Origin of the sequence: Halorussus halobius (genome assembly GCF_004765805.1) — an archaeon.
GTDB classification, from domain to species: domain Archaea; phylum Halobacteriota; class Halobacteria; order Halobacteriales; family Haladaptataceae; genus Halorussus; species Halorussus halobius.
The window spans coordinates 883,652-941,322 of the sequence record NZ_SBIU01000003.1; the positions used below are offsets into that span (position 1 = coordinate 883,652).

At 61.6% G+C, this 57,671-nt stretch carries 50 protein-coding genes (2 of these 50 running past the window's edge); 29 read left to right on the top strand and 21 right to left on the bottom strand.

What is annotated here, in order from left to right:
• The 3 genes from EPL03_RS11190 to EPL03_RS11200 all read left to right on the top strand — a co-directional run.
• Nucleotides 1-373: the end of a M28 family metallopeptidase gene (locus EPL03_RS11190; RefSeq protein WP_135829388.1), read on the top strand. Its footprint begins 1,001 nt before the window's first position; the window shows 373 of its 1,374 coding nt (coding positions 1,002-1,374); its start codon lies beyond the left edge, outside the window; its stop codon occupies nucleotides 371-373.
• An 88-nt stretch (nucleotides 374-461) separates the two neighbouring features.
• Entirely contained in the window at nucleotides 462-1,295 is an 834-nt protein-coding gene (nucS, locus tag EPL03_RS11195) for an endonuclease NucS (RefSeq protein ID WP_135829389.1), read from the top strand.
• A gap of 120 nt (nucleotides 1,296-1,415) precedes the next feature.
• Nucleotides 1,416-3,068: a potassium channel family protein gene (locus EPL03_RS11200; RefSeq protein ID WP_168216241.1), complete on the top strand. Its 1,653-nt coding sequence runs from the start codon at nucleotides 1,416-1,418 to the stop codon at nucleotides 3,066-3,068.
• A gap of 497 nt (nucleotides 3,069-3,565) precedes the next feature.
• On the opposite strand, the gene EPL03_RS11210 is transcribed toward EPL03_RS11200, so the two are convergent.
• The gene (locus EPL03_RS11210; protein WP_135829390.1) at nucleotides 3,566-4,093 is read right to left on the bottom strand and encodes a P-loop nucleotide/nucleoside kinase family protein; all 528 of its coding nucleotides are present in this window, start codon (nucleotides 4,091-4,093) and stop codon (nucleotides 3,566-3,568) included.
• A gap of 216 nt (nucleotides 4,094-4,309) precedes the next feature.
• On the opposite strand from EPL03_RS11210, the gene EPL03_RS11215 reads away from it, so the two are divergent.
• Nucleotides 4,310-5,230: a glycosyltransferase family 2 protein gene (locus tag EPL03_RS11215; RefSeq protein WP_135829391.1), complete on the top strand. Its 921-nt coding sequence runs from the start codon at nucleotides 4,310-4,312 to the stop codon at nucleotides 5,228-5,230.
• Nucleotides 5,231-5,236: 6 nt separating this feature from the next.
• On the opposite strand, the gene EPL03_RS11220 is transcribed toward EPL03_RS11215, so the two are convergent.
• The 11 genes from EPL03_RS11220 to EPL03_RS20330 all read right to left on the bottom strand — a co-directional run bounded on the left by EPL03_RS11220 (nucleotide 5,237) and on the right by EPL03_RS20330 (nucleotide 16,339).
• Nucleotides 5,237-5,956: a hypothetical protein gene (locus EPL03_RS11220; protein ID WP_135829392.1), complete on the bottom strand. Its 720-nt coding sequence runs from the start codon at nucleotides 5,954-5,956 to the stop codon at nucleotides 5,237-5,239.
• A gap of 141 nt (nucleotides 5,957-6,097) precedes the next feature.
• Nucleotides 6,098-7,192 carry a GNAT family N-acetyltransferase gene (locus tag EPL03_RS11225; protein ID WP_135829393.1) on the bottom strand — a complete coding sequence of 365 codons (1,095 nt, stop codon included), beginning with the start codon at nucleotides 7,190-7,192 and terminating at the stop codon, nucleotides 6,098-6,100.
• A 271-nt stretch (nucleotides 7,193-7,463) separates the two neighbouring features.
• Entirely contained in the window at nucleotides 7,464-8,495 is a 1,032-nt protein-coding gene (locus EPL03_RS11230) for an ABC transporter ATP-binding protein (protein WP_135829394.1), read from the bottom strand.
• Nucleotides 8,488-9,525 carry an ABC transporter ATP-binding protein gene (locus EPL03_RS11235; protein WP_135829395.1) on the bottom strand — a complete coding sequence of 346 codons (1,038 nt, stop codon included), beginning with the start codon at nucleotides 9,523-9,525 and terminating at the stop codon, nucleotides 8,488-8,490. The genes EPL03_RS11230 and EPL03_RS11235 overlap by 8 nt, the downstream gene beginning before the upstream one ends.
• Nucleotides 9,522-10,448 (bottom strand): ABC transporter permease, encoded by a 927-nt coding sequence (locus tag EPL03_RS11240; RefSeq protein WP_135829396.1) that lies wholly within the window; start codon nucleotides 10,446-10,448, stop codon nucleotides 9,522-9,524. The genes EPL03_RS11235 and EPL03_RS11240 overlap by 4 nt, the downstream gene beginning before the upstream one ends.
• Before the next feature lie 3 nt (nucleotides 10,449-10,451).
• Nucleotides 10,452-11,456, bottom strand: a complete 1,005-nt coding sequence (locus EPL03_RS11245; RefSeq protein ID WP_135829397.1) for an ABC transporter permease — start codon at nucleotides 11,454-11,456, stop codon at nucleotides 10,452-10,454.
• A gap of 15 nt (nucleotides 11,457-11,471) precedes the next feature.
• Entirely contained in the window at nucleotides 11,472-13,181 is a 1,710-nt protein-coding gene (locus tag EPL03_RS11250) for an ABC transporter substrate-binding protein (protein ID WP_135829398.1), read from the bottom strand.
• Between the two features lie 179 nt (nucleotides 13,182-13,360).
• Nucleotides 13,361-13,513, bottom strand: coding sequence for a hypothetical protein (locus tag EPL03_RS20005; protein WP_168216242.1), 153 nt, complete (start codon nucleotides 13,511-13,513; stop codon nucleotides 13,361-13,363).
• A 112-nt stretch (nucleotides 13,514-13,625) separates the two neighbouring features.
• Complete coding sequence (locus tag EPL03_RS11255; protein ID WP_135829399.1) at nucleotides 13,626-15,044, bottom strand: amidohydrolase; 1,419 nt, start codon at nucleotides 15,042-15,044, stop codon at nucleotides 13,626-13,628.
• A 111-nt stretch (nucleotides 15,045-15,155) separates the two neighbouring features.
• Nucleotides 15,156-16,166, bottom strand: a complete 1,011-nt coding sequence (locus EPL03_RS11260; RefSeq protein ID WP_210424982.1) for a YeiH family protein — start codon at nucleotides 16,164-16,166, stop codon at nucleotides 15,156-15,158.
• Nucleotides 16,160-16,339 carry a hypothetical protein gene (locus EPL03_RS20330; protein ID WP_210424961.1) on the bottom strand — a complete coding sequence of 60 codons (180 nt, stop codon included), beginning with the start codon at nucleotides 16,337-16,339 and terminating at the stop codon, nucleotides 16,160-16,162. Before EPL03_RS20330 ends, EPL03_RS11260 begins: the two co-directional genes overlap by 7 nt.
• Nucleotides 16,340-16,574: 235 nt before the next feature.
• Here EPL03_RS20330 and EPL03_RS11265 point away from each other — a divergent pair, with 235 nt between their 5' ends.
• Nucleotides 16,575-17,366 (top strand): SDR family NAD(P)-dependent oxidoreductase, encoded by a 792-nt coding sequence (locus EPL03_RS11265; RefSeq protein ID WP_135829401.1) that lies wholly within the window; start codon nucleotides 16,575-16,577, stop codon nucleotides 17,364-17,366.
• 457 nt (nucleotides 17,367-17,823) lie between these two features.
• Here the strand turns inward: EPL03_RS11265 and EPL03_RS11270 are convergent, their stop codons facing one another.
• Complete coding sequence (locus tag EPL03_RS11270; protein ID WP_135829402.1) at nucleotides 17,824-18,771, bottom strand: LLM class flavin-dependent oxidoreductase; 948 nt, start codon at nucleotides 18,769-18,771, stop codon at nucleotides 17,824-17,826.
• A gap of 135 nt (nucleotides 18,772-18,906) precedes the next feature.
• Here EPL03_RS11270 and EPL03_RS11275 point away from each other — a divergent pair, with 135 nt between their 5' ends.
• On the top strand, nucleotides 18,907-20,679 hold the full coding sequence (locus EPL03_RS11275; protein WP_135829403.1) for a M28 family peptidase: 1,773 nt from the start codon (nucleotides 18,907-18,909) through the stop codon (nucleotides 20,677-20,679).
• 288 nt (nucleotides 20,680-20,967) lie between these two features.
• On the opposite strand, the gene EPL03_RS20010 is transcribed toward EPL03_RS11275, so the two are convergent.
• The 3 genes from EPL03_RS20010 to EPL03_RS11285 all read right to left on the bottom strand — a co-directional run bounded on the left by EPL03_RS20010 (nucleotide 20,968) and on the right by EPL03_RS11285 (nucleotide 23,200).
• Nucleotides 20,968-21,132, bottom strand: a complete 165-nt coding sequence (locus tag EPL03_RS20010) for a hypothetical protein (protein ID WP_168216243.1) — start codon at nucleotides 21,130-21,132, stop codon at nucleotides 20,968-20,970.
• Nucleotides 21,129-22,016, bottom strand: coding sequence for a CPBP family intramembrane glutamic endopeptidase (locus EPL03_RS11280; protein WP_135829404.1), 888 nt, complete (start codon nucleotides 22,014-22,016; stop codon nucleotides 21,129-21,131). The genes EPL03_RS20010 and EPL03_RS11280 overlap by 4 nt, the downstream gene beginning before the upstream one ends.
• Nucleotides 22,017-22,171: 155 nt before the next feature.
• On the bottom strand, nucleotides 22,172-23,200 hold the full coding sequence (locus tag EPL03_RS11285; RefSeq protein WP_135829405.1) for an LLM class flavin-dependent oxidoreductase: 1,029 nt from the start codon (nucleotides 23,198-23,200) through the stop codon (nucleotides 22,172-22,174).
• Nucleotides 23,201-23,446: 246 nt separating this feature from the next.
• On the opposite strand from EPL03_RS11285, the gene EPL03_RS11290 reads away from it, so the two are divergent.
• Both EPL03_RS11290 and EPL03_RS11295 read left to right on the top strand, forming a co-directional pair.
• Complete coding sequence (locus EPL03_RS11290; protein WP_135829406.1) at nucleotides 23,447-24,679, top strand: glycosyltransferase family 2 protein; 1,233 nt, start codon at nucleotides 23,447-23,449, stop codon at nucleotides 24,677-24,679.
• A 323-nt stretch (nucleotides 24,680-25,002) separates the two neighbouring features.
• Nucleotides 25,003-26,031 carry a tyrosine-type recombinase/integrase gene (locus tag EPL03_RS11295; RefSeq protein ID WP_135806743.1) on the top strand — a complete coding sequence of 343 codons (1,029 nt, stop codon included), beginning with the start codon at nucleotides 25,003-25,005 and terminating at the stop codon, nucleotides 26,029-26,031.
• Between the two features lie 35 nt (nucleotides 26,032-26,066).
• Here the strand turns inward: EPL03_RS11295 and EPL03_RS11300 are convergent, their stop codons facing one another.
• Nucleotides 26,067-26,900 (bottom strand): hypothetical protein, encoded by an 834-nt coding sequence (locus tag EPL03_RS11300; RefSeq protein ID WP_135806744.1) that lies wholly within the window; start codon nucleotides 26,898-26,900, stop codon nucleotides 26,067-26,069.
• Nucleotides 26,901-27,553: 653 nt separating this feature from the next.
• Here EPL03_RS11300 and EPL03_RS11305 point away from each other — a divergent pair.
• The 17 genes from EPL03_RS11305 (at nucleotide 27,554) to EPL03_RS11370 (ending at nucleotide 43,867) form a co-directional block, all read left to right on the top strand.
• The gene (locus EPL03_RS11305) at nucleotides 27,554-28,255 is read left to right on the top strand and encodes a hypothetical protein (RefSeq protein ID WP_135829407.1); all 702 of its coding nucleotides are present in this window, start codon (nucleotides 27,554-27,556) and stop codon (nucleotides 28,253-28,255) included.
• A gap of 1,141 nt (nucleotides 28,256-29,396) precedes the next feature.
• Entirely contained in the window at nucleotides 29,397-29,558 is a 162-nt protein-coding gene (locus tag EPL03_RS20015) for a hypothetical protein (protein WP_168216244.1), read from the top strand.
• Entirely contained in the window at nucleotides 29,552-29,674 is a 123-nt protein-coding gene (locus EPL03_RS20645) for a hypothetical protein (protein ID WP_280178851.1), read from the top strand. Before EPL03_RS20015 ends, EPL03_RS20645 begins: the two co-directional genes overlap by 7 nt.
• On the top strand, nucleotides 29,671-32,877 hold the full coding sequence (locus EPL03_RS11310; RefSeq protein ID WP_135829408.1) for a DUF5817 domain-containing protein: 3,207 nt from the start codon (nucleotides 29,671-29,673) through the stop codon (nucleotides 32,875-32,877). Before EPL03_RS20645 ends, EPL03_RS11310 begins: the two co-directional genes overlap by 4 nt.
• Entirely contained in the window at nucleotides 32,870-33,160 is a 291-nt protein-coding gene (locus EPL03_RS11315; RefSeq protein ID WP_135829409.1) for a hypothetical protein, read from the top strand. Before EPL03_RS11310 ends, EPL03_RS11315 begins: the two co-directional genes overlap by 8 nt.
• A 26-nt stretch (nucleotides 33,161-33,186) precedes the next feature.
• Complete coding sequence (locus EPL03_RS11320; protein ID WP_135829410.1) at nucleotides 33,187-33,804, top strand: hypothetical protein; 618 nt, start codon at nucleotides 33,187-33,189, stop codon at nucleotides 33,802-33,804.
• A gap of 1,042 nt (nucleotides 33,805-34,846) precedes the next feature.
• Nucleotides 34,847-35,119, top strand: a complete 273-nt coding sequence (locus tag EPL03_RS11325; protein WP_135829411.1) for a hypothetical protein — start codon at nucleotides 34,847-34,849, stop codon at nucleotides 35,117-35,119.
• Between the two features lie 100 nt (nucleotides 35,120-35,219).
• Nucleotides 35,220-36,191 carry a hypothetical protein gene (locus EPL03_RS11330; RefSeq protein ID WP_135829412.1) on the top strand — a complete coding sequence of 324 codons (972 nt, stop codon included), beginning with the start codon at nucleotides 35,220-35,222 and terminating at the stop codon, nucleotides 36,189-36,191.
• A 223-nt stretch (nucleotides 36,192-36,414) separates the two neighbouring features.
• A complete protein-coding gene (locus tag EPL03_RS11335) occupies nucleotides 36,415-36,663 on the top strand; it encodes a hypothetical protein (protein ID WP_135829413.1) in 249 nt (82 codons plus the stop codon).
• A gap of 142 nt (nucleotides 36,664-36,805) precedes the next feature.
• Nucleotides 36,806-36,997 carry a hypothetical protein gene (locus EPL03_RS11340; protein WP_135829414.1) on the top strand — a complete coding sequence of 64 codons (192 nt, stop codon included), beginning with the start codon at nucleotides 36,806-36,808 and terminating at the stop codon, nucleotides 36,995-36,997.
• 403 nt (nucleotides 36,998-37,400) lie between these two features.
• Nucleotides 37,401-37,547, top strand: coding sequence for a hypothetical protein (locus EPL03_RS20020; RefSeq protein WP_168216245.1), 147 nt, complete (start codon nucleotides 37,401-37,403; stop codon nucleotides 37,545-37,547).
• Nucleotides 37,548-37,568: 21 nt separating this feature from the next.
• The gene (locus EPL03_RS11345; protein ID WP_135829415.1) at nucleotides 37,569-38,186 is read left to right on the top strand and encodes a DUF6338 family protein; all 618 of its coding nucleotides are present in this window, start codon (nucleotides 37,569-37,571) and stop codon (nucleotides 38,184-38,186) included.
• A gap of 136 nt (nucleotides 38,187-38,322) precedes the next feature.
• On the top strand, nucleotides 38,323-38,574 hold the full coding sequence (locus tag EPL03_RS11350) for a hypothetical protein (RefSeq protein WP_135829416.1): 252 nt from the start codon (nucleotides 38,323-38,325) through the stop codon (nucleotides 38,572-38,574).
• Between the two features lie 111 nt (nucleotides 38,575-38,685).
• Complete coding sequence (locus EPL03_RS11355; RefSeq protein ID WP_135806752.1) at nucleotides 38,686-39,405, top strand: recombinase family protein; 720 nt, start codon at nucleotides 38,686-38,688, stop codon at nucleotides 39,403-39,405.
• Between the two features lie 829 nt (nucleotides 39,406-40,234).
• Nucleotides 40,235-41,464, top strand: a complete 1,230-nt coding sequence (locus EPL03_RS11360; protein ID WP_135829417.1) for an AAA family ATPase — start codon at nucleotides 40,235-40,237, stop codon at nucleotides 41,462-41,464.
• Nucleotides 41,464-43,221, top strand: a complete 1,758-nt coding sequence (locus EPL03_RS11365) for a 5-methylcytosine restriction system specificity protein McrC (protein WP_135829418.1) — start codon at nucleotides 41,464-41,466, stop codon at nucleotides 43,219-43,221. The genes EPL03_RS11360 and EPL03_RS11365 overlap by 1 nt, the downstream gene beginning before the upstream one ends.
• Nucleotides 43,222-43,228: 7 nt before the next feature.
• On the top strand, nucleotides 43,229-43,867 hold the full coding sequence (locus tag EPL03_RS11370; RefSeq protein WP_135806755.1) for a hypothetical protein: 639 nt from the start codon (nucleotides 43,229-43,231) through the stop codon (nucleotides 43,865-43,867).
• A 60-nt stretch (nucleotides 43,868-43,927) separates the two neighbouring features.
• Here the strand turns inward: EPL03_RS11370 and EPL03_RS11375 are convergent, their stop codons facing one another.
• The 3 genes from EPL03_RS11375 to EPL03_RS11390 all read right to left on the bottom strand — a co-directional run bounded on the left by EPL03_RS11375 (nucleotide 43,928) and on the right by EPL03_RS11390 (nucleotide 48,386).
• Entirely contained in the window at nucleotides 43,928-44,311 is a 384-nt protein-coding gene (locus EPL03_RS11375) for a hypothetical protein (protein ID WP_135806756.1), read from the bottom strand.
• A 996-nt stretch (nucleotides 44,312-45,307) separates the two neighbouring features.
• Nucleotides 45,308-47,983, bottom strand: coding sequence for a DUF1156 domain-containing protein (locus EPL03_RS11385; RefSeq protein WP_135829420.1), 2,676 nt, complete (start codon nucleotides 47,981-47,983; stop codon nucleotides 45,308-45,310).
• A 121-nt stretch (nucleotides 47,984-48,104) separates the two neighbouring features.
• Nucleotides 48,105-48,386 carry a hypothetical protein gene (locus EPL03_RS11390; RefSeq protein WP_135829421.1) on the bottom strand — a complete coding sequence of 94 codons (282 nt, stop codon included), beginning with the start codon at nucleotides 48,384-48,386 and terminating at the stop codon, nucleotides 48,105-48,107.
• A 509-nt stretch (nucleotides 48,387-48,895) separates the two neighbouring features.
• Between EPL03_RS11390 and EPL03_RS11395 the strand changes: the two genes are divergently transcribed.
• Nucleotides 48,896-49,108, top strand: coding sequence for a hypothetical protein (locus EPL03_RS11395; protein ID WP_135829422.1), 213 nt, complete (start codon nucleotides 48,896-48,898; stop codon nucleotides 49,106-49,108).
• A gap of 11 nt (nucleotides 49,109-49,119) precedes the next feature.
• On the opposite strand, the gene EPL03_RS11400 is transcribed toward EPL03_RS11395, so the two are convergent.
• On the bottom strand, nucleotides 49,120-52,326 hold the full coding sequence (locus EPL03_RS11400) for a DUF499 domain-containing protein (RefSeq protein WP_135829423.1): 3,207 nt from the start codon (nucleotides 52,324-52,326) through the stop codon (nucleotides 49,120-49,122).
• A 142-nt stretch (nucleotides 52,327-52,468) separates the two neighbouring features.
• Between EPL03_RS11400 and EPL03_RS11405 the strand changes: the two genes are divergently transcribed.
• From EPL03_RS11405 to EPL03_RS11415, 3 genes are all read left to right on the top strand, one after another.
• A complete protein-coding gene (locus EPL03_RS11405; protein WP_135806762.1) occupies nucleotides 52,469-54,223 on the top strand; it encodes a DEAD/DEAH box helicase in 1,755 nt (584 codons plus the stop codon).
• Nucleotides 54,216-55,382 carry a hypothetical protein gene (locus EPL03_RS11410; protein ID WP_135806763.1) on the top strand — a complete coding sequence of 389 codons (1,167 nt, stop codon included), beginning with the start codon at nucleotides 54,216-54,218 and terminating at the stop codon, nucleotides 55,380-55,382. Before EPL03_RS11405 ends, EPL03_RS11410 begins: the two co-directional genes overlap by 8 nt.
• Before the next feature lie 306 nt (nucleotides 55,383-55,688).
• A protein-coding gene (locus EPL03_RS11415) for a DEAD/DEAH box helicase (RefSeq protein WP_135829424.1) crosses the window boundary here: on the top strand, nucleotides 55,689-57,671 show its 5' portion. The gene runs 555 nt beyond the window's last position; 1,983 of the gene's 2,538 nt are visible here — the first part of the coding sequence; its start codon is at nucleotides 55,689-55,691; its stop codon lies off the right edge, out of view.

Consider the following 57,671-nt stretch of genomic DNA (forward strand, 5'->3'; position numbering starts at 1 on the left):
CGAGGACGCGACCGACGCGCTCGGCGTGCCCCTCTCGCGACACGACACCATCAGCCCGCACGGCGACCAGTGGGCGTTCGTCCAGGAGGGCGTCCCGGCCGTGATGGCCCACGCCGAGTCCGAGGGGACCGGTCGCGGCTGGGGCCACACCCACGCCGACACGATCGACAAGCTCGACCCCCGAGACCTCCGGGCCATGGCGGCCGCGCTGACGGCGTGCGTGTTCGAACTCGCGGACGCGGACCGCGAGTTGTCCCACCGGTCCCGCGAGCAAGTGCGGGACAGCATCGACGACGGCTACGTCGAGGAACTCAAGCGCGGCGGTCGGTGGCCCTACGACGAGGACCCCCGAACGGGCGCGGACGGGGAGTGAAAGTCGAGTCCCCGCGCTCGCTGGCGTTCGAGTTGCACACCGACGAATCCGCTACCTTTTTGCTCCGTTGCTGACCACCGGGCAACGAATGGTCGTCGAGCAACTCGACGCGCCCGGCCCGGAGACCGTGGTCGAGGCCGCCAAGGCCGCGTTCCGGGACGGCGCGATGCTGACGGTGCAGGCTCGCTGCGAGGTCGAGTACGAGGGCCGGACCTCGGGGTATCTGGGGCCGGGCGACCGGATTCTGGTCGCCAAGCCCGACGGCACCTTCCTCGTCCACCAGCCCACCGGCCACAAGCCGGTCAACTGGATGCCGGGCGGCGGGACCGTCTCGCCGCGCCTGAGCGAGGGCGGCGCGGCGCGTAGCGACGCGGGCGAATCGAGCGGCGACGAGTCGAGAGTCGCCGTCCTGCTCGCCCGCCGCACCAATCCGACCGAGCGCGTCGAGGCCCGGATTCTGGAGGCCCACGGGCTCACGCGGTTCGACGCCACCGACGGCGCGACCTACGAGGAGTCGGGCACCGAGGCCGAGATGCACGAGTACATCGAGCGCAACCCCGACGCGCTGGAGGCGGGGCTCCGCATCGTCGAACACGAGCGCGAGACCACGTACGGCTTCGTCGACTTCTTCGCGCGCGACGAGTCGGGCACGCCGGTCGTCGTCGAGGTCAAGCGCATCCAGGCCACGCTGAACCACTTCGACCAGCTCCGGCGGTACGTCTCGCTGTACGCCGACGGCGAGGCGTCGGGCGAGGGCGGCGCGAGCGTCGAGGACGGCGAGGTTCGCGGGATGCTCGTCGCGCCCTCGGCCTCCGAGCGCGTCAAGCGGGCGCTCCGGGACGCGGGACTGGAGTTCGTCGCGCTGCCGGAGTTCGAGACCGACGCCAGGGGGTCGACCGAGGCGAAGCTGACCGACTTCTGAGCGCCCGGACCGTACGGCGGTCGGCCCCGCGGGCCGGTCACACCACTCTTGGCGGTCGCGGCCGTACTTCGAGGAAATGTGCGAGCGGAGTGACAATCGGGTCCGGGGACCGGACCGCGCATGAACGCCGACTGGCTCCACGAGAACCCGCTCCTCCCGTGGCTGACCCGACGCCAGCGAATCGTGGTGGCGTGGGGTGCGGTCGTCGTCCTGATAGTCCTCGGCTACTCGGTGCTGTACAACTACGGGATGCGGACGCTCGAAGGCGAGACCCACTCCATCTTCCGGTCGTTCCAGACCGTCGTGGAGACGATGACCACGACCGGCTACGGCGCGGACTCGCCGTGGGACACCCCGATGATGAACGTCTTCGTCGCGTTCATGCAGTTGACCGGCGTGTTCATCGGGTTCGCCACGCTCCGGGTGCTGGTCATCCCGCTGTTCGAGCGCGCGCCGCTCGACCTCAGCGACCGGCTGACCGCCAAGGACGACCACGTCGTCGTCGCGGAGTACCGGCAGGACACCGAGGTACTCCTGGACGAACTGCGGCGACTCGGCGTCGACTACGTGCTGATAGAGTCCGAAGTCGAGGAGGCCAAGCGCCTCTCGGACGACGGCTATCAGGCCATCCACGGCGACCCGACCGACGACGGGACGCTCGACCGCGCCGGCATCGACGACGCGAGCACGCTCGTCACCGACGCCGGCGACGACAACGTCGACGTCGTCCTGACCGCGCTCCGGCACAACGACGCGCTCGAAGTCGTCGCCCTCACCGACTCGCCCGCTCACGAGGAGGCGCTGCGCGACGTCGGGGCCGACCGAGTCGTCTCGCCCCACGCGCTCATCGGCCGTCGGCTCGGCCAGAAGGCCAACGCGTGGGCCGACCCGCCCCAGCCCGACGACGCCGCGCTGGGCGACGTCCGGATTCGGGAGGTGCTGGTTCGTCGCACCAGCCCGCTCGCCGGGACCAGAATCGCCGACACCGCGATCGCCGACCACCCGGACCTGACGCTGCTGGCGGCGTGGCTCGACGGCGACCTCCGGCTCCCGCCCGACCCGGCCGAGCGAGTCACGCCCAACGCGGTGCTGCTCGTGGCCGGGCCGCGGGCGGCCATCGACGACGTCCAGAGCCACGCGGCGGGCGTCCGACCGCCGCTCCGCCACTCGAACGTCGTCGTCGCGGGCATGGGGACCGGCGGCCGGGCGGCCGTCGACGCGCTGTCCGACGAGGTCGACGTCACCACCATCGACGTCGAGGAGAAGCGGGGCGTCGACGTGGTCGGCGACGTCAGAGACGCCGAGCCGTTCGAGACGGCCGACGTCGAGGAGGCCAGCGGGCTCGTCGTGACCGTCGACGACGATTCGAGCGCGCTGCTCGCCATCGCCATCGTCCGCACCCTCACCGACGACATCGACGTCCTCGCGCGCGTGAACGACGCGGACAAGCCACCGAGCGCGTTCGACGCCGGGGCCGACTACGTGCTCTCCATCCAGCGGGTCAGCGCCCGGCTGTTGGCCCGCGAGATACGCGACGAGGACGTGCTCACGCCGGCCGCCCAGCTCCGTCTCGTCCGGGTGCCGGCCGACGAGTTCGCGGGCCAGCGGTTGCGCGACGTCCAGCCGGGACCCGAGGCCGGCTACGTGTTCGTGGGCGTCCAGCGGGCCGATTCAGTGGTGACCGACGGGACCACGGAAATCGAGGCCGCCGACCGACTCGTCGTCGCGGGCACGGACGCCACGGTCCGGGAGTTCGAGCGCGAACTGGCGTGAGTTGGTCGTCGTTCGGTTGCGGGGCGGTGGCTGTGCGGTGGTGCGGTTGCGGGGCGGCGGCTGTGCGGTGGTGCGGTTGCGAGGCGGTGGCTGTGCGGTGGTGCGGTTGCGGGGCGGTGGCTGTGCGGTGGTGCGGTTGCGGGGCGGTGGCTGTGCGGTGGTGCGGTTGCGGGGCGGTGGTGCGGTTGCGGGGCAGTGGCTGTGCGGTTCTCATCGGCCTCGGCGGCAGCTAGCTTCGTGGCACAGTCTTCGCCGGTCGGCGTCGAGACACGGGAGGACTCCCGTCGAATCCTCGGGGAAACCGCGTCCGCACAGCCACTGCACGGCAACCGACTGCACAGCCACCGCACGGCAACCGACCGCACAGCCACCGCAGGAGCATCCCCAGCACAGTCAGCACACAGCACTCCGACCCGCACGGAAACCCGCAGCACGCCAATCCCAACACTGCAATCCGAAGCGCGACTGGCAGAAAGAACCCCGAAGGAGGGACGCGCTCAGAACCGCTCGGCGACCTGCCGGGTGGTCTCCTCGATACCGTCGGAGTTGTCGACCGCGACGTGGTCGGCCGCGATGGGGTCGAACCGCTCGCGGAACATGGCGTGGACCTCGAAGTCGGCGTCGGACTCGTCGCCCTCCCGCCTTCGGATGCGCTCGCGCACCACGTCCTCGTCGCACTCGACTTTCACCAGCCGGAAGTCGGCGTCCAGCGACTCGGAGAGTTCGAGCGCGCGGTCGCGGTGAGCGGCGTCCTTGAACGTGCCGTCGAGGACGACGCTCCGACCGCCCTCGACGGTCTCGCGCGCCCGGTCGAACAGTTCGGCGTACACCCGCCGGGACTCCGCGGGCGTGTAGTCGGGGTCCGAGAACAGGTCCTTGCGAACCACGTCGGTCCGGACGATTCGACCGTCGACTCGGTCGGCCACGTCCTCGGCCACGGTCGTCTTGCCGACGCCCGGCAGCCCGCAGACCACCACCACGGTCGGCGTCGTCGCCCGCGAGTCGAGGGCGTCGGTCTCAGACATTCACATCACCGTCCGGCCCTCGACGGTCGTCCGGTCCTCGCGGTTCGGCCACCCCTCGGCGCTTCGTTGCCGCGCAGGTCGTGGTCATCGCAACTACTGTAACCCACGAAGCCAACGACATATCAAAGTAGTGTCTCGGGTCGGCCCGTCGTCCCCGGGTCCGACCGGCCACCGCGACTTTTCCGCGCCGAGTCGTACGACAGTCGAACCCGCGACATGCTGGGGAACTCCGACGCCGACGAACTGGTCTCCGTGGTGGTGCCGACCTACCGGCGCAACGAGCGCCTGCGAGAGACGCTCGACAGCGTCGCGGCCCAGTCGTACGACCCGATAGAGGTCGTCGTGGTCGACGGGAGCGACGACGACCGCGCCCGGCCGGTCGTCGCCGAGTTCCCGGACGCGACGTACGTCTCCCAGCCCTACGACGACGAGGGGCCACAGGCCGCCCGGAGCCTCGGCGTCGAGCGCGCGGGCGGGCGGTACGTCCAGTTGCTCGACGACGACGACAGGCTCGCGCCCTCGAAGATCGCCAGACAGGTCGAGTTGCTCGACCCGCCGGTCGGGGTGGTCTACTGCGGGATGGTCGACGAGGACCGGGGCGAGATTCGACCCCATCCCGAGGTCCGGGGGAACGTACTCGACCGCGCGCTGGAGATGCGAACCTTCCCCTGCATCACCTCCACGATGCTGGTCGACCGCGACGTGCTCGACCGAGTTCACCCGTTTCGACACCGCCACGGGGCCGACGACACCGGGCTGAAGGTCGACCTCGCGCTGGCGACCCGGTTCGAGTTCGTCGACGAGCCGCTGGTCGTCCGGGGGCGGCCCGACTCGTCGCTGTCGGACTCGTGGGCCTACCTCCGGGGCCGCGAGCGCGTGGTGGAGACGTTCGACGCGCTCTACGACCGGTTCCCCGACCGGGTGCGCCGGCGCGCGGTCCGGGAGACCCACGCGCAGGTCGGCCGGAAACTCCTCGACGAGCGGGGCTGGTCGCCCCGGGCCACGGCCGCGTTCGCCCGCGCGGCCCGGCTGACCCCCGACGAGCGGGCGTACCACCTCGGGCTCAGTGTCGGGTCGGCACTGGGCCGTCCGGGCGTGGCGGCGGTCGACCGGCTGTTCGGCCGCGACGGGACGTGACGACCCTCACAGCGAGACCTCGGCGAGGTCGGCGTCGAGGTCGGCCACGTACTCGTTGAACGCCGCCACGAACTCGGGGACGTCCTCGACCAGCGCGCGCACGTCGCGAGCCGAGGGCTGGGCGTACTGCGAGAGCAGGTAGATGCCGCCCTCGCCGCCGACCCGGAGGTACGACGCGCTCGCGTCCTCCCACTTGAGTTCCCACCGCGACCCCGCGACGCGGGTGGCGAACGTGCCGTAGTCGTCGCCCTCGTATCGGGCGAGTTCGCGGGCCATCCGGTCGGCCGCCTCGCGGACGCGGCCGAGGACGCGCTCGCGCTCGGCCACGACCGACTCGGTCGAGGCGACCTCGGGGAAGTCGGTCGGCGCGTCGTCGAGGACCCCGGCCAGCGACTCGACGTAGCGATTGAACGCCGCCACGAACGCGTCGTAGTCTTCGAGCGCGGCGTCGAGTTCCTCGGGGTCGGGCGGCCGCTGGGTCGAGACGACGTAGGTGTCGGCTCGTCGGCCCTCGAACCGGAGGTACTGGATGTCGCCGCCCTCGTACTTGAGCGTCCACTCGCCGGCGTCGGTCTCGAAGGTGCGCTCGCCGTAGTCGCCCCCGTGGAGGCGCGCGAGTTCGCGGGCGATTCGACCCGCGTGGTCGCGGAGTCGTTCGACCGCCTCGTCCCGGCGCTCCGCGGCGTCCTCGGTCGATTCGACGTCGGTCGCGAACTCCCCGGTCACTGTCGGGCGGAGGACCGCGAGGGGGTTAACCACTGCGAATCGTCGCCCGCGGAGGTCGTCCAGCCATCGGTTCCCGGAACCCCTCGGGACGCCCCGAACCCCCGCGGGGGCGTCCGGGGAAAACCACGGTGCGGGCGAGGGCTACCGCGTGTCGCGCTCGGCCAGCGCGAGCCGCCAACTGTCGTCGTCGGTCAGCCGCCGGTCGCCGAACGTCCAGTCGGACGCCTCGCCCAGCGGGCGGACCGCCATGACCGTCACGTCGCTGACCGCCGACAGCGGCGGGACGTCGTCGCGCAAGAACCCGTGACGGGACATGAGTCCGGCCGGCGCAGTTCCGGCGCTCGCGGCGAGCAACGCGGAGTCGGCGAACGCCTCGGTGACCCGCGAGAGCAGTGCCGAGAACGGCCCCCGGCGGTCGCGCCCGCAGAGGGGCAACACGTCACAGAGCGTGGTGACGGTGACGCCGTCGGTCGCGCGCGTACCCGTCACGACGGCCGCGACGGGCCGGCCCGCCTCGCGAGCGACGAACGTCTCGTACTCCCAGTCGGGGTTCGCGAACCGCCACTCGAAGAACGTCCGGTTCCGGCGGGCGTGGAGCCGACCCGGGACGGTCCGGCGGGCCACCGCGAGCAGGTCATCGACCGGAACCTCGGCGTGGCGCGAGACGGTGACGCCCGCGGCCGACGGGCGCTGTCGGCCCGCGAGCTGGTCGCGGGCCTTCGTGATTCGCTCGACGGCGGCGGGCATCGCGCGGCCCACCGTCGAGAGCGAGTCGGAGCCCGCCAGCGCGCCCACGGGGTCGTTGACGCGGTAGTAGGTCGGCACGGGGCCGACGACCCGCCAGCCGAGCTTCCGGTTGCCCGACAGCGTCGCCGAGTTCGGGAAGTTGAAGCAGAACTCGGGCTCGCGGTCGGCGTATCGGTCCAGCCCGAGCCGGGTCATCCGCGTGAACAGCCCCTGCCGCCGGTGGTCGGGGTCGACCATCGTGTCGGCGGGCTGGAGCGCCAGTGCCGTGCGGTCGTCGGCCCGCACCGCCAGCGGGAAGAACGACCTGGCACCGACCAACCGGCCGTCGAGCGTCGCGACCACGACCGGGACCTCGTCGAGGTACGGGTTCTCGGCGTACTTCCAGTCGAACCAGTCGTCGGAGCCGTCCCGGCCGAACACGCGCTCGTACAGGTCGAGGAACGCCTCGCGGTCCCCGCGTTCGAACGGTCGGACCCGGTAGTCGGCCATCGGGAATCACCGCTCGGGGCGGACCGGTTCGGGGGAAGACGACCGACGCGCCGTGGAACTCCTCGCGGACTTCGGGTCCAGTGGATGGCGGAGACGTCGCATGCGTGGACCGACGACCTCGCCCGTGACTAAAGCTAGCCACCGTTCAGACGGTTTCGGATGTCAGCCGGCGTCTGAACTCGTATAATGGCGTCCTACGCTCGCGGAAGGGCCGCCGTTAGCCGGACGACGCGACGCCGACTTCGGCGCGGCCGCGCCGGAGCGCGAGGCCCTACTCGGGCGTGGTCTCGTCGGCTCGCTCGACCACCGGGTGAAGGCAGGCGGCTTCCCGGCCCGAATCGATGGCTTCGAGTTCGGGCTCGCGCTCGCGACACTCCTCGGTCGCGTACTTGCACCGGGGGTGGAACCGACAGCCGGACGGCAGGTCGACCGGGTCGGGCACGTCCCCGCTGATGTCGCTGCCCGCGTTGTCCTCGCCGACGCGGCCGGCGTCCGGGTCCGGCACCGGAACCGAGTTCAACAGCGCCTCCGTGTACGGGTGCGAGGGATTCTGGATGACCGACCGGGTGTCGCCGAGTTCCGCGATGGCACCCAGATACATGATGAGCGTCCTGTCGGCGAGGTAGTTGATGGTCGAGAGGTCGTGGGAGATGTACAGCATCGTGAAATTCCGCTCGGCCTGCAGCTTCTCGAAGAGGTGGAGTATCTCCGTGCGGATGCTGACGTCCAGCATCGAGACGGGCTCGTCGGCCACGATGAACTCCGGGTCGGTGACCAGCGCCCGCGCGATGCTGACCCGCTGGCGCTCCCCGCCCGAGAGTTCGGTCGGGAACTTGTCGAGGTACTGGTCGGCCGGGGTGAGCCCGGCGTCTTCGAGCGCCCGCACCGCGCGGGCAGACCGCTCCTCGGAGTCGCCGATGTCGTGGATGGTGAGCGGCTCCACGACGGTCTGGGACACCGTGAACCGCGGGTTGAGCGACTCGTAGGGGTTCTGGAAGATGATCTGGCAGTCCCGCCGGAAGTCCTTCCGCTCGGCGGCATCGTAGTCGACGATGTTCTCGTCCCTGAACCGAATCTCGCCACCGGTCGCCTCGCGCAACAGCACCAGCAGTTCGCCCAGCGTCGACTTCCCGCAGCCCGACTGGCCGGCCACGCCGAGTATCTCGCCCCGCTCGATGTCGAACGACACGTCGTCGACGGCCTTCAGGAACTGGTCCTCGCCGAGGAAGTCGAACAGGCCGCCGTCGTTCGACCGGTACCACTTCTGGAGGCCCCGAATCTCGAACAGCGGGTCGCTACTCATTGTACGCCCCCTCCGTTCGAACCGCCTGGTCGGCCGTCCACGTCTCGGCGCGCTCGCTGCGCTCGCGGAACTCCGGGGCCTGCGCCGTGTAGTGACACCGCGAGCGGTGGCGCTCGCCCACCGTCTCCTCCGGGGGTTCGGCTTCGCACTCGGGCGTCGCGAACGGGCACCGCTCGGTGAACCGACAGCCGGTCGGCGGGTCGACGAGGTTCGGCGGCGAGCCGGGGATGCTGACGAGTTCGTCCGCGCTCTCCTCGATGGACGGGAACGCGTTCATCAGCCCCATCGTGTACGGGTGGGCGCTCCGGTGGAAGACGTCGCTGGTCGGGCCGACCTCCACGAGTTCGCCGCCGTACATCACGGCGACCCGGTCGGCGATCTCGGCCACGACGCTGATGTCGTGGGTGATGAGCACGACCGCGCTGTCGAACGAGTTCTGGATGCGCTTGATGAGCTTGAGTATCTCCTCCTGCGTGACCACGTCCAGCCCGGTGGTCGGCTCGTCGGCGATGACGAGCTTCGGGTCGAGCACGAGCGCGAGCGCGATGACGACGCGCTGGCGCTGGCCCCCCGACAGCTCGTGGGGGTAGTCGCTGAGTCGGCTCCGGTCGATGCCCACGTCCTCGAGCATCTCCCCGGCCATCGAGCGCGCCTCGGCCTTCGAGACGTCCCGGTGGGTCCGGATGATCTCGACGAACTGGCTCCCGATAGGGTACACCGGGTCGAGCGTCGTCATCGCGTTCTGGATGATGTACGAGAGGTCCTCCCAGCGGATGGGCCGGAGCTCGGCTTCGGGGATGTCGATGAGGCTCCGGCCGTCGAACTGGATGTCGCCCTCGACCACGTCGCCGTTCTCGGGCAGCAGGTTGAGGATGGCCTTCATCAGGGTGGTCTTCCCGCAGCCGCTCTCGCCGACGACGCCGAGTATCTCGCCCGAGTCGACCGACACGTCGACGCCGTCGACGGCGCGAAGGGGTCCCTCGTCGGTGCCGTACTCCACGGACAGGTTTCGCGTTTCGAGCAGAGTCATAGCTTGAACCTCCCACTCTCGGGATTCGATAGCTCCTCGACGATCCGCGAGATGTAGAAGAACGACAGCACTAACAGCGTGATGCTGAATCCCGGCGGGATGACCCACCACCACGCCGAGCGAATCGCGCCGCTGGAGAAGGTGAGTTCGAGCATCGCGCCCCAGCTGGTGACCGCGGTCGCGCCGAGGCCGAGGAACGAGATGCCGGCTTCCAGGGCGATGGAGAACGCCACCACGATGGTCGTCTCGACCATGATGAGCGGGAGCAGGTTGGGCAGGATGTGGACGAACATGATGCGTTTGTCGCTCGCGCCCGCCGCCCTCGCGGACTTGACGAACGGTCGTTCGGCCAGCGAGAGCGTCTCCGACCGGATGACCCGGGCCATCGTGCGCCACAGGATGAGCACCATCGCGAGGATGACGTTCCACACCGAGGCCCCGAAGAACAGGACCAGGATGAGGATGAACGGCGTCGCCGGGATGCCGTAGAGGGTGTCGACGACCCGCATCAACACGAGGTCGGTCATCCCCTTGTAGTAGCCCGCGACGATGCCGACGGTCGTCCCGATGACCATCACCGAGAGCCCCGAGAGGACGCCCACCAGCAGCGAGATGCGGCTGCCGTACACCCACTGGCTGAACACGTCCCGCGCGAGGGTCGTGGTGCCGAACGGGTGGGCCATCGACGGCGGCTGGAGCGCCACCGGCTGGCCGGCCGTCAGGAACTCGCGGCTCGGGTCGTACGGCGCGATGACCGGCGCGAAGATGGCCAGCAGGCTGAAAAACGCCAGCACCAGCGCCGCGAGCATCGCGGGCCTGTCGTCCAGGAAGACTCTGAGCACTTCGCGGGCGCTACTCCGGTACCGGTCGAGCGCTATCTTCTGGGCCTTCGATAGCTGAATCGTACTGAGTATTGCCTTCATCGTTCACTCGCTCCCCGCGTTTGCTTGCTCGACCGCGACCCGGGGGTCGACGTACGCGGACAGCACGTCCGCGAGGAAGTTGAGCCCGATCACGATGGCCGCCAACATCAGGAACGAGAACTGGGCCAGCGGGTAGTCCTGGGCCAGCGTCGCCTGCCAGATGAGCCGACCGAGGCCGGGCCACGAGAACACCTTCTCGATGATGACCGAGCCGCCGATGGCGAACCCGAGCGACACCGCGGCGTAGTGCAACACCGGCAGCAGGGCGTTGCGCGCGGCGTGCCGATAGAGGATGGAGTACTCCGAGAGCCCGGCCGCCCGCATCATCTCGACGAAGTCCTCGCGGAGCACGTCGAGCAAGTTGTTGCGCATGGTGAGCGCCGGCACGCTCAGGAAGTACAGCGTCGTGACCGCGACCGGCAACACGAGGTGGTGCAGGAAGTCCATCGAGATGTAGTTGTCCCAGAACCCGTCGGCGACGAACGTGACCGAGTGGATGCCGCCGCTGGGCACCCAGCCGAGCCGGAACGAGAACAACATCAGGCCGAGCATCCCCGTCCAGAAGACGGGCGCGGCGTACATGATGAGGACGACGCCGACCCCGAAGACGTCGATGCGCGTGTCGCGCTTCCACGCGAGGAACGCGCCGATGACGACGCCGAGCACGTACGCGAGCGTGACCGAGGTCACCATCAGCACCAGCGTATTCACGAGCCGTCCGGAGATGATCTCGGTCACCGGGGAGCTGTACTGGAAGGAGTTCCCGAGGTTCATCGTCACGATGTTCTTGAGGTAGTAGACGTACTGGACGTGAAGCGGTTGGGTCAGGCCGTACTGGGCGGCCAGCTCCTGTCGGGCCTGCTGGGACATCTGGGGCGCGATGACCGACGTCGTCGGGTCGCCCGGCAGCAGGCGGAAGATGAGAAACAGGATGGTCGCCACTAGCCACAGCGAGACGAGCGACAGTCCCAGCCGCTTCAGGAGGTACTTCAGACGTTGAACGTTCATCTGTAGCGGGCGGAGTTACTCCTTGGGCATCAGCAGCGTGCCGTCCTCGTTCCAGCGGTAGCCGGCCTCGAACAGCATCGTCCGGGCCTTCTCCTCGCCGCCGGTGTAGCTCGGTAGGTCGGGGTTGTGCCAGAACTCGTTGGCCGGCGGGATCGGTCCCTCGATGCTGTCGGCGCGCCCGCTGTACACGAGCTTGATGACCCGCTCCTTGTCGGTGGCGTGGGCGACCGCCTTCCGGAACGTCTTGTCGTCGAACGGCCGACGGTTGTTGTTCATGTAGATGGCCTTCCAGCCGTGCTGGCTGACGCCGTTGGCCTCGACGCTCTGGTTCTGCTGGGCGCGCTCGAACTGGCCGGGCTGGATGTTGACGACCCACGACGCGTCGCCCTTCTCGACCGTCGAGAGCGCCTGGGTCTTCCCGCCGTACTTCTTCCAGATGAACGAGTCGATGTTGAAGTCCGCGAAGTGGTCGTCGTACACGTCGAACACGACGCGGTTCGACTCCTCGAACGTGTTGACGGTGAACGGACCGCTGCCGACGTACTGCGTGTCGCTGTAGTTCTTGGGGTGTTCGAGCCCCTCCTCCTCGGGGAGACCGTCCCAGACGTGCTTGGGAAGGATGAACAGCAGCGCGAGGTTGACGCCGGTGAACGACGCCGACGCGCTCTCGAGAGTGAACCGCACGACGTTGTCGTCGACGACCTCGACCGACTCGATGGGGTCGTAGAACGACTGCATGTAGGGAACGCCCCACTCCTGGAGGAACTCGATGGTGAACACCACGTCCTCGGGGGTGACGTCCTCGCCGTCGTGCCACGTCATGTCCTCGCGGAGCGTGACGTCGAAGGTGTCGGGCTCCGGGGCGGTCCACTCGGTGGCCGCCCACGGCTGGGGCTCGCCGTTCGGACCGAGCCGGACGAGCCGGTCGTACACCATCTTCAGCCCCATCAGGTCGGCGCTCTTGGTGGGAGCCATCGGGTTGAGCGTCGCCGGGAACAGGGTGCCCGCCTTGATGGCCGGCAGGTCGCCCTGGGGTTCCATGCTCTGCAGGTTCCACACGTGGACGTAGTTCTGGTCGCCGATCTGGCTCGTGTAGTTCGACCAGTTGGCGGTGTTGGTCGCGGCCAGCGCGTCGTTCGCGAACAGGAAGACGACCGGCACGTCCTCGGCGAGAATCCGCTGGGCCTCCAGGACGAGCTCCTTGCGGGCCTCCCGGTCGGTCTCGCGCTGGGACTGCTCGACGAGCTCGTCGTACTCGGGGTTGCTGTAGTTGGGGGTGTACAGCCCGCCGTCGGTGTGGAACGCGCTCAGGAACGTGTTGGGGTCGATCCGGCTCGGCTTCCCGGACCAGCCGGCCATGTTCACGTCGTAGTCGACGTTCACCCAGTTGTCGAAAATCTGGCCCACCTGTCCGATCTGGACCTCCGCCTCCACGCCCAGCTTGTTGACCCACTGGTCGTGGAACAGCTGCGTCCACTCGTAGCGCTGGGGAAGGAGGCTCTTCGTGTAGCTCTGCATGGTGAACGACACCGGCTCGTACTCATCGAGTTCGGAGCCGGTGACGACCCGGTCCGAGTCGGGCGTCTTCTTCTGGGTCGAGTTCGCCGCCGTCGTCGTCGTCGCGTTCCCGGAGTCGTCCGACGAGTTCGAGCTGGTGCAGCCAGCGAGCCCGCCGACCGCCCCGACACCTACGCCTGCCAATAGCCTCCTGCGGTCGCGATCCATGCTAGAGGTTCTCTTAACCCCAGATTATAAATGTTCCGCAAATCCATTACTAATCCAATATAAGACACGCACACCTCCTTAAATTCATAATTCGCTTTCGCACAAAGCCTAGGAAATTTATTCTCTGCGGCTGGCGCGGGTACGCACGGGACGCCCGGCAGACGGGAGGCAGGCGAACGCTACTCGCCGCGGGCGGCCCTGCCGAGGACGTCGGCGGACTTGGCTCCGGCACCGGTGTTGCTGCCCACGACCTCGTCGTCCGCCGAGAAGCCGCCCTCCTCGGCTCGCTTCATCGCACCCGCGAGCGCCACCGCGCTGCCCGTCGATGCCACGAGTCGGGTCAGACGGACCTGCGGTAAAGTCGTTCCGGAGAATGGCTACATTTGCTCGGAGAACGCGGCAATTGGCTACGACGTTTGCGATAACTGACGGAAAAGGCGGATATTATTGACGCTCGGCGTCGACTGGCGGTTCGGTCCCCTCGGGGAGCGGCGTCTCGTAGGCCCGTCCGCCCGTCGCCTCCTCGAACTCCTCGCGGGCCTCGTCGAGGACGGTCGGGTCCTCGAGCACGTCGTACGCGCTCGCTGCCAGCACCTTCGCGGCGTACACGGCCGTCTTGGCCCCGAAGTCGCCGTTCGCGGCCACTGCCTGCCACGTGTGCGAGGGCGTCCCGACGGGCCACGCCGCGGCCCAGAACTGCGCGAGCGGCGCGATCCAGCTCACGTCGCCGACCTCGGTCGAGCCGGCGTGGACCTCGCCCGCGTCGAACGACTCCGTGGGCTCGGCGTACAGCGCGTGGTCGAGTATTTCCTCCCGTCTGTCCTCGGGGACGTCGGACATCTGGGACCGGATGGTCTCCTCGGGCAGCGTCTCCTTGAGGTCGGCCGCGAACGCCCGGTCCTCGTCGGTGAACGGGACGGCACCGATCTCCTGCATGTTCCGGTGGACGACGGCCGACAGCCGGTCGTTCGGCAGGTAGTCGTAGCAGCCGGTGACGAACTCGCGCTCGACCGACGTCTGGCTCATCGTCGCGGCGGCCTCGGCGATGTCGTCGAGCCAGTCGTTGATGCGCTCGACCTCCTCGCGGGTCGGCGCGCGGACGTAGTACCACACCGTCGCCTCCGGCGGGACGACGTTCGGCGCTTGGCCGCCGTCCTCGATGGAGTAGTGGACCCGAGCCTCGTCGGAGATGTGCTCGCGCATGTACTCGGCACCGGTGTTCATCAGCTGGACGCCGTCGAGCGCGCTCCGGCCCGACTCGGGGGAGTTCGCGGCGTGGGCTGACTCGCCCTCGAACTCGTACTTGACCGAGTTCATCGCGAGCGTCCGGGCCATGAACGGGTAGCTCGACTGGCTCGGATGCCACGTGAACGCCGCATCGAGGTCGTCGAACACGCCGGCCCGCGCCATGTACACCTTGCCGACGAGCGTCTCCTCGGCCGGACAGCCGTAGAACCGGACCGTCCCGTCGAGACTCCCGTCCGCGATGGCGCGCTTGACGGCGAGCGCGCCGCCGAGGCTCCCCACTGCGAACAGGTTGTGGCCGCAGCCGTGACCGGGGCCGCCCTCCTCGACGGGGTCGCGCTCGGCCGAAACCTGCTGGGAGAGTCCCGGCAGCGCGTCGTACTCCCCGAGGATGCCGACCGTCGACGAGCCGTCGCCGTACTCGGCCACGAACGCGGTGGGCATCCCGCCGACGCCCCGCTCGACGTCGAACCCCTCGTCTTCGAGCACGGAGATCAGTAGCTCCGCGGATTCGGTTTCTTCGAGCGCGACCTCGGGCGTCTCCCAGAGCGTCCGCGACAGCGATTCGAGGCGGTCGGCGTCCGCCGCTACCGAGTCCAGCAGTTCCGCTTTGTCCATGTCCCGCACACGCCGCGGTAAAGGCAAATAGTTTCGGGGTGAAGCCGTATTTTCCTCATCGAATCGAAGGCTGACCCGCGGAATAGGTCACGAACCTAAGCAGTTCGCGGGTCAGGCCGCCGCGAACAGCACGCTGACGACCGCCAGCGAGGCGGTCGACACCACGAGGAAGACGACGCCCATCACGCCCACCGGTCGCGGGCCGGCGTCGCGCAGGTCCTCGGTGGTAATCGAGAGCCCGAGGCCCGCGAACGCGACGAGGAACAGCCAGTGGTAGGCGTTCTCCAGCGAGGCGAGCTGGGGCTCCGAGAGGACGCCGACGTTCGCGAGGACGACCACGCCGACGAAGCCCACGAGGAACTTCGGGAACGTCGACCAGAGGTAGCCCAGCGTGGCGTCGGCGTCGTCGCCGCCCGGCCGGGCGTACAGCACCGAGTAGCCCACCGCGACCACCGCGATGAACAGGTTCCGGGTGATCTTCGTGACCGTGGCCCACTGGCCGGCGACGTCCGAGTGGGCGAACCCCGCGGCGACGACCGGGCCGGTGGAGTACATGCTCAGTCCGGCCCAGACGCCGTACACCTGCGCCGGGAGTTCGAGCAGCCCGCCGACCAGCGGGTACGCGAACACCGTCGCGGCGTCGAACAGGAGGACCGTCGCGACCGCGTAGGCGATCTGGTCCTCCTTGGCGCGGATGCTGCCCGACACCGCGATGATGGCCGAGACGCCACAGATGCTCGACCCCGCCGCGAGCAGCGACCCCAGCTTCTCGTCGAACCCGAACAGCCGGCGGGTAGACAGCTCGACCAGCAGTCCGGTGAACAGGATGGTCGCAACCACGAGCCCGACGATTCGCGGCCCAGACTCCAGCACGGCGTCGACCGACAACCTGCTGCCCATCAGCACGATGCCGGTTTCGAGCCAGAGCTTTCGGGTTTCGAGGCCGGAGTCGGCCCAGCCGGGCACGCCGACGGTGTTGGCCACGAGGATGCCGAGCGCGATGGCGACCACGAGGTGATTCACTCCGGCGACGCCCGCGAGCCAGCGGGCGACGAGGCCGACCAGTACGAGGAGGCCGACGCCCGGCAGGAGCCGGGCCAGCGTTCCGCGCACGGTCACCAGCCTATCCGGACGCCCGCCGCGGTCGTCGCGAGCACGAGACAGCCCAGCACCACGGCCTTCCAGCCGTCGTCGAGCGACGACCATCGGCCGACCAGCGCGCCGCCGACGGCTCGCCAGTCGCTGTCCCGGTTCGCGCTCGCCTCCCGTCCCGTGGTGTGTTCGGAGTCCGACATCGTGTCAATCGTTCCCGCCGCCGGGCGGTGTAATCGGGGCGCACAGACGCGGCCCGGCCGCAGCGTTCGATATTGGGACGGCACACGTATTCGACACTTATAGCTTTCGCGAGGCGCGAGAACGTGGCAGTTCTACTATATTCCCGGTTCAAATAGAGAATTAACAATTATTCAGGCGTGCTGGCTTCGATACGTAGTTTCATTGTCGCGGGGCCACCAGACGGTGACGACACCGATGACTGAATCCACAGCACTCGTGACGGGTGCGGCCAACGGAATCGGTCGAGCCATCGCAGAGCGATTCGCCCGCGGCGACCGGTACGACGCGGTCGCCTGTCTCGACGTCGACGAGGCCGTCCGCGAAGTCGCCGACGGCCTCGACGGGGGCGTCGGTCGGGTCGTCGACGTGAGCGACCACGACGCGGTCGCCGACTGCGTCGAGGAGCTCGAATCGGACCGAACCATCGACGCCGCCGTGAACAACGCGGCGGTGTCGAGCTACGCGTGGCTCGGCGACCTCGACCCCGAGGAGTGGGACCGCGTGCTCGACGTCAACCTCAAGGGCCAGTACAACGTCGCCCGTGCGGTCGGCCCGCGGATGTACGAGCGCGAGCACGGCTACGTCGTCAACGTCTCCAGCGGCGCGGGCCAGCGCGGCAGCGTCAGCGCCGGGGTCCACTACTCGGCCTCGAAGGCGGGCATACTGGGACTCACCAAGGGACTCGCCAAGCAGTTGAGTCCGCACGTCCACGTCAACGCGTTCGTCCCCGGTCTCACCGACACCGACATCGGGCAGGGCGATTCCGGCGAAAATGAAGAATCCGAGGAGGGCATCTGGACCGAGGAGGGCCGCGAGACGATGCACGACCTCATCCCGTTCGGCCGCGAGGCCGACCCCGACGAGGTCGCTCGCGTCGCGGAGTTCCTCTGCGGCGAGGGCGCGGCGTACATGACCGGGAGCGTCGTGACCGCCGACGGCGGCTCCGCGCTCGGCCCGACCCAGAACTTCCTGATGCCCGACGAGTGACTCGTACTGGTCAGAGTCGGCAGTAACACGGGCGAGGACGACTCGAAAGCCCTCGGCGGGCTCGCCACCGAAAGACGTTCCTGCTCGTCGTCGTCCGAGAGAGCACAGCTCTCTCGTGCTCACGAGAATCTCCGATTTTCGAACGACTTCGCTCCTGCGCGGGCTGTGACTTCCGAACCCTCGTTCGCTCCGCTCACGAGGAGGTCGCTCAGCGGAATATCTCGCGCCCGCAGAATTGCGGGCGCGAGATAGTGGCCTCGCTGGGACGACCACAGTAAACGCGAGCCCGTCTCGCCCGTTCAGTCCGCCCGATGAGCAAGCTCTTCCGAGCCTGCGGTCGCTACGCTCCCGCAGACGCCAGGACGGTGGCTCGATTCACCGAGCGACGGCGGGAGCTGGTCGCACGTCCCTGAACACCGTCAAATTCGGTATCCGCGAAAACGCCCGGTTTACGGCCTTACAGCTCGGGGACGACCCGCTCGGCGAACAGCTCCGCGCCGGTCGTCTCCGGGAAGTCGACGAACTCGACCACGAGCTCCTCGATGCCGAGGTCGCGGTACGGCTCGAGCTGGTCGAGGACCTCCTCGGGGGTGCCGACGAGGTGGGTCTCGTCGTCGCCGAGGTTCTCCTCGCGGAAGCGGGGCACGTCTTCGAGCAGCGCCTCGACCTCCTCGCGCGTCTCGCGAACGACGCACCGCGCGAACCACGACTTCTGTATCTCGTCGTACGGCCGGTCGTAGCGCTCGCAGTGGTCGGCCAGCACGTCCAGCTTGCGCTCGATCACGTCGGGGCTCCCCCAGTAGTTCCACGCGTCGGCGTGCTTGGCGGTGATCCGGAGGGTGAACTCCTCGCCGCCGCCCCCGACCATGATCGGCGGATGGGGGTCCTGCGTGGGCGTCGGCCGACAGAGCGCCTCGTCGAGTTCGTAGTAGTCGCCCGAGAACGAGACCTCCTCGCCGCTCCAGAGCTCCTTCATCAGCACGATGGTCTCCTCCATCTCGCGGAGGCGGTCGGGCGCGCCCGGCCAGTCGTAGCCGTACGCGGTGGCCTCGTCGGTCTTCCAGCCCGCGCCCATCCCGAGCTTGAGTCGGCCGTCGCTCACGTTGTCGAGCGTGGCCGCCGTCTTGGCGAGCAGGGGGCCGTGCCGGAGGTGGTTGTTCACGGTCTTCGGATAGAGGTACGCGTCGTCGGTGTGCTGGGCGAGCGCGGCCAGCGTCGTGAGACACTCGGTCGTCGCGCCGTTCCCGGTCATCAGGTGGTCGGGAATCGCGATCCCGTCGTAGCCGAGGTCGTCGAGGCTGGTCGCGAACGTCCGCTGGGCGTCCCAGCTGATGGTCTCGCAGTACGGCAGCGAGGAGTGTTCGGAGTCGCCCACGCTCGTCGGTACGTTGACGGCGAATTCCATACCCGTCCGTTCGTCGCCGCCGTTAAATATCAACTGTAGGCTCGATTGACAGTATCTGGGTAGAACGCCCTCCCGCGTTTCGGAGAGCGACGAAGATACGTATCCAATGGGCGGGGTCCCCCGGCGAACAAAAAGTTGAATACCCGCTCGGCTCATCCCCCGATAGAGGCGAACTTCTTGCTCGAACCAGTAGACCGCTCGACGGAACGGACGCTCCGCGACCGAATCGACCCGGCGGAGATGGCGCGACACCTCGACGCGTTCGAGGGGCTCGAACGGACCTCGGGGAGCGCCGACGAGTGGGCCGCCAGCGAATACGTGGTCGAGACGCTCGAAGAGTACGGCGTCGACGCCACGCTCCACGAGTACGAGGGACTCGTCAGCGTCCCCGAGTCGGCGACCGTCACCGCCACGACGCCGACCCGCCGACGACTGGACGCGACCACGGTGTCGTTCGGGGCGAGCACGCCGGCCCACGGCACGCACGCGCCGGTCGTCCCGGCGGACCGACTCGACTCGTCGGGCGACGTCGAGGGGCAATTCGTGTTCGCGACGGAACTGCCCAGCGCTGCGACCGTCGCGCGCGCCGAGCGGGCCGGAGCCGCGGGCGTCGTCTTCCGGTCGCCCAACGAGCACCTCTATCAGGGCATCGTCACGCCGGTCTGGGGGACGCCCAGCACCGACACGGCCGACGACGTTCCGAATCTCCCCGTGGTGGAGGTGACCCGCTCGGACGGCGACTGGCTGGCCGAGCGACTCGAAAGCGGCCCGGTCGAGGTGACCGTCGAGACGGAGGTGACGACCGAACTCGCGACGCTGCCCTGCCCGGTCGGGACCATCCCGGGCTCGGCGAGCGACCGGTACTTCCTCGTGGGCAACCACGTCGACTCGTGGTTCGAGGGGATGACCGACAACGCGACCGCGATGGCCGCCACGCTCGAAATCGCGCGGGTGTTCGCCGAGCGCGACGAGCCCCCGAAGCGCGGGCTCGCGTTCGGCTTCTGGTCGGCCCACTCGACCGGCCGGTACGCCGGCAGCGCGTGGTACGCCGACGACAACTGGCTCGACCTCCGCGAGAACGGGGTGGCGTACCTCCACCTCGATTTGCCGGGGCTGACGGGCGCGGACAGCGTCTGGTACCAGGGGATGGCCGAACTCGAAGCCGAGCACCGCGACGCCATCCGGGAGGCGACGGACCTGCCCGCCAGAGACGCCGACGAGAGCTTCCTCGGGGGTACGGACCGCCCGGCCCGCAACTCAGACCAGTCGTTCTGGGGCGCGGGCCTGTCGTCGCTGCTCTCGGGAGCCCGGCTCGCCCCCGGCACGGAGGAGGGCGGCCCCATCGGCGGCGGCTGGTGGTGGCACACGCCCGAGGACACCCGCGACAAGGTCGACCTCGACGTGCTGGTCGAGGAGACCAAGCTCTACCTCACGCTGGCCGCCCGCGTCTGCGAGTCGCCGGTGTTGCCCCACGACTTCAGGGCGACGGTCGGCGACGTCGAGGCCGCGCTCGACGAGATCGAGTCGGCGGCGGCCGGTGAGTTCTCGTTGGGCGACGTGCGCTCGGACCTCGCCGAACTGGCGTCCGCGCTCGACCGCGCCTACGAGGTCGTCGACGAGCGCGCCGGCGACGACCCGGCTCTGGCGGCCGCGACCGCCGACCTGCAGGTCGAACTCGGCAACGTCCTGAATCCCGCGCTGTACATGGAGTCGCCCGAGTACGAGCACGAGCCCCGCCAGCCCCACCGACAGCTCCCGTACCTCCGGCTCGCCGAGGACCTCCCGGAACTGACCGGCCGCAGGCGACGCTTCGCCGAGACGAAGCTCCGCCGCGGGCGGACGAAGCTCGCCCACCGCATCCGCCGGGCCACCGGGGCGACCGAGCGGTTCCTCGACTCCCACGAGTAGCGCCGGGATTCCCGTCGGTCGGTCCCGCTCGCGGCGCTCACGGCGTCGGATTCCCGTGCCGACCGAGCACCGTCGCCGGCGCGGTCGCGAGTTCGAAGGCGGGCGAACCGCGTCCCGGCGCAGTGGCCCGGCCCGCCGGTACACGGGACGGAGGCGTACTCCCGGCGCGTCCTCTCTCGTCCACCGACCGGGGTCGAGGTCTCGGGGTCGGTCCGGACGGGTTCGTCGCGGTGGCGCACCCACTGCGGGATGGTCAGTTGCGCGCCGGCCGGGTCGTATCCGCCGAGGTCACCGCTCTCCCGCGTCGCGGTCGGCCGTCCACACCGACGGGGAGAGCCGGAGCGGCTCCCTGAGGCCCTTGCGAACCTGCGCCAGTGGCTCGGCGTCGAGCAGGCCGTCGTCCACGACCGCGTCGACCCCCTCGGCCGCCGCCAGCGAGCCCTCGACCCTCACCCGTCCGCAGCGGCCGCGTCGCGCCCCGACGAGGCGGGCGCGTCCCCGCGAGCGAACTCGCGGGTGAGAGCGGGCGCTCCCGAGTAGGCGATGGCGAGCGCGGCGAGGCCGAACGCGAGGACGCCGGCGGCACCGACGGGGCTGGCGACCAGTTCCGAGAGGACCGCGTCGTCGGTCACGGCGTACGCGACGACGAGGCCGGCGGAGCCGTTGAACACGCCGTGGAGCAACGTCGCCGCCAGCACCGACTCCGCGCGGACGGTCAGGTACGTGTACACCGGGGAGAACGCGACGCAGGCGACGATTATCGCGCCGACGCCGACTACCGGGAACGAGGGGTAGTTGTAGCCGGCGACGATTATCGGGGCGTGCCAGACGCCCCAGAGCGCCCCGATGGCCAGCGAGGCCCGCCAGAAGCCCAGCGGCGCGAGCTCCCACAGGAGGTAGCCCCGCCAGCCGAACTCCTCGCCGAACGCCACGACCGCGTTGAGGGTCGCCCCGAGCGCGAGCGCGACGCCGAGGGTCGCGACCACGCCGAGCGCGCCCGACGGAATCGGGACGCCGGCGACGGGGTCGACGGTCAGGTCGAGACCGATGCCCGGAATCGCCACCGACAGGGCGAGCGCGAGGACGACGAGCGGAATCGCGGTCACGGCCCCCGCGAGGAGCCACCGGGGGCGGCCGAGACGTAACCCGACGGTCGACAGCGGGACGTCCCAGCGCAGACAGACCGCGAGGCCGGCGACCAGCGGGGAGAACATGTAGACGGGGGCCAGCGCGACCGGGCTCACGCCGGCCGCTCGGGCGACGAGGAGGAGGGCCGCCGCCGCGAGCGCCAACACGCCGACGAACAGGCCGAGACGGGTGCCGTCCGGGCTACGCATCGGAACCACCCGCCGGGAGCGGTCTCGACGGGTCGCGGCCGGGCTCGGCAGTACGAGCGGAGCAGTCGTTGGGACGCATGAGTGGCGATTGTCCTGTCGAACTAATAAGTAATTCGGAGATACACGTCACGGCCGGTCCGAACGGGAGGTCGCTCTCACCGGGTCGACAGCCCGACGCCCTCGGCCAGCAGTTCGTGCGAGCGGAGCGCGTCCTCGTGGTCGGCGACGACGTGCTGGACCATCACCTCGTCGACGCCGACCCGGTCGGCGAGCTGGTCGAACAGGCCGGCGAGCGTCTCGGGACTGCCGGAGATGGCTCGTGGCCACTCGTCGGAATCGAGCGTGGCCGGCGTGGGGTCGGGCACGCCGCCGAGTTCGTCGATGGCTTCCTCGACCGACGGCGTGGTGCCGGTCTCCCCGCGCTGCAGCCGCTGGAACGACGCCTCGGCGACCGCGCGGAGCCGCGCGGCCTCCTCGTCGGTCTCGGCGCAGACCGCGTTCACCGCGACCATGCCCTCGGGCTCGTCGACGCCGCCGGCCAGTCCCGACGGCTCGAACTGCTCGCGGTACTCCTCGAACGAGTGGGCGGCGAACTGGGGCCGGATGAACGCCGCGAAGCAGTATCGCAGCCCGAGTTCGGCCGCGATGGCCGCGCTGGAGGGGCTCGACCCCAGCACCCACGGCACCGGCACGTCGGCACCCGAGCGGGGAATCGTCAGGTCGCTGTACGGGTGGTCGTCGGGATAGCCGTCGTAGAGGTGGTTCGCGACCGCCTCGATCTTCTCGGCGTGGTCCTCGTCGGGGTTCTGGACGCGCCGCTTCGTCTCCAGCGCGCGGTCGGCGGCCGGCGAGCCGTTGGCCCGACCCAGTCCGGCGTCGATTCGGCCGGGCGCGAGCGCGTCCAGCGCGCCGAACTGCTCGGCGACCTTGAACGGGCTGTAGTGGTTGAGCAACACCGCGCCGGAGCCGAGCCGAATCGAGTCGGTCTCGGCCGCGAGGTGGCCCAGCAGCACCTCGGGGGAGGTTCCGGCGATGCGGTCGGCCATCGCGTGGTGTTCGGCTACCCAGAACCGGGAGTAGCCGAGTCGTTCGGCCTGCTTGGCGGCTTCGACGGTGTTCGCGTAGGCCTCGGTCGCGGTCCCGTCCTCGGGGACCGGCGAGAGGTCAACGACGGAGAGTTTCACGTTCGAAATCGGGGTCTGGGAGGGATAACGGTTTGGTCGGCGGCGATTGGCCCCGGAACGACCTCGCCGGGCGGAACCGGATGGGGCGGATTCGACGCCGGCACGGTCGTAAACCCGCCCCGCGAAATGCGGGACGTCACTCGCTACCGGACAGACCGGCGTGGCTATCTCGTGACGTGACACCGACGACCAGGCTCGCGCGAACGAACCGCCAGAGATAGGCCGGTCGAATGATTGGCTTCGGACATGTCCGGATGGGCGTCGCCGCAAGCCGTTCTAGCCGTTCTACTGTGGACTGCACTTGCCGTGTACGGCTTTTCGACCGTTTGGTGGCTTATCGAAACGTTCGTTCTCTCGCACGAGTGGGAGTCGGACGAGACAGACGCGTGGGGGTTGGACGATATCCAGGTTCGGGTCCTCACTATCGACGCCGAGCGGGTCGTGCAACGGACAGTCGACGCGATACCCGACGAACTCACCGACGTTCGCGTCATTGCCGAAACGGACGTCGCTATCGACGGCGCGACAGTCCACACCGTCCCGGAGGAGTTCACCTGCGAGGCGACCAACAAGGGACGCGCCGTCGAGTGGGCGCGGCGCAACGTGGACTGCGACAAGGAATACGTCCTCTACCTCGACGAGGACACCATCGTCACGGACTTGACCGGGGTTCCGGACGCTGACTTCGTGCAGTTCACCGAGAAGCCGATATACACCGGCTCCCGGCTGACGTATCTCTGCGAGGTGTTCCGGACGGGCTACCAGTTCGAGCAGCTCGGATTTCATCGACTGACGTATCCGCTGTACGCGTGGGGCGGCGGGTTCGCAATCCGTCATGAGATCGAGCAGGAGGTCGGATGGAACGTTGCGACGATTACCGAGGACACGAACCTGATCTGGCGTGCCGCAAAACGGTACGACCTCGACTACCAGCTCGTCGACAGCCGCTTCCGGAATCAGGCACCCCCGTCGGTCAGGTCGATGCTCAAACAGCGGCGTCGATGGATGAGTGGAACCATCAGGGACGACCGCCTGCTCCCGGCGTCGTACCGGCCCCTTTATCTCACCCGCGTCGTCGCGTGGGCGTTCTCCCCGTTCGTTCCCCTCCTCGCGGTCGCGTCGTATCTGCTGCCGGGTACTGCACCCGGCGTCGAACTGTACGGCCTGATTTCGACGGCGCTACTGGGTATCCTGTTCGTGTACATGTTCCTGGGCGTCATCGCGTATCGGAAGCATCCGATGCTCTGGCCCGTGTTCCTGCTCCTGACGCCGCTGGCCGTAGTGGTCCACGCGGGCGGTGCGCTGTGGGGAGTGATCCGGCCCGTCGAGGAGTTCGAGGTGACCGAGAAAGTCACCGCCGAAACCATCGAAGCGGCCAACCGGAGTCTCGACGAGGGCGACCTCCGGAACCACGACGGGACGAAGCGGTTGCTCCGCGAATCGAGCGACGAGTTCGAGACGCACGTCTTCGACGAGTGAGCGTCGGGCGCGTTTGCCACCTGCGTTCGACCCCTCGCGGTCGCTCCTCGTATTGCGTCGCGGGGAGAAGTGGGCCGGCGCGAATTCGAATCGAGCGAGACTCGCTACGCTCGTCTCGCGTACTCTCGTTCGCTTCGCTCACGAGAACGCGGTTACGGATCGAGCGTTCCAAACGATTTCGCGGGTCCTGCCGGGCATGCGGCCCTCCGGGCCGTTCCGGGCGGGCTTCCACCGTCCAAGGCCGACGGACCTCACCCCGGACTTCACCGGCAGGGTGCGCTCAATCCAATCCCGGCCCGCAAACTCGCCCGTGCCCCAGAACAATGGCACGAAACTCTCCCGACAACAGGCTTGAACCCCTCACACCACGCGACGCAGTGGATCTGTACAAACAAGACCGTGAACGCGAACTCTCAGACGCGACCCTGCAGTCACACGGATACAGACTACAACGCTTCGTGGAATGGTGCGACCAAGAAGAGATTGACAACTTGAACGACATCACCGGCCGCGATGTTCAACGCTTCAAAATATTCCGGAAACAGAAGGTGAGCGATGTCACGCTTAAATCTAACCTGGACACACTCCGTGTCTTCCTCAGATTCGCTGTCAGCATCAACGCGTGTATCGACGGCCTCGATGAAACGGTCAACTCCCCCAGTTTAGCTGACCCGGGCGCGCAAGGCACCGACACGGTCCCCCGACAGAAGGCCGAGCAGATCCTGAAGTACCTCGATAAGTACCAGTACGCGTCCCTACAACACGTCATCTTCCGGATCCTCTGGGAGACCGGGATGCGGATGGGCGCAGCACGAGCAATCGACCTGCAACACTACCACCCGCGAGACGAATACATCGAACTCCGACACAACCCAGACACCGACACCCCACTGAAGAACAAGCGAAAAGGGGAGCGGGCAGTCGCAATCAGCACGCGGACCTGCAGGATCATCGATGACCACATCGAACACCACCGTCACGACGTACAGGACGACCACCGCAGAGACCCGCTTTTAACAACGAAACACGGTAGAATCACGAAGAACACGATCCGACTCAACGTGTACCGAGTCACCCGGCCGTGTACGTTTAACGGCGGTGACTGTCCGCATGACCGCGACACGGACGAGTGCGAAGCAATGGATAACATGGCTGCGAGCAAATGCCCGTCTAGCACTGCTCCGCACTCGATTCGACACGGAGCGATTACTGACTACTTATCGTCAGATGTCGCTGCAGACGTCGTCAGCGACCGGATGAACGTCGGTACGGACATTATTGAGGAGAGATACGATCACCGTGATTCGCGGTCGAAAATGCGGCAGCGGAGAGAACGCATCGACTGGCTGTAACCCGCGGGTGAGAGGGCAGGCACCCCAAACCGCGCTCACTTCCCAGTGTCCTCTTCGAGCACGTACCGATCCAGATTATCCAACGCCCGACCAACAGTCCGCGGAGCGACACCCAATCGCTCCGCACCTTTTCGCTTCGATAACGAATCCGGGTGGTCATCATGAACCATCGATAGTACAGCTCGCACCTCATCGTAGTCATCCCCAGGAACGACTTTCCCCGAGTCGTCGTAGGTGAAGCCGAGCGGAGCCCGCCCGCGGTCACGATCGAGCCCATCACACCACCTTCGAACGTCACGAATCGCAGCCTCACGCTGCAACTCCGGACCACTCTTATCGAGCGATTCCAGCACCCCCAGCACCGCGTCCGCGGAATCACTATCGATCTCTGCAGCGACATCGTTCAGGTGGAGTGTCACACCAGAGTTGATCAGCGTTTCAACGCGGTCACGAATCTCTTCATGACCCTTACCGAGCGTTTCGATACTGTCAACGACGACGTGACGAATGTCGTCAGTCTTCTCGCTCACGCTCACACCATTCACGACGTGCCGCCGTTCGGGATCGATCCCCATCGCAATTCCACCAACGTCGATGGGGAACGCGCGGTCGGGGAGTTCGATCTTCCCGCTCGCAATTTGGTGTCCGTAGTCAGCGCGCGTTGCAGAGTCGATGTCTCCCGTGTCCACAATCTGGTTGGCGTGCGCTAAGCACGACCGTACCGACTGTGCGAGTTCCTTCCGGGTTGGTTGGTGAACGATTACGCAGCACTTGTCAACCTCGCTGTCACCGTCAGTGTCACTGTCACCGAGCGAGTCGATGTCAGTCAACTGTAACTGATCCTCGTCGTCTAACTCTGCCTCTGTCATTACATGTCAAGGTAGTCCCGTCACGACCATAAGTTTTCGCAGGGGGTTTCCGCACCTGTGCGAAAACCATACGCGGAATAGGCGAACCCGTGGCGGAAACCCTACGCGAAAACGAAACAATGGGGTGCGAAAACCATGCGCGAAACCCATTCAGAGCAGCCATCTCAAACTATTGAGGTTTGAAAACACCGCGCGGTAGCTAAGGTGTTTATAGATGCTACAAAGAAATCTGAGGCTGCGGATGGGGTTTGGCCAGGGTGTAATATCGCCTCTCACACCCGGATATGTGTGTTGATGTAGAGGGTGTGGAGGATTTACCCCCCAAGAGTTTGAGACGTTCGCCCACTGGGGTGGCGGGCGCTCATGCGCCACTGGGCTTCGAGACAGTGACCGCGGTCAGGGTGAGTGTAACCCCCTCTGAAAACCACACGAAGAACCCCACGGCAAGGAGACATTATACCAGAACCAGAAAATAACATATGCGCGAGCACCCTCCAGATCCACGTGACCCGCACGACCCGAGACGACAATCCAGTAACAACGCGCCTGCCCCGCTCACCCGAGTTGATACTGGCGGGTTCACCGATCGGCACTTAGAGACATACGGGATCACGAGCGATGAAGCCGCATTCCTGAAGGCTGTCGTGAAAGCGATGAACGGCGAGTTGGCCGGATACAACCTCACAGAGTCGATGTCATCCACAATCAAAACACTGTACGACATTGACGACGACAAACTCCAAGAGCTGGGGTATCTGAAACTCCATACAGGAGTCGCACGAAGACGCTATTACACCGTCACATCGGAAGGACAGAGAGCATGTAGGATGACGAAGAAACACGGGTTCGACATCGGCGATCCCGGTGATGACACCCCGCATCGAGTCGGTGTTGCGCTCACACGGCAGTACTACGCAGCGCGCGAGGACGTCAGACGGGTTGAAGTCTCTCCGAGCGAGGGCGGGAGTAGAACTGACTTAGTCGTGGTTGACACTGAACCGGAGCGCATCGCTACGGTTGAAGTGGAAGGTGGGCGTATCAGCGCTGACCCCGGGGTGCCTGACAATGCGAGCCCCGGGATTAACGACTATTCGAGCCTCCGGCACGATTACCGCGTTCTGGCAGAGGCTGATGGGGAGTCCGTGTGGGTCATGCGGAATCACGAAGTGGCTGCGAATATGCTCAGGGCGTTGACTGCGGGCGAGACGATTCCCGTGAACCTCGATCGGGAGACTATCAGAGGGATTGAGAGCGGGAGGGTGAAGATTGGGGAGTTCAACGACGAACTCGATGCGTTCGATGCACCAGGGATTGATAGGGTACTGACGTTCCAGCAGATCCGTAACCGGCTCTGATTTTCGCGGGAGTAGTTGTTTCCGACGCTTGGCGCTCACGCGCCACTGGGCTTCGAGGACAGTTACCGCAGTGTCACGGTCAGTGTCACGCAACCCGCCCGGGGTGCAGGGGGCGACGACAGTCACAATCGACACGACACCAGCGACACTGTCAACGACAACTCAGCTCACACGCCGCCACTGCTCACCCCCACAGAAACACGAACGACGACGCGCCTCAGAAACCGCTCACACGCCGCGTAACACTACCGCCAGCACACGCCCACAACGCGAACGCACGCGACAGCAAGAGCACCGTGACCATCGATCCAGACGCTGACGCTCACCCGTCCACAACGAGCGCGGCACCCGCCGCGCCCTCCCAGCACAGCAAGAGGATTGTCTCCATCGACACAACCCCCCTTGGACACAAACAGTGGGACCCCGGACACCCCTGGACGAGAAAACCGCAAGACGGCAGTAGGGTTCTATTTTGTGTCCAGGTTGTCCAGGGTGTTTCGAGGGTAATGTGAGAAAAACAGTAAACGGAATGGTGGTAGTGTGGTAGTTTTCTTACTCTATCTGCAGAAAGACCCTAGACGCCTGGACTCCCTGGACAGGGGTCGGGGGTGATTGGTGTGATTCTGTTGCCGTGTGGGGTTTTTCGGCGCTGAGATCTCGTCCAGGGGTGTCCGGGGGTGTCCGAACAGTGATATTCAAAACACCTTGTTATAGATACCGGTGACTACATTCCCGGTCGGGGTAGTCATAGGGTAGAAGGTCTGTGTCGCCTGATTCGTTTACCCACTTGAACCTTAGCGCCAGCGTTTATCCCTTACCCTGTTTTATGACATGACAAGCACGGCGGCGACCCACGATCACTGTGTCGCCACTCACCACAAACTCGCATCTACCAAGTTGACGATGCAAAGGACAACCGCGCGGGCAGTGCCCGCGGGGAACCGCCGTGTGAACACCTCACCACAGGGGTTCACAGAATGACATACGAGAGCCAACCTAATAAGAGTGGGCGCACCGAATCGGAAAAACCAGCGCTAATCCTGTTGAGAGACGGGAAAACCATCGAAGCAGCCCACCAATTCGTCAACACGGACAGGCAACTCTGCGTTGATGATGCCAGCTCCCTGGAGGTGCTCGCCTAATGCCAGGGAAACTCATCGAGTACGACGGCGCGGTGTGGAAGATCGACACGATGAACGCAGAATTCGCGCTTCTGCACTCAGCGGCCGGGAATCCTGGTGCGCCGGTTGTGGTTGCGCGTGACGCGATTGTTCCTGTTACAGGGGGTGAAGAAGAGTGGTAGACGACGAGAACCTGAACCCCCGTCTCGGTGAAGACAACGACCAGGATAGCGACGTGTTGCACGTTAATTTCTCTGTGAAGCAGTCACCCCGCTTCACGCCCGGTGATGCCGCATGACGTTCCACGTCACCGCGTGCAGCACCTGTCAAGCCCACTGGGTCGTCGAGAATTTCCGCCGGAACGACACGGTCACATGCCCGGCGTGCGGCAGCACACGCGACACAGACAAGCACCGGTCGCTCGCCCAAGCAGACGATCGAGACACCGCGTGCGAACTTCGAGCCAAGATTCTCGCCGACCGAGCCGGCGAACGCGAAGCGTACGCGAACACAGGCACATACGCTGAAACTCGGGACGAGATCGATATCACCGAACCCGAAGACCAAGACGCGTTCCCCGACGCGCTCACCGACACGATCACCGAGCATCGAGAAAAATACGGAGACCTCGTCTCCCTCACCCCGGTCCACGCCGACGCATTCGAAGACCAAGTAGACATCGCGCTCACCGAGCACCGCGACAAGTACAGTACCCGGGCCGAGGAAACCGCCGGGACAATCGGACGGAACGAACACACGCCCGACACGCCAACCAGCGCTCGCACTGGGCTCGCCGGAACCGGGCACCACCCCGCCGACCACGCAACCATCGAGAACACCGAGCGAGTGAACACGCTCACCCCGCCACCAGCCGACACGCCCGACAACACCGGCCTCACCGCAACACGGCAACACACCACGGGAACCATCACCGTCACAGGAAGCCAACCCGTCACCGAACTCTGGAACGAAATCACCGCGCACCCAGACACGCAGCACTACTTCCTCAACGCCATCGGAACCGTCACCGGACGAAGCTACAACGAACTCGAAACGCTACTCAACACCGTCGGAATCACCGAAACACCACTCAACGGGCACGGAACACGATCACTCCTCCACGAACACCGTCGCCGTCACACGCAAACCACCGCGTGGAAACTCCTCACCGTTCTCCGCGAGCTCGGCACCGGGCACAGCACCACCGACGACATTCACGCCGCTGCACAGTTATTCCGATTCGCCACCACCACACACGACGACACGCACACTACCGCACCAACGATCGCCGTCGAAATCACGCCCGGTGAATTCGAAGCGCTCGACCGGCAGCAACGCACCAACATTTGCGAGCTCATCGGGATACTCAGCAAAGCATTCGACATCAAACTCGTCACCACGAGAGTCACGGAAGCGTTCATCCGTCACCACCACCGCGATCACCTGCCCGGCGTTAGCGAATGGGCGAACGCACACCGCCCAGAAAGCCGCATCGACGACGCGCTCACCGACCTCAACGCAGACGACACTGAAACGCAAATCCTTCGCGCGCTCGACGACACTCCCGGGCACACACTCTCCTACCACGAAACACACGCAACCCTAGAAACCAGCCGTTCACGCGTCAGGCAATGCATTTCCACGCTCAAAGACTACGGACTCATCGAAACGTACAACCCGGACTCCGCGAAGAAAATCACGCTGCTCAACGCCGGCGAAGAAGTCCTCACGTACTTCAACGAACACGACGGCCGGCAAACCACCCTGCAAAACAGCGTTAGCGGAACCCCAAATTCCTCACGACAGAGACGTGTACCGCGACAGCGCCCCGGCGACCACCCGGCAGGGGACCGCACTGGCACCGACGACCGCACTAACGACAGCCCCGGTTCAACGACCGCACCGTACCGGACTGTGTACCTCAACCGGGCGGATCACGCTGCGATAGCCGCTTGCGGCAGTGATTCGAGTGGTGTGACGGTCGTGGACACCGGTGTTTCCGATGTTGATTCGCGGTCACGGTTCGTGTCGATGGATGACCGGCGTGGTGAGGCGGTCGTGTCCGTTCACGCGACGAACCCGTTAGACTACACGGTGTCTATTGCTGTGGCGTTAGCGTCGCCGCGTCTGGTGGATGCTGCGCTTGGTGAACGGACGCTTGACCGGGTTCTCGATGAGGTGCCGGGTGAAGTGTTGCGTCGAGTCCGTCAAATCGGGTATTTGACTGATGGTGTGTTAGCGGACAGTGAGTCGTTCAGGGATATGCTGGTGCAGTGGGGTGAGGATATCGAGACGATGACGAAGAAACTTCACCACGGTGAGTACGATGATCGGGCGGAGTTCGTTGGTGAGATCGTTAGTGAATCGCACGGGCTGGCCGGGTCTATCGTGCATTTACTCGATGCAGCTGGCGTGGATTTGATTCGAGATGTTCGCGTACCGGCCGGAGTGAATGCCGGGAAGCTCGCTGATCTCGGTAAATCGATCGCGCATTCCGTGTTAGTGCAGTCACGCTACCAGTCGCATGCGGCATTCCGGCAATTGTTCGAGGAGCGTGAGGAGAAGCGAGCATCGGCATTCAGTGTGGAAGTTGATGCGGCTGATCCGCACGGGAGTTTCATCGGGTCGATGGTTGTTCGTGGCGGGTCGGCGTCACGGTTACAGGAAGTGTTAGAGAGTGAGTTGGAGGGCGTGTCTCCGCACGAGGATGCTCCGGAGTTCGTTGTGCCGGTGAACGTGACGAGTGATGTGTCGAGAGAGATGGTTGCGGTGACGGTTGCTCGTGTCCTCGGACCGAAGAACTTGCGTGCGCCTCGACGGATCGTGTCGGTGCTTGATGCGGTTGTTGAGTCGCCGTTCGCGGTCGCTGCGGCGTTACAACAGTTAGGATCGGAGTCATCGGTTCGAGAGATGGATGCGGCGGAACTCCGGTTTGTGTTACGTCAGATCCCGTCACGAGACGTGTTGCCCGGGTTACCACGGAGTGCTGGGGAGATCGTGTCGGTGTTAGTTCACGCGGATCGTGTGTTGTCGCAGACGGAGTTGTGTGACCGGGCTGGTGTGTCGGCGCAGACGGTTCGGAATCACGCGTCGGTGTTGGAGGCGACCGGGCTGGTGAGTCGTGACGGTGCTGGGTGGCGAGTCCAGTTGTCGTTCCGTGTTGAGCGTGGTGAGATGGTGTTGCCAATGACGGACGTCGCGTGTGAAGACGTTGAGGGTGGGGTTCGACGTGTTGTTGCTGCGATTCCCGGGTCATGTGATGAGGATGTTGGGCGTGGGTCGAGCGTGTCGGTTGTTCGCGCGGAGGTTGTGGTTGGCGGGGTGGTGGAGCAAATGTCGGTTCTGGCGGGTGTGGATGAACCGGATGATGATATCGAGCGCAGTCCCGGTGACGGTGTTGGTGCTGGTGCCTGTGACGGTGTCGGTGGTTCGGGTGGTGGTGCGGAGATTGATTTGGATTTCAGTGACGTGTCGATCCCGGGGGCGGTGGCTGGTGATTGATGACGCGTACCACGCAGTCGTAGACGCCCACGCGCCGGACGATCGGAATCCGCACATCGACCCGGGAGCGGTGCTGTTAGCGTGTCTGTATACCGAAGAGGCGGGCGACGTGCCGGAGAATGCACGGCTGCCGGAGATGGCGCTGGCACCGGTCGCGGACGAATTGTTCGACGTTGGGGTTGCAGACCTCACGGAGAGTCAGCGTAGTGTCGTTGAGGATGCGTATGAGTCGCTCACGCCGCAGAGAGCGCGTGAGAGTGTCCTGCAGGAACGAGGTGATTGAAGTTGTCAACACAGAATTCGGCGACAGTGACGTGGCAGTCGAACCGCGCGAGAGACTTCAAGAAGAGAACGGAAGGGAAGCTCGCGGCTCACTGGGAAGAGATCACCCAGCACCTCGCACCCCCTGTTGTCGCGTGGAGCTGGGGTGAATCGGGGTTGTCGCAGGAGATGAAGTGTTACCTGCGAGATAAGGGCCTCATCGAACGGTCGCCGGACGGGTCGAAGTGGCGGACGTCGATGGACCTCTGGTGTTACGCGATCGAGAAGGCCGCGGACGACGAACACGTTGGCGCGGACGCCCAGGGCCAGCAGTTGCTGTTAGAAGACACTGTGACGGCAGAGAGAGCGACGCGATACTTGGGCGAAACAACAACGCGCGGGCGCGCGAATCGGGCGCGTCAGGCGACGCTCACAGGCGACATAGCCGACCGTCAGGTAGTGCGCGCTCAACACGAACCGGATTGGACGGTTGTCAATGCTCGAAAGGGCATGCACGGTGAAGACAACGGTCGTGAGGATGCCGCTCGGCACCCGGGTCAGTCGCGCTTGTCAACCTTCGAGGACTACGACCGATCGAACTGGGATGTGACGACGCCGTGGTTCCGTTCGAGTGCAGTGACGGTTCCGGCCGGTCAGGTGTACTGACCCGAGGCACTGTTTTTCGCGCCGGGTTCATTTACATTGATTGCTGATTCGGGTGTTACGGGGGTTTTACCGCGTGTTTTCCGCAGATACACACTTTCTGCATAACACTACTGCAGAGGGTGTTATGTTATTGCAAGGGCGTTCAGGGACGTGTTTGACCCCCGTGACACTCCGAATCAATGCAATTCCAGTCGTTGCAAGAGACTTCACAGTCCAGATCCCCCTGACCTCGTTTGCATGGATAGGCGATTTACGTGTTACGGGGGCTAATGCACCTGGAATCCGTAAATGCACACTTTCTTCAGACTGTTTCACAGTGTCTTCACTACCGTGTTTGACCCCCGTGACACCGTGAACCACTGCAAATGCAGTCCTGCAAGGAGTTCCACAGTCCAGATCCGCCCCGTCCTGTTACATTGATCCAGGATTTAGGTGTTACGCGGCTTGATGTCGGTTTTTCGGGATAATCACACTTTCTTCAGTGCTGTTTCACAGTGTTCTGGGGGTAACACTGATCCTGACCGCGACCCGCCCGGTGTTGTCAATCGAAGAACTCTCTGACGGTCTCGATGCGACACTCCCGCGTGGCGCGCTAAAGGAGAGTGTTGGTGTATAGTGTGCGCGCGACCGATCGAGCGACCGGGCAGCGGGTGAGATTCCGATCGATGAAGTGGGTATAACACGTAGACTGAATGCCGCCCGGGCGTTTCCGGGTGGCGTGTTCCCGGCAAGAGAGAGTGAGATTCCCGGTCGTGGTGGGCCGGGGCTCATTCGGACCGCCGGAGGTACGGCGGTCCATACATTCGGACGGGCAAACAGACGCACACCCGCCCGTACACGAAGACGGACGTAAGTACGTACACTGCAGTGTACACGACAACGAACACAGACACTCAATGACGGACGTGTCTACGTACCGGCGGGACGATGGGTGTGCTACCACCCGCACACGTTTTCACCGCCACGTATGCCGGTTTTTCATTTGGTATCCGCGCGGAACGGTGTTACCTCTCTTATCCGTGTCCTAGTCCTATTGTGAGACATGATACTACTCACCGTTATCGAACGTGTAGTCTCAGCAATAACAGAGGCTCAGGACACAGACAGGGATCACACCATCATTGAGTACAACGGGAGAGCGATGCTTGAGTCGGACGAGGGACCGCAGATGTACCGCGAAACCCAACGACCATTCCTCCGCGACCTCACCCCTGAGGAGAGCCGTGCGATCATGCAGCAACTCGAAAAGTTCGACGTCCCCGCGGAAATGGAAGAGGCGATCGAACGTCACCGCGAATCGATCCGGGATCAATAGTTCCGGACACCCCCCGTCCCAGTTTCAGTGTTACCTCTCCTAAATGGGTGAATCACCTACGTTCGAGGGTTTGATTACACCCCACTCCGTCACCCGTGCCATGTCGGACGACTCGAATTCTTCTGAATACAACTTCTCATTCCGCCGGTTCATCGTCCTCGTAGCCATACTCTTAGCCCTCACATTGCTCACTGGAGGTGCTGTCGCGGTCAAAACTGAACTGACGGTCTATGAATCAATGTCGGTGATTGGAGTGCTCGCGTCAATCGCCCTCTCAGCGATCTTAGCATACCTGTATTACCGGATGAGCCGGATTCAAGACCTGCAGCACACGGAATCAGTCCGGCAAGCCAATCTCCAAGAAGACCTCGCTGACCACCAAGAGAAACAGAACGAGTTGATGCAGCTACAGCAGGAAATGCGTGAATTGGAGTATCAGCCGAAAATCTTGATTGACGACTACGAACTGAAACCATCCGGTATAGAACTGACACTCCGGAACCTTGGTCGTGGATTAGCGGAGCACATCGCAGTACGCGCGCAACTCCGTGTGAAAGGCATCCGAGTAGAACCGGCGAATAACCCGGACTCAGACAGTGAAGGGAGTCTGTATATCCCCGATGAAGTGTTCTACCGGGATCCGGAAACCAACACTGAGTACGTCCCGTGGATCACCGAAACCATTCGGACAGAAGGGGAAGAAATGTTATCGAAACAACGACGCGGTGGGATGTTGAGCCCGGATGAAGGCGCGGTGGAGTTCGCAGCGAGAGTCCGGTTTGGCCGTGTCGATCCCGTGAGAGACGGTGTTGGCGGGGTGCCACCGGCACGGGTTTTCAGCGAGTTGTATGAAGCCGGTATGGGTGATGTGACGTTCCAATTAGACCTGTTGTATTGTAACGAGTTAGGGGGGGTGTCGGTTATCCCGATTATGGGTGCGAGCGGTGAGTTGAGTGCTGATACTGGATTAGATACTATTGAGCAGTTGGGGCATGGTATCTCGGGTACTCGGACGGAAGTCCGTGAGGCGGTTGAGACTCTGGATAATTATCCCCCTCCGACCGGCCAGTAATCGCTGGTGGTTGGTTGAGGAGACCCCGAGGTGTGGTTGATTGTCAACGTGTTACCTCTGTCATCCGGGTGTCACCCCTACCAGAGAGTATGCAAGACCCAGCAGACGGGTTAATCACCCGTCGTCAAATCGTTCGACGGGTGACCGCGGAGGCACGATCTAAGGAAAACTAATACTCTCACCCAACGGTGATTTTGTATCACCACACTGTGACCTCCGCATAATGAGCAGAGGACAAGCATCACCAGTGAACCTCACAATCGGGCTTGTCGTCGGAAACCTCGCATACCTACTCTTCACCGTAATTCCTTCAATGATACTCGGAGTCGCCCCGACAGACATCTTTACGGGGCCGTTCTCGGAAGCCGCGAACAGTCTCGTTTCAACGCGGGTGGCGATCGGTGCGTTACTCGGAGTGACTGATGTGTTGGCGGTTCTTGGATTCGTTTCGTCAGTGTTCGGTGACAGGTAGACCCGGGGCAGGGTTCCTTGTCAACGGGACATGGTGAGGGCGTGGAGTCCCCTGCATCGATACACGCCGGTGACCGTCACGAACTGTTGGGGCTAATGCGAGTTCTGGGTACGCTTTTCAATCAGTAGTCAGACGTGATTATATGGGCGACGACGAAAACGACATCTCGGAGCAAGATCAGAACCAACAGGACGAAGGCGAAGAAGAAGCGCTTGGTCGGTCATTTATTGCGGACACCCCGGACGAAGACCCGCGATTGGAGGCAACCGGGACAAACACATCGGACGGCGATGGGAACGAAGGTGAGGAAGCGACCAGTGAGAGTGACGAGTAACGGATTCACGAGCAGAATTTACGTGATTTACTTCCGGTCCGCGCCGACTCTTTATACCAACGTGCCAACTATCGGTTAATACATGCCCGACGATAACGGAGATTCAGAATCCGATTCAGAATCTAACGACATCGTTTCTGCTGTTGACCGGAAAGCAAGAGTCGCAGACACACCGGATGAAGACCCTCGTGGGTCATCGAACGGTAGTGAATCCTCGGGAGACGAGTAACTATGTCGGACGATAACGGCGGTTCGAGTTCCAGCGGCGACGGAAAGAATCCACGAGCGAACAGGAAAGCGCAAGTCGCAGATACGCCAGATTCCGACCCGAGAGGCGGCAGTAGCGGAAGTGACGGTGGCGGCGACGGAGGGTCAAGTTCCGGAGATGGAGGTGACGAGTGATATGAGCGACGACAACAACACCGACGAATCGAACGATCGTCGAGAGCTGGAGAAGGCGAGACTGGCGGATACGCCGGACGAGGATCCGCGAGGGCAGACTACAGAGGTAGCGGAGGCTGAAGCGGCCGAGAACGATACCGACGAGTAGTTCCGCTGAGGACGTTCAGGCATGGTATTCAGTCTCCCTGTACTCGATCTGCTATTCGCGTTCCTGTTCCTTGTCCCTGGATTCCTCACGTACCGTCTCGCGCGGCACTTCGGGAAAATCACGGTTCAGACAGATTCGTTCAACAAGACTGCGTATGCGTTGATTGCGAGTGGTGCGGCGATATCGATTACGTGGATTGTAGCGACGTTACTGTTCGATACTCCGTTCTCGGCGCTTATACAGGTCGAATTGAGTGTGTTCCAGTTAGCGTGGTTTTACCTCGGAGTGCTCGGGGTTTCGGGTTTCCAGGGTGTTGTCGTCGGCTTAGCGGTGGATCGAGGATTGCGGCGAAATCATCGGGACATGCGAGAGCGTGTGTGGACGTTGGCATTCAATGGAGCCGATCAGCCGATTGAAGCGCGCGTGGTGACGGTGGGAGGTGACGAGATTCACGGGTTTGTGCAGTCGTGGGACAGTGTCGGCCACGGGAAGGATATCCTACTGAAGTATCCGAGACGGCTCGATGAAGAGTATGAGGAGATTGGAGATGACGACGGGCTGTTCATCGGGGAGTACGTGTTGCTGAACGAGGCTGATGTCTCGCAGATCTACTTTGAGGAAGACATCGACATTGACTGAGGAATGATCCGAAGTGGTATTGTCCGAGGCGACAGTACTCATCGGCCTCGGAATCACCGCACTCGGTTCGTTCCATCATTAATGTTGTCACCCTATGTTATTATGATACGTTAGTGTGTATGCGGGCGGTAGACGCATGGATTTGGACGCATTGGAGGCCTTCGAGGGACCAACGACGCTGCGGATTTTCATGTTCCTGTTGATGCTGACTGTGATGCTGGTTTTCGTCGGAGCGGTGCTCTCGGTGACCCACGGCATCGAATTCGTCGAGATAATCGGTCTCAGTCTGGCAGATAACACGATGGTGCTACTGCGGTTTGCCGGCATCATCGCGCTCTTCATTCTACTCGGAAAGGTAGCTCTGTTCGCGTTGCAATTCGCGGAGTAATCGGGATCACTGTGCCGAACCACTACCCCTCACCAATCAAGGGAAACTAATCTATTCCATACCGGCAAGGAAAGTACCCTCTTTGATAAGAGCACACCGGTTAGATTGGGTATGGCCGAAACACCCTCCCAGAACACTGCAGCCTACGTCCGAGTCAGCACAGCTGACCAAGACGCCGAACGCCAACGCGAATCAATCCTCAACGAATACGACGAAGACACGATCGACTGGTTCGTGGACATCGAGTCCGGGGCGTCACTCTCCCGTGACCAATACAACGACATGCGCGAGTCCATCGATGACTACGACGTCATCACCGCAACTGAGATCGACCGGCTCGGCCGATCGTTCAGCGAGCTCGCATCTTTTGTGGAAGAGCTCCGGCAGAAAGACATCGGGCTCAACCTCACACAGCAACCCATCGACACGACTAACGAAGACGACTGGATGGCTGATATGTTGTTGAACATGCTGATAGTGCTGGCAGACGCTGAACGCAAGATGATTCAGGACCGCGTGCAGCAGGGTGTGGATAAGGCGATGCGAGATGGGAAGCGCGTTGGCCGCCCACCGTTCGGGTACGACGTCGAAGACGGGTTTATGTACCAGGACCCAGCAGAATACAACCGCGCCCAGAACTTCATCAGGGAAGTCAAGAAAGGACGTGCGAAGAGCACGACAGCGGATTATTTCGAAATTCCCCAGTCCGCGGTACAGTCCATCTTGAAGCGTTCACATCAAAACTACGAAATTCCGTTCGACAACGACTTGTGGACGATCGAACGAGCGAAGGTCGAAGCCGGGGAGAAACTGTTAGAACCGCTCGAATAGGACGACGACTCAGGCCAGGATCCACTTCTATGTGGAGACGAAGGGCCCGTGCCCGTAGATAATATAACACGAGGCCGGCCCGTCAACAAGCTTACTCTGGCCCCATTTCTCACTAATATGGTCGATGACGTGCCCGTCCATCCGTTAGTCCGACATCCATGGCTGACACACGCACGTACGTAAGGACGCGCGTACGTGATGATGTACGTGATCACGTACGTACCTGAGTACGTATGTCGATCTACCCGGTCGAACCTACCTGTCTCGGTATTTACGAACACAAAAGAACAATCGAGTCTGTGCGTAACAGACACTGTACCGCAGCTACCCTGTTGAGTACGACGGAGAAAGCATGCCAGTTTGATGTGTCGAGGTACGTCAGTCTCATAAATCCAAGACTGGCCGTCGTGGTATGTAGTGTACGCTGAACCTATCGACCCACTAAGCAACTGAATATGCTACCTTTGAAGGCAGTAGGAGCGCGTCGACAAACTGCCGCCCGTAGGGGCGGCGTTCCCGGAAAGAGAGAGAGTGAACGGGTTCCGGTCCGTGGTGGGGCCGTGACCCACTCCCGGCCGTAATGGCGTGCGGCCAGTCACTCATCACTGCTCTCGAAGCAATCCGTATGGTTGGGACTGGATCACCTACCGTGAAGTGGAGGACGAACTGGATATTGCCCCATCAACGATGTCTGGTATAATCGACAGGAGGGAGCAATATCTCAGCGTCAATAAGAACGGTTAGATGAATATTGGCACCTGCGGGCCAATAGGAATCTGCGTGGCTCTTAAACGGGATTTTATATACTCAGGACTACCTGTATCCGATAATGAGTGACTCGTCGGACGACTATACGCTTGAGGATGCACAAGACGAAGTCGGAATTCTTCGCCGTGTAACCGACGACGTCGTCGAAGCGATCCAGAATGCAGAGAACGAAGACGTACTGGAGTTCCTGATCGAAGACGAGAAACTCGACGTGATCCACGACGGGAAGCGTGGGCTGGGTCGGGTTCGACGTGCTGTGCTTGAGTCCCCACTGGCTTCAGACCGCCTCAAGCGCGTCGTGAGCCTCCGGGGTGACGAAACACCTGCAGAGATACTCGTCCCAAACGACGTTGAGCGGAACGCGAAAGTCGCGCTGGAAGCGGGCAAGCCAGTCGTCCTGTATGGGCCAACCGGGACAGGGAAGACGACGTTTGCTAAGCAACTCGCTCGTGAAACCGGAATCGGATACACCCTCAACACTGCCACTCCCTCGTGGACGCCGTCGGACATCATCGGTGGAATTAGTCCGGATTACACCGGCGACTCGCTAAGCTACCGGACGAAACTCGGTTGCGTGTCCGAAGCCGTTCAGCGTGCTCGCCGGTTCGACGTCGAATACGGCGTCATCCTCGATGAGATTACGCGAGCAGACATATCGAAGATATTTGGTCCACTGTACACCGCCATCGAGAACCCACACCAAACCATCTTTGAGACCGACGAAGGTGAGACTATTGAGCTGGACGAGCGGGTGAACATCATCTGTACGATGAACATGTCCGACCGGACGGTGAACGAACTCGATAACGCCATCACCCGCCGGTTCGCCATGATCGAGTTGGACGAGTACGAGGAAGACAAGCGCCGTCAGCTGTTCAAAGACTGGATCACCACGCACGTTACCGACCACACCGACCTCGGAGAAAGTGAGATTCTCCGGCTGTTCGAGCGTGACTACCAGGGTATCAATCACGGCCACGAATCGACGTCGCAAGGGTCGATCATGCGGTTCGGTCCGATGCACTACCGCGACGTCGCCGTCTTCCTCGGCGTCGGCTGTCGGGAAGGCGGAGAGTACGAGTACGACCAGACAGACGCAGTCGGACAGGCATTCCGGACATACATCGTTCCGCGACTCCTGAACGCCGCCGCATTCCCACAGATCGAGCGGATCGCGGAACACTACCGCGCGATGAATGGCGAGTTCGAGGAGTTCGATCTCGCCCCTGCTGCCGAGCTCGCCGAACGGGAACTCGAACAGGAACGACGTCAGATGGGCTCCTACGAGTAATGAGCAGCGTTGACGAAGTCTACGAGTACGGGCAGGACACCTTCAACATCCCCGAACGCGGGGAGATCCGCATAGAAGGCTGTCCGTCGTCCATCGGGGACCAACTTCGTCGCGCATCCTTCACACAGGAAAGTCCCGGCGTCTTCACGAAGAGCCAAGCAGCACTCGATGGCGAGCAAGAGTACGAGGTCGTGACGGTCACCGTAGACGGCGACGAAAACGAAGTACTCCACGTTGAAGCGACAGACATCATCGGCGTCGTGAGTCTCACGCCGTCGTCGAAGGTACAGGTCGATCCGAAAATCGACTGGGAACACATCTTCGACATGCTGCTGGCCGTCTACGACCAGAACCGATCCATCGAGTATCACGGGATCCCGCTGCAGGACTTCCTCTCCGACGACATCCATCTTGATGACGTGTTCGTGGTGCTGGCGATCAACTATCTGGATGGCTTGGAGACGATTCACCGGCAGGGTTACATCCGTGACCTAGTGATCCGTCGGCTCGACAGTCTCGATGGGCGTGGGGAGATCGACGTCGAACAAACGCTGTTGAACCACGGGCGTGGGACATTGGAGCCACACTGGATCCGCAACGAGACCGAGTACGACAACGCTGCGAACTCCCTCCTCCATTACGCAGGGAAGACACTCCTTCGACTCTTCCGACAGAACACCCACGAGAACGACCACCCTGCATATGATCGGATCTTCTCCGAAGTACACCGCGAGGTGGAACGCCTGGAGAGTATGGGTGTCAGCAGCGGGTTGGACCGGATGGACGCGTATCGACGCCTCTCGCTCAGCGACCTTCCGAAGCAGCGACGTTACTACCAGAAGGCGTTCGACGTCGCCAAGGCGGTGATGTCGTCGTCGCTCGGTCAGCAACTCCGTGATGGCCCACGAGAGCTGGTCGTGGACTACGTCCTGAATATGGAGTCGCTGTTCGAGCAGTACTCGCAGGTCGTCATCGAGCGCGAACTCTCGTCCATCAAGTCCTACGACCATCTCGGCGACCTTGACGACGTGACACCCGTCCGGTCACCATCGGTGAACCCATTCGAGGGTGAAGGGCAGATCTACCACGAACCGGACCACGCGCTGCAGGAAGGTGACGAGACACTGGCTGTACTGGACTCGAAATATTACGCAGAGGGTCACGATCCAGTGAAGGAATCGCCGTCCAGATCACGGCTCTTCAGTTACGCGTATCTCCTTCACTCCGACCGGCTCGCATTCCTGTGTCCGCTTCTCAAACCGAAGCGTCGGCGAGTTACCCAGACAGATGCTGAACTGCAGATCGTTTCGCCCGAGCAGGAGTTTACGTTGAGCGGGTACGGTGATGTCGTCCACGACTATCTGCACGACGTACTCGTTCGCAAGTCTGCTGAACTCGAAGCTTTCCGGGCTGTCGCGGAAAACCGACTGTGCCTCGATGGCGTCGAAGAGACGGACCTGAGCGACGCAAAGTCGATGAGCGGCCCATTCACGTTCAAAGATACTCGGGACTTCTCTTTGCGTGTTCTCAAGGCTGCCGCCGACGAACACTCGTGGGAGGTCCGAAATCGGTACGATCTGGAACAGGACGGCGACTGGACACGGGAACAGATCGAGACGCGGTGTGAACAGCGCTACGAGCATACGACGACGTGCGTACCGGTGTTCTGTCGTGAACAGGGACAAGAGTGGATTGACCTCTACTTCCTAGGCGGAGGAGGAGACGTTGAGAAGGAAGGCCCATTGAAGCTTTTATAGAGATAGTATGTACCAAACACCGTACCGGTGGACGACCAACGAAGGAACGACACACGTCTTCTACGACAATAATCTGCCTCCGAGCGAAGGATTCGGCTGGAATAGTCTCTGTGGTGAAGAGAGAATTCCCATTGAAGGAGAGCACTTCGAACTCCAAGAGGAGGTTACAGAGGAGTCGATAACGTGCGAACGTTGCCGTGACCAGCTCGGCAAATCGTACGTAGGTCTTGGTGACGATGATATCTCAGGTATGCGAAGTTGCTTGCTTAGAATTCGCCGGGATGGTGAGGGGGAACTAATCGGGGCTCGCCGTCTCTGTCAGGGGAGACCTCTCCACTATGAAATCTCGTTCGAGCCTACGTCATTTACTGGTGACCTTCAGACAGAGATGGACGAGGTTTGCGAAGACTGCTGGCAGAACTACGTTGATCGCCAGTGGAGCGGCGATGTCGAAGGAGGAGAGCTTCAAGTCGAATGCTGGGTAGATGGTGAGAAAGAATCCTACTATGCAGCATCCGTTGAAGCAGTTAATACGGGCCCGAAAGCGAAGCTTCGACTGACCAGTGAGAACGGTCTCAAACAGGAACTTGCCAGAGAGGACATCGACTCAATCACACTAACGCCAGCACAAATCGTGGACTACTGATTCCGTCAGTCGGTCAGTTTCTTCAGAGAGGCTATTGGTTCTGTGGTTCAGGGTTTCTGGTCAGAAGGGTGCCACGAGCCACTTGCCATCTTCTTTCCGTTCAAGTTGGGGGCCGAAAACCTGCTGGAGAGAGTGAAGCCCGTCCTCGTACCGGAGATCGTACGTTTTTCCACTTCGATGGAACGAACCTTCGACGACGAACTGCACTGTCGGACTTTGGTACTCTAAATCGTTTGCGCGTCGATCCATTTCATGGGCCAACTCATTCGCCAGATCCTCATCAGCCAAGGCATCTGCGAGACCAACAACACTCACACTATCCGGAACATCGTCTTCTTGGAGTCGCTGTACAAACTCTTCCACAGGAATCTGATGCTCGAAGGTCTCATACGCACCCTCGATAACAAGATTGTAGCGTCCGGGTATCTGTCCGGGGCCTGCCATTACGGATACAACGTCTCCGAAGGGACAAAAATGGATACGGTAGCGTGAGCTCACTCGTGGTCAGCGATTAGTCCGAAGTGGTGAACTGTAACAAGGTGGACTGTTGTTCGCTTGTTCCTTGGTGGGTGGATCCATCCTGACAGTCGATTGTCGTCGCAGGAGTGATCGTGGGATCGAGATCCTCTAGAAGATGGTGGCCATCCGGCGAATCAATCGTTGCGAGGCACTCGCTACAGACCAATACGAGATAGTAGTCATGGAAATCGAGCTGCCGGTCGGCAGAATCGCCACACCAGTGACACTCAGGAGTCGCCGCCCGGAATCGATCCAAGAGATCTTCTGAGTCCATCACCTGGGTAAGGAGGGTGGACAGATTCGAGTGGTCCGACATATCAAGTTGAAGTATCGAAACGGGCTTCTCAATCACGGGCCGCAGGTTTTGCAACCACGTCGCTACACTGTCCCTGGTCGGATCTGAACGTTGCTTGTCCATCTCTCTGGTCACATTCCGAAGGAGGGTATCTCGTTCAGTCTGAGAGATCGGGAACGTGCAGTACGGTTGGATGGGCTCCACAAATATGACGCGATGATCAGTGTCACTCATCACAACCACCACTCCTTACGCGAGAGAAAACGACTGATCGAGCTCTTCGATTCAGAAGGCGGGCAGAGTCAATTCTTGACCACATTCGCGGACGGCCCGCCGTTGCGAGGTGTTGTTTTGCTACCATTCTGGGAATGGGTCAAATAACCAGGTGCGTAAAAACCTCTGCCCAGAGAACACCGTGGTATCGCCCCAATAGCGCCTATATGGCCAGTATTCGGATTGAGAGACCGGAGAGTAGACTCACAGCACGACCATATCGCCGACTCGCCATAGACAGACCGTAGGGGGATGGGCTACCGCAAGCAACGGAGGCACTCTCAGCGAGAGTCTCGAAATGGATTGTCGAAAATCGCCACCGGGTGTTATCTTCGCTTCCAGCTTCGAGGTTCCTATTCGCCGTAGCTCGTGACGTCCCGATCCCCGAGAACTCGCGTATATCTTTGGTCGCCGGTCACGTCGGCGAGCCGACCGGCGAGTTCGCGCAGGTCGTCATCGACACCCCACTTATCCACGTAGTTCTGAACTGCTTGCCCCTTCTCGTAGCGGTAGCGGAGGAACTGAAGTTTGTCGAGGTCCGAGAGGTGGTCGCCACCGTCGCCGTTGACGTGTTCCTCAATGTACGCCCGACGCTTCTCGTTGTCCCAAGTACCGAGTTCGAAGCCGTCATCTTGGTTGTACAGGTTCGTCTCCTTGAGGTCCTCTGGGCTGGCATTCGTCCCGCGGCAGAGCTTGTTAACGTCGTCGAAGGAGGGGTTCGATGTGTCGAGCAGGTCGATGAACACGTCTTCGACGCCAATGTCGCTGGCTTCCTGGATGATGCCGTATATCTCCTGAACGACTTCCTTCGCGGACATGATCTCGCCGTCGCGCTGCACCTTCCCGTGGTGTTTGGAGTACTCGTGGAAGCACGCGCCCATCTCCATCACGCCGATGTCGCCGCGGGAGAGATCACGGTTTTCTTCGAGTTGCTTGCGGGTGCGACGGGCTGTTCGGTAGATGTCCCGGCGGAGGGAGTTCCACGAGGCAGGTTCGGTGTCGTCAATGGGGCGAGCGACGACGACAATGTCGAAGGAGACGGCTTCACCAGAGATGAATTTGTTAATATCCGCACTGATGGGATACGTTGCTGTCACCTCAAAGCCAACGTCGCAGAGTGACTCTAACAACTCACCCCAGGATTCTGAATCAGAGTGATGATACGTGAATGTGAGTGAACCGTCGTCTTTCAGGGCCCTCTTAATGACCGAGAAGGATTGTTCAAGTTCAGATTCGAAATCCTCGGCAGTTTTGCCCAAGTATGGGTTTGTAACGATTGATTCGGTTCGTGGAGTTTTTTCTTCATCAAACCCAGGGTATTCATCTTCAAGCAGAATTTTCTGCCAGACATAAAAGTAGTCTGCCACCTCGGAATACATGATATTGTCGTAATACGGAGGGTCAGTAATGACCGCATCAAACTCGTCTTCGTAGTCAAGAGTTCGCATGTCTCCTTGATGAAGGGATGATTGTTCCCCGACTGACTTTGAGAATTCAGCTGATTCTACCATTTCACCGCTATCATCGATGTATCGATCTGTCGGAGAATTAGCCCACTTTACGCCATCTCTGACCATATCCCACGAAGCTTTGAATGTCCCACGTCCGAATTCACCACCCCAGACATTGTTCTCTGCAGGGTACATTGGAGGATCGAAAGAATTTGTTCTGAAGATATGATCCATTCCATTCCTTGTCGCATCGTATGATGCCATCGCGGAATTGGTCCGAAGCGCATCAGAGAACGCAAGTAACAGAAATTCCCGTTCGTTCTGGTCAATTTTCTCAAAGGAACGGAGGAGCTTGGCGAGATTTAGAAGCTGCCTCTTATTGAACATATCCGACCACGTCTCGTAGCCGTGATCAAACACAGGGTTGCGCTCAGAGGTCATATGTCCCGGTGGGATTTCCTCTTTAGGGACATACTCGTGGAGGTCGTCGCTTTCTTCCCATTCGCGTACTGCATCTTGGTACAATTCTTCGTCAGCCTCCTCAACACGCTTGTATCCCTTATGTACGGACTTCGGCTCGCCAGCGTCGTCACAATGTTCGCAGTAGTACTCAATAGCGTAAAGCCGCAAATCGTATCCGCCCTGCTCTTGGATCGCGTCCGTAATTCCGTACTTTTGCCCACAGTCGGGACAGTTATACTTCCCACCGCGCGAGACGTTGCCCTCCTTTGGAACGAACCCATGACCGCAGTCGTTACAGACGCTCTCTGACTGCCAATCGTCAACGGTCGTAACCGCACCACAATCTGGGCAGAGAACGTTGTAGCCTGGATCCTCATCCTTCTCCACGTATCGTTCCTTCGCTACCCGGTAGTCCTTAAACAGCGGAACTGTGTGCCCGCAGGAGACACAGTCCAACTCCTTCACCCAGAAATTGTACATCACGTCCGCGTCGTGATCGCCGTTCGGGCATGGTGTCTTGTAGTACTGCGTAATCTCATCGGCGACGTCGTCTTTTACCTGCTCGAAGGCCTCTTCGAGGTCTTTGACGTCGGTCTGCCCGGCTTCGAGTTCCTTCTTCGTGACGAACCAAGCGACAGGATTCAGGTCGTTGCCGACTACCTCTGCGCCAAAGCGAGAGGCCTCTACGAGCGATGTGCCTCCGCCCATGAACGGGTCGAGGATCTTCTTATCTTCAACGCGAACGTCCTTGGGGTACAGTTCCCAGAGACTCTCCGGGTCGGTCATGTCCACGCGTTCGAGGAGCGAGGCAACGTCGAGGTCGGACTCTCCGTCGGCGTCGTCGCCGTAAGACGCGAGCGTGCTTCCCTCGTGACCGGGTTCGAACACCGAGACTTTCTCAGGGTCGTCCAGCAGCGTGTAGAGAGAAATAGCGCGGAAGACACAGCCGAGGCGTCGCGCCCACCACTTGTGCATCGTGTAGATCGGCCGGTAGTACATTTTCGCCCGGCCCTCCTTCTCGGCGATCTCGTTCACGCGCTCGATGGGGAATCCCCGTTCGATGGGGAGTTCGGTCCGTTCCTGCCGATCCTGTGAAGACCCAGATTGTTCAGACATTATTCAGTATGTAGAAGCGATACGCCACGAGCCACATAAGTGTGCGTTCTTCGCAGTAACATCTCAGTGAAGCGAGCTTCGTTGGGTATTTCGAAAGGAGACGGAACGTCGAAGAAGTTGCCTACTCGCCGTCAGAGACGAGCGTTTCGAGGTCAGTCACGTTCTGGATGGCGTCGGATGCCAAGTCATCGTGACCCGTTTCGATGGCGAAGCCGGCTGCCTCAGTCATTGCCTGGACCATCTGTTCTACGAACATTGAGTCACTCATGACGTACTCTCCAGCCACCTGTAGTGCTCGCCGACTCTCTGTCAGCGGTACTCCGACCACTTCTTCGATCTTAGCGATGATCTCTAGCGATTCGTCGATCTTCTTCGCGCGGTTGATCGTTTTTTCTGTCTGCATGGTGGGTTGGACCCGAACAACTACAACCGCCAGTCTGATTTAAAGGTAAGCCCCAGAGGGGATGGGATTAGTTTGGTACTCGTTTCCCGAATCGCTACGGCCCGGCAAAGTGCTCAGAGATACGCTGCTTTGCGGGGTAAGACGACTGTGCGCTCCAGAAGAGGTGGACAAGAAGACACACAGAGTTCTGAAATCGTTCCTGTTTCTAACAGTGGTGCGAAGCTGTTCGACGCGATATCCTGATGAGCTCTCAATGAATTGTCTGTGAATGCACGACGGAGCGGAGGTTTGACTCCAAAGCGTATCAACGCGAGCCACGCCACGGATTCATTAGAGAATCGCACGATTGCTGAGCGTGGCAAGTGGCTCGCAGAGCAAGCGAGTGAGGGATGGCCCGCACCGGGTTCAGAGTACTGAGATAGGTAGAATCGCACCACCACCGTTTCCCACCGAACACTGAGTTAGGCGACAATCGAACGGGCTATCCAGCGTGCTGAAGATTGTTCGATATGGCCGATTTGCTGGAAGTACGAGAAGATGGAGACTCTGTGATTTCTGGAACAGTAAGCAGAGATGAGCTTGAAGCGGAACTAACACCGCTGAACCCACGCAGTTTGTTCGATAGACGACTGAAGACCGTTCTGAGGGATATGCTGGATGAGGCGGACGGTGACGAAATCGTCGTCGAAGCCTTAGTCAGAAACGCGGACGCCGACCAGTAGGAGAAGAGAGTCTACTTCTGGAACGTGATCTCGATCTTCAGGCTTGACGCCTCATCGGGCATCCGCTCGAACAGGTCCTGGACCTTCGTGTAGTCCTGTCCGGATCGCAGCGTCAGGCTGACTTGCGTCCGCTCGACGTCGGCGGTGCCCTGAAGAGCGCCGGGAACACCCTCGCGGTCGGGCAGCATGAACGTGACGTCGCCGTAATCGACACTTCCTGTCTGGTGGTTGTTCCGCCACTTGCTCCGCATCGCGGCGACGTCGTCGCCGTTGTACTCGAAGCGCCACGTAGGGATCTCCGTGTCGGCCTTTCGGAACGGGTACCCGGGGACCCAGTCGGAGGCTTTCTCCGAGCCGGTCGTGTTGACGACGTACTCGGGCTCTTCGTCCTTCCCGATGTTCTCCAGCAGGTACGTCCGCACCATGTACTCGGTAACACTGCTGTCGAACCGGTCCGTGACCTTGTTCACCGTGAACTGGTCGCCCGGTTCTAGGTCCTCGATGTACTCCAGGATCTGGTCGCCGATCCGCTCGGGAACGGTCGGGACGATCTTTACCGTCGTCGGGTCACGGTCACCCAGCGATCCGAGATACCGACCGCCGGCTTCCAAGACGTAGTCGTCTACGAGGAATTCGTTGACCGCCTCGCGGGCGACGGACTCGGTCTCATCCGGCGGCAGGAACACCGACTCCTCGGCACGGACCTCGCCGATAATTGTGTCGAGGTTCGCATAGCCGTCGTCGTCGATATGCGTCTCGATGCGGTCTACGAGGGACGACGCACCGACGACCTCCGCGCCGCCGACGTCTCGGACCGTCGCGTCGGACTGTGGTTTATCGAGGATCTCGTTCCCTTTGACGATAACGTACTGCTCCTCACGAGCGAGCCGACCGATGGCCCGCATCACGACGTCGTGGCTGTCGCCGTCGATCCAGATCTCGCCGTCTTCAACGAGTTCTAGTTCGAAGTCACCGATATCGAGCGCGGTCGTTCCGCTCCCGAACCGCTGACGCAGTTCCTGTTCGACGTCATCGACGCCCCATACGTCCACATCGTCTTGCTGGACGAGGACGGTGTCCAGCGAGCTTCCGGAGAGATCATCGCGGAACCCGCCAGTGTCACGGGCGAGCACCGGTTTGTCCGAGAGCGCTTTCACCGTCGCATTTAGCACGTCGTTCGCACTGCCGGGGATCGGAAGCTCCGGGTCGCGGAGGAATTGCTCGTAGATGTCCTCAACCGAGATCTCCCCGCGTCGCTCCAGAAGGTCCTCAGCGATAGCCCAGACGTCCGACTGGAGGTCAAACGGATCGGCAGATGCTGAGTCCGCGATGTTCGACGCACTCAGCTCTGCCTCATCGTGAACGTAGACGTCGAGTTCCATCGGCGTCATCTGTCCCCAGTCGTTGAGCAGGTCGTTCCCGTCAAGCACCTCTCCGTACAGGAGCTGGAGTTCTTCGCGGAGTTCGTTTTCCTCCTGCTCCCGCATACCCTTGATCGACGTCCGGATTTCGTCATCGAGAGATTCGTCGGCGAGGACCTGCCGTGCGCCCTCGATGTACCGCGCCTTATCGATGTACCGTGTCCCAGACTCGATGGCCTTGTCGCCCGAGGGTTGGACGAACACGAGGGTGTTACGCCACTCCCGGCCACGCCCATCGTTCGTGATGACTTTCTCGACCTCCTCGTTCGTCCACTGGTCGTCTTTCACGACGACCTTGACCTCGCGGTCGTCCGGGATGTCCCGCATATCGTTCGTCCGGAATCCGACCGGGTGTGCGTTCGACCCGAAGATATCGGTGATGAAATCCGCGACTTCAGCCTTCGCCGATGTCTCGGAGACGTCTACGGCCGCGTTTCGGATGAGCGCGTTCGGGTTCTGCCGGTCGCGGATCGCGTACTTTCCGTTCAGCTTGTGGAGATGCCACGCGACACCGTGGAGACGTTCGAGGTTGAGGACAACGTCTGAGACGAGATCGCCTGTCTGGTAGGCACCCATGACGATCTCCGAGACCTCCGCGCCCTCGCCCTCGCTCGGCTTCAGCGAGTACAGGAGGATCGTGTTCAGAATACGTCGGCCGTGGGGAACATCGTCTTCATCGATGCGGCTTTTGATGTCGCCCGTCGCCGCGTTCAACCGCTCGTAGTTAATCTTCGCCAGTTCGTCCTCGAACTCGATAGCATCGATATCACCGTGCGTGATCAGATCCGTCTGATCCTGCATCTCCAGGAGAACCTTCGAGAAGAGGTAGATCATCCCTCGCGTGTTCTGGTTATCCTCGTCAGCGTAGTACCGCGTCTCAAGCGCGTCCAGAAGCACAGGGTGGAACGGATACAGATCGTGCATCTCCGACAGCAGATCATCGGGAATGGAGACGTGATCGGACTGGTCGTACGCGTCGTAGTACCCATTGACGATCTCGCGGGCGGCGTTCTCGTTCACTGAATCGATCAGGCGGTGACGAAGGACCTCGCGTTTGTCCACCTGATTGTTCATGTTGACCTCAACCGCCTGTTCCCGGTTCAGGATGTCGTGGACCTCGGAGCCCTCTCGGAGTACCGAGACGATGGTGTATAGTTCGAGATCCGAGAGCGCGGTCGATTCAAGGAGCGACTGGAGGAAGGCTTTGTTTGCGCTCTTGCGGTCGCCCTGGAGTGTGTCGAACCAGTCTTCGAGTTCGTCCACGAAGAACGCGACCGTGTCGTCGCCGACGGCCTCCTGAATCGTCTGCATGTCGGGATATCCACCCGAGCTGTACGTTCCAGGGTCGTAATCGAGCGCTTCGAAGAACGGCTCCCAGAGGTACTCGTACTGCTCGTTCTGCATGGCGACCGTAATCGGCGTCGCCGATTCCGGGAGGGACGTCTCGAACCCTTCGACCGAGTCGCTTGCCCACGTCCCTGCTGCGTCGGGGTCGTCGAAGCAGTGGTACAGCGCCACCATCTGGTGGGACTTCCCACTGCCGTACGGACCGTAGAGGATGTGCGTCCCGCGCGGGTCATCGCCCGTGAGAGAATCGCGGAGAATCGAAATCGCCTCACGGAGCCCCTGGGTCATCAGGGTTCGCTCGAAGAAGAGTTCCGCGTCTGACTCGAACTCGTCATCGTCATCGACGTTGTAGAGCTTTACCTGACCGTCAATTTGCCCTTCTTCTCGAAGCTCACGGCTGAGGGTCACCGTGTCTTCGAGGGTATTCGACAGGGATCCAGACTGTGCCATCTTGATACTTAAACACACCTCTTGGCCACCCAATAAACACTATGGTCTTGCGAATACCTCCTCCCTCGGAGCCAAGCAGACGGATCGTCCAGTGTTTTCCGGTCACCAAACGTATTTGACGCGAACATGTCTCTACGAAACCATGGGAAGCTACGACCTCGTTGATGTTGAGGTCACACACGAGTCTGCGGACGATATTCTCGATTCATTGTCTGGAGATGGTGCAGAGGAGGATCATTTACAAACCATCCAAGCCGTTCGTCTCCAAGCGGGCCAGCCGGACTCCGAACTTCGGTCGCTGAAAGAACTAGACGAAAACTCCGTCAAGCTACTCGAACATCAGGTGGACGCCGCCTATCGGGCCCTCTTCGAGATGGACGGGAAAGCCCTTCTCGCGGACGAAGTCGGCCTCGGAAAGACCATCGAGGTCGGGATGATTCTCAAGGAGATGCACTTCCGAGAGACGGACGAGTCCGTCCTCATCCTCACTCCTGCACAACTGGCGAAACAGTGGCAGGCCGAACTCCGTGAGAAGTTCGGGCTCAACTTCGTCTGCAACTACGACGACGAGTTCGAAGACTTCGACGCCCACGACTACATCATCGCAAGTATCGACACTGCGAAGAGCGAGCGACACCGTCAGACCGTCCTCAACCGCGACTGGGACGTTCTGGTCCTCGACGAAGCCCACTACGTCAAAAACGAGGAGACGGACCGCTACGACCTGATTGACCGGCTCTCCTACAACTACGCGTTCTTTCTCACGGCGACGCCGATTCAGAACGAGCTGACCGACCTATACAACGTCGTCTCGCTACTCCGACCCGGACTGTTCGGCACACGCGACGTCTTCCACCAGTACTTCGTCAACAGCAATCAGGAGACGCTGGTGAATCGAGACGAACTACAGGACCGCCTAAACAAGGTTATGATCCGAAACCGACGGGAGGACACGGATATTGACTTCACGGACCGGACGATCGACACACGGACGTTCAATCCAACCCCGAAGGAACGCGAACTCTATCAGGCGGTTTCTGACTATGTGAAAGGTGCCTATAGCCAAGACCAGGGGCAGAAGCTCGTACTGATGCTCTTGCAGAAGGAGGTCGTCAGCAGCCCGGTCGCACTCAAGAAGACCATCGAGAAGCGACTCTACGACCAGTCGGAGCTCACGCACGCGGACGAACTGGAGTCCATTTTAGATCTGATCGATGAGATCGATACGGTCACCAAACAGGAACGACTTCTGGACATTGTCGAAGAAGCCCGTGACAACGTCGAGATGGGGCGAGTCATCGTCTTCACGCAGTTCCGAGCAACTCAACAGGATATTCTCGATAGGCTCGCTGCGGAGGGGTACACGGTACACGCGTTCCACGGTGGCCACTCCAGTAGCGAGAAGGAACTGATTATTGAGGACTTCGAGGAGGAGGGTGGGGTCCTCGTTTCAACTGACTCAATGAGCGAAGGCCGAAACTTACAGTTTTGTAACATGTTAGTTAATTTAGACTTGCCGTGGAATCCGATGCGCGTCGAACAACGTATTGGACGTGTACACCGGATTGGACAGAAACGGGATGTCTTCATCTTCAACATGGCGCTAAAGGATACTGTTGAAGAATACGTACTGGAGCGTCTCTACCACAAAATCGATTTGTTCCAACAAAGTGTGGGCGAGCTAAGTTCCATCTTGAGTCGGTTAGAAGAGTCAGGGACAAGCTTCGAGGACCAGATTTTCGACCGACTCGTCAATGCTGATTCAGAGGTTGATCTGGAGAACGACTTCGAAGCGATGGCCGTCGATCTGCAAGAACAGCGCGAGCTCGCTGACAAACTGGAGCAGTTCAACAACGGCGTCTTCGAAGGATTCGACTTGGGGGAAGGCGATGACTGACGAAGCACTCGCGGTCACGCAGTCCCTCGTGGAGGACTTCGCCGAACGCTACTTAGAGTCACTCGGCGGGACCATCGAGAAACGAGGGGATACCTGGGAAGTTACGATCCCAGACAATAACGATACAGAATTGCCGGCAGGCAGCCTATCGTTGCTTTCTGATGCGGGCAGAGACAAAGATAGTGCTGGAGAGCCTCTTCATCCAGAAAGTGAGTTTTTCCAGCGGATCCTCAGAGAGGCAGCTGAGCGTCGTCCTACCGGGAAAATACCAATAGAAGCCGATCGGGACGACGTAGCGATTCCACAGTGGATTAAAGAAGGCGACGTCGAAGTAAGTGAAATACAGTTCACGCCGTACTACGACCGTACCGCGATTGTGGTCCTTTTCGAGGTGAGTATCGAGACAGTCAGTGAATACCAACAAGAACTCCTTCGCGCCATCGCTATCGATCACCGCTCGGAACAGAGACTTCCGGCGTTAGAGGAGACGTTTCTTCAAATGACGTCGATACCTACGAACAGTTCTCCCACTACCACGGAACTCTCATTATCGAGATCAGACGCACGATCGCTTCTCGGCACAGCCCAAGATCAGCTGATGCAGAGCATCCAGAACGAAATTGATGAGGTTCATAATGAGGCATCCAGAGCAGCGGACGCAGAGGTCGAAGAGTACCGGCAGCTGCAACAACAACGGATCCAAGAGTTGGAGGAGGAACGTTCCAAGCTGTCCTCGAAGATTGATGAGCTGAGTGAAGCGATCAATAGCAGTGATCAGAACGATCGCGTGGAGGCACTGAAGAAACGGAAAGAGGCAAAAGCTGAGTATGAAGAGGTTGATTCCGAATTGAGAACTCTGCACGAACGGCGAGACCAGGGGTTTCCCCAAAAGCAGGAAGAAATCCGAAAGCGGCATGCGTTGGATATTCGAGTGACTCCTCTCACGGTAACACAGGTAGAGTACGAACGGGGAGAACTCGATATCGAACTGGTCGAACAAGGAGTTTCCCGAACGGTGACTCTCGGATACGGGAGCGGGATCGGAACTACGGACACCGTCCAGTGTTCTTCATGTGATAGTGTGTTGAGCGTAGATAACCCTCTGAAGACGGTCAAAGGCTCTCTTCAATGCAGAGCCTGCAGTTCTTCCAACGAATAGAGTACGACACGAATTGCAACTCAGACATCGGGAACCGGGTTTTCGAGGCCGACCCCACGGACTGGGCATTCAGAATTCGGAAAGACGTTCCACCCTGGGTAATGAAACTCATTTTGATCGTCGCCATCCTGATTGCCGGTCTTCAGTACTTCAACATCCTCTAATCACCATTATGCGGCCGTTTTGACGGTGATGAATTCGGTGGCTTCTCATCTGTTCCTCCAGGGAAGGTGTCTAACAAAGAGAGTTTCAACAGAGCCCTTGAATCGCAAAAGTTCACAAGTATCAATCTCCAAGAACCAACAGATGAAGGATCGACCCGGAATTGAAGACACCATCGAATGGTTGCGGGGTCGAGGTTATTACGAGGGACAGATCGCTCATCAGCAGATCGTAAAGGGCCAATCTGCGGAGACTGACGATCTCGCTGTTTCTGCCCCGCTCTCGTCTGCACTACAACAGGAAGAGATCACAAGCCTGTATTCACATCAGGTGGACGCTATTCAGGCGGTTCAGTCCGGGTCGAACGTTGTGGTGGCCACACCGACAGCATCTGGCAAAACCCTCACGTACGTCGTACCCGGTATTGAGAGAGCGATCGAAAACGCCGGGAAAACACTCTATATCGCACCGTATCGTGCGCTCATCAACGATCAGGCAGACACATTTGAGGTGTTTGATGATGAGTTGGGGTTCGATACTTCGATTGATATCGGCGTTCAAACAGGGGAAACATCCAAACCAGATCGAAAGGAAATCAGACAGACACAGCCCGATATTCTTCTCACAACGATCGACCAACTCCATCTTAGTCTCCTCCCGTACGCTCATGGGAAGAATCACTGGCGGTGGTTGTTCCAGCAATTGGATACCGTAGTTATCGATGAGGTCCACATGTACCGTGGAGTCTTTGGAAGCCATGCATCGCTGATCTTCCGACGGCTCAACCGGTTGTGTGACTACTACGATTCGTCGCCACAGTACATCTGTTGTTCAGCGACGATCGGAAACCCTGTTGAGCATGCGTCAACCGTTACGGGACAGAAGGAACCTACGTTCGAACTTGTGGATGATGACGGTAGTGCGTCGGGAGATCGACACTGGCTATTCTGGAACCCGCCACTCAAGCAGGACGCTGACCAGGATCAGTCGATTCCGGATCCAGCTGTCAGCCCGGACGGCACTGTCCGTGCTGGCCATGACGAACATCCGCCCGAGAAGAATGCAGCGGCTATCGATACCGAATCGAGTTCGACGACTGATACACAATCTGAAACAAGTGAGTCCTCGGATTCCCCTGACGAGGTTGCGCTCCCCTCTCATCAGGAAGTAGTCGGCGGAGAACGACGCTCACACCACGTTGAATCGGTGCGTTTGTTCTGTGATCTCGTAACCAGAGGATATCAGACGCTGGTCTTCACTGCTGCCAGACAGGGAACAGAGCAGTATGTGGATTGGGCGGACAGAATGCTGCGTAACCGGGGACAAGATGATCTCGCAGACAGCACCCACGCGTATCATGCCGCGCTGAATACCGGTCGTCGCCTCAAACTTGAAGAGGAACTTCGCAGCGGGGATGCTCGTGGTGTCTGGAGTACGAACGCGCTTGAACTTGGAATCGATATCGGGACACTCGATGTTGTTTTGCTTGATGGGTATCCCGGAACGTCAATGAGTACGTTCCAACGGGCAGGCCGAGCTGGGCGTGGCGAAGACACCTGTCTCGTTGTTCTTGTCGGAGCTGATGATCCACTTGACCAGTATACGATCCGGGATCCAGACGAACTGTTTGAGGGAGGTGCTGAACAGGCTGCCGTCAACCCTTCAAATAACTCAATTCGTCCGGACCACGTCGTCTGTGCAGCAAGTGATCACTTCTTATCGCCTCGTGATGAGGACTATTTCGGTGCCGACCTACCGGATATCGTCACAGAAGCAGAAGTGAATGATCGTCTTCGCCGTGTAGAGAGTGGCGACCGGATTCAGTGGCGCGCCACGGACTCTGACGTGCAATGGAATACAAATATTCGAGCGATCGATGACCGCGAGATCGATCTTATCGATCGAAACCGGGACGAGAAGCTCGCATCGCTTGAATTCGGTGCTGCAGTACGGGATGCACATCCGGATGCAATCTATCGCCACCAGAAACAAACATACCAAGTAGTCGAATTAGACCTCGAATCGGACCGAGCACTGCTGGAATCGACACCGACAGCAGCGTACACACGAGCACTCCGAGAAAAGTCCATTACTATCGAAGACACGTATGAGAGTTCGTCCGCTGAA

Coding starts and splice junctions, on each gene's coding strand:
- nucS (WP_135829389.1), top strand. CDS start 462: ATGGTCGTCGAGCAACTCGACGCGCCCGGCCCGGAGACCGTGGTCGAG.
- EPL03_RS11200 (WP_168216241.1), top strand. CDS start 1,416: ATGAACGCCGACTGGCTCCACGAGAACCCGCTCCTCCCGTGGCTGACC.
- EPL03_RS11210 (WP_135829390.1), bottom strand. CDS start 4,093: ATGTCTGAGACCGACGCCCTCGACTCGCGGGCGACGACGCCGACCGTG.
- EPL03_RS11215 (WP_135829391.1), top strand. CDS start 4,310: ATGCTGGGGAACTCCGACGCCGACGAACTGGTCTCCGTGGTGGTGCCG.
- EPL03_RS11225 (WP_135829393.1), bottom strand. CDS start 7,192: ATGGCCGACTACCGGGTCCGACCGTTCGAACGCGGGGACCGCGAGGCG.
- EPL03_RS11230 (WP_135829394.1), bottom strand. CDS start 8,495: ATGAGTAGCGACCCGCTGTTCGAGATTCGGGGCCTCCAGAAGTGGTAC.
- EPL03_RS11235 (WP_135829395.1), bottom strand. CDS start 9,525: ATGACTCTGCTCGAAACGCGAAACCTGTCCGTGGAGTACGGCACCGAC.
- EPL03_RS11240 (WP_135829396.1), bottom strand. CDS start 10,448: ATGAAGGCAATACTCAGTACGATTCAGCTATCGAAGGCCCAGAAGATA.
- EPL03_RS11245 (WP_135829397.1), bottom strand. CDS start 11,456: ATGAACGTTCAACGTCTGAAGTACCTCCTGAAGCGGCTGGGACTGTCG.
- EPL03_RS11250 (WP_135829398.1), bottom strand. CDS start 13,181: ATGGATCGCGACCGCAGGAGGCTATTGGCAGGCGTAGGTGTCGGGGCG.
- EPL03_RS11255 (WP_135829399.1), bottom strand. CDS start 15,044: ATGGACAAAGCGGAACTGCTGGACTCGGTAGCGGCGGACGCCGACCGC.
- EPL03_RS20330 (WP_210424961.1), bottom strand. CDS start 16,339: ATGTCGGACTCCGAACACACCACGGGACGGGAGGCGAGCGCGAACCGG.
- EPL03_RS11265 (WP_135829401.1), top strand. CDS start 16,575: ATGACTGAATCCACAGCACTCGTGACGGGTGCGGCCAACGGAATCGGT.
- EPL03_RS11270 (WP_135829402.1), bottom strand. CDS start 18,771: ATGGAATTCGCCGTCAACGTACCGACGAGCGTGGGCGACTCCGAACAC.
- EPL03_RS11280 (WP_135829404.1), bottom strand. CDS start 22,016: ATGCGTAGCCCGGACGGCACCCGTCTCGGCCTGTTCGTCGGCGTGTTG.
- EPL03_RS11290 (WP_135829406.1), top strand. CDS start 23,447: ATGTCCGGATGGGCGTCGCCGCAAGCCGTTCTAGCCGTTCTACTGTGG.
- EPL03_RS11295 (WP_135806743.1), top strand. CDS start 25,003: ATGGCACGAAACTCTCCCGACAACAGGCTTGAACCCCTCACACCACGC.
- EPL03_RS11300 (WP_135806744.1), bottom strand. CDS start 26,900: ATGACAGAGGCAGAGTTAGACGACGAGGATCAGTTACAGTTGACTGAC.
- EPL03_RS11305 (WP_135829407.1), top strand. CDS start 27,554: ATGAACGGCGAGTTGGCCGGATACAACCTCACAGAGTCGATGTCATCC.
- EPL03_RS20015 (WP_168216244.1), top strand. CDS start 29,397: ATGCCAGGGAAACTCATCGAGTACGACGGCGCGGTGTGGAAGATCGAC.
- EPL03_RS11310 (WP_135829408.1), top strand. CDS start 29,671: ATGACGTTCCACGTCACCGCGTGCAGCACCTGTCAAGCCCACTGGGTC.
- EPL03_RS11325 (WP_135829411.1), top strand. CDS start 34,847: ATGATACTACTCACCGTTATCGAACGTGTAGTCTCAGCAATAACAGAG.
- EPL03_RS11330 (WP_135829412.1), top strand. CDS start 35,220: ATGTCGGACGACTCGAATTCTTCTGAATACAACTTCTCATTCCGCCGG.
- EPL03_RS11335 (WP_135829413.1), top strand. CDS start 36,415: ATGAGCAGAGGACAAGCATCACCAGTGAACCTCACAATCGGGCTTGTC.
- EPL03_RS11340 (WP_135829414.1), top strand. CDS start 36,806: ATGGGCGACGACGAAAACGACATCTCGGAGCAAGATCAGAACCAACAG.
- EPL03_RS20020 (WP_168216245.1), top strand. CDS start 37,401: ATGAGCGACGACAACAACACCGACGAATCGAACGATCGTCGAGAGCTG.
- EPL03_RS11345 (WP_135829415.1), top strand. CDS start 37,569: ATGGTATTCAGTCTCCCTGTACTCGATCTGCTATTCGCGTTCCTGTTC.
- EPL03_RS11350 (WP_135829416.1), top strand. CDS start 38,323: ATGGATTTGGACGCATTGGAGGCCTTCGAGGGACCAACGACGCTGCGG.
- EPL03_RS11355 (WP_135806752.1), top strand. CDS start 38,686: ATGGCCGAAACACCCTCCCAGAACACTGCAGCCTACGTCCGAGTCAGC.
- EPL03_RS11360 (WP_135829417.1), top strand. CDS start 40,235: ATGAGTGACTCGTCGGACGACTATACGCTTGAGGATGCACAAGACGAA.
- EPL03_RS11365 (WP_135829418.1), top strand. CDS start 41,464: ATGAGCAGCGTTGACGAAGTCTACGAGTACGGGCAGGACACCTTCAAC.
- EPL03_RS11370 (WP_135806755.1), top strand. CDS start 43,229: ATGTACCAAACACCGTACCGGTGGACGACCAACGAAGGAACGACACAC.
- EPL03_RS11375 (WP_135806756.1), bottom strand. CDS start 44,311: ATGGCAGGCCCCGGACAGATACCCGGACGCTACAATCTTGTTATCGAG.
- EPL03_RS11385 (WP_135829420.1), bottom strand. CDS start 47,983: ATGTCTGAACAATCTGGGTCTTCACAGGATCGGCAGGAACGGACCGAA.
- EPL03_RS11390 (WP_135829421.1), bottom strand. CDS start 48,386: ATGCAGACAGAAAAAACGATCAACCGCGCGAAGAAGATCGACGAATCG.
- EPL03_RS11395 (WP_135829422.1), top strand. CDS start 48,896: ATGGCCGATTTGCTGGAAGTACGAGAAGATGGAGACTCTGTGATTTCT.
- EPL03_RS11400 (WP_135829423.1), bottom strand. CDS start 52,326: ATGGCACAGTCTGGATCCCTGTCGAATACCCTCGAAGACACGGTGACC.
- EPL03_RS11405 (WP_135806762.1), top strand. CDS start 52,469: ATGGGAAGCTACGACCTCGTTGATGTTGAGGTCACACACGAGTCTGCG.
- EPL03_RS11410 (WP_135806763.1), top strand. CDS start 54,216: ATGACTGACGAAGCACTCGCGGTCACGCAGTCCCTCGTGGAGGACTTC.